We start from the raw sequence: 56,643 nt of genomic DNA on the forward strand, positions 1-56,643 counted from the left end.
ACCTGAAAACACCCGGCGCCAACGGCCTGCTGGATAACCTGCCCGAAGGCACCGATACCGTCGGCATTCGCCCGGATGATATGCACTTAACGCCGCCCACAGCGCCCCACTTAACTGTCGACTCTACGCTTGCGCTGTTTGAAGCCGCCGGGGCCGAAAGCCACCTATACGTGAACCTCGCCGGTAGCGACCAGCCCACGGTGATCCGCGTCTCGGGGCAACCCCCGGTCGCCGAAGGCGAAACCCTGCGCTTCTACGTGCCCCGCGATGCGCTGCACCCGTTCAACAGTGCCACGGGACAGCGCACAGGGGATTGAAAGCCAACTCCCAAAAAGCATGACAATAAAAAACAAGTCAACGGAGCCACCATGCGCTACGTTTGAGATAACGAGCAGCACGCGTGCCTGCTGCTCACCTAGCCTGTTATCCAAGTAGCGTACGGATCGATGAGTACTGAACCTTTATACGTGGATGGCCTGTATCGCGATCACTCCCGGCGCGTGCAGGCGACGTTGATCCGGCTGCTGGGCGATTTTGAGCTTGCCGAAGAAGCCATGCAGGATGCCTTTGTGGCGGCTGTCCAGCAGTGGCCGGTTAACGGCAGGCCTGACAACCCCACGGCATGGCTCATTCGCACCGGCTACCACTGCGGAATCGACCAGATTCGTCGGCGCAGTACTGCACGCCGTCGAGCTCACTTACTGTTACCCACAGAGCTGCCACCTACAGCAGAGGCGCTGGATCTTGAACCCACCACTATCGAAGACGACGCTTTACGGCTGCTGTTCACCTGCTGCCACCCAAGCTTGAGTATGGAAGCGCGGATAGCCCTGACGCTTCGCGAGATGTGCGGCTTGACCACGGAGCAGGTAGCCAGCGCCCTGCTGTTGAAACCTACCACGCTGGCACAGCGGATCGTGCGCGCCAAACGCAAAATTCGCGATGCGCATATCCCTTATGCGGTGCCACCCCAGGAAGAGCTGCCCGAGCGCCTACCCGATGTGCTCCAAGTCATCTATCTGGTTTTCAATGAAGGTTACTCACGCAGCACGGGCGCCAGCGTGGTCGATATCAACCTAACCCAAGAGGCTATGCGATTGGGAAATGAGCTGGCACGGCTACTGCCCCAGGGGGAAGTATTTGGGCTAATGGCCTTGATGCTGCTTAATGATGCCCGTCGGGAAGCACGCCAGGATAGCGACGGTGAGCTGGTCACCCTGGATGCCCAGGACAGACGCCTATGGCGCCAGGAAGATATCCACGCTGGTATAGCATGGTTGGAAAAAGCGCTGGCGCTCACCCCTACCGGGTACTACACCCTTCAGGCGTCGATTGCCGCCGTACACGCCCAGGCTAGCCGAGCTGAGCAGACCGATTGGGGGCGTATCGTCAGGCTCTACGATGCTCTCTGCCGACGTTTTCCATCGCCGATCCTGGCGCTAAACCGTGCGGTCGCCATTGCCATGAATGGTGCGCCCGATATCGGCCTGAAGTTACTCGACGACATCGCCCATCACCCACAACTATCCCGCTACCATCTATTTTATGCCGCTAAAGCGGATTTACTGCGGCGCCAGGGCCAGCATGAGGCCGCGCGCGATGCCTATCAACAGGCGCTGCAATTGGCCACCCTGGATCCAGAAAAACGCTTTTTGCACAGAAGACTGGCTGAGCTAGAACACTCCCCATAAAAAAATGCTTAGGCTGTGTCGATTCAAGACGACGTCAAACGACTAAAGAGAGTCACTACCCTGACCATCCAGGAGACTCTCAATGAAATTCCCCCAAGAAGATGCCCGCTTACCCGATTCAATGAACGTGCACGTTGCCTTTCCCGGCACCTGCCGGGAAGCCATGCAGTTCTATGCTGATGTTACCGGCGGGCAGTTGGAGTGTCTGTTGACCTATGCTGAGACACCGGCCGCTGAACACTCCCCGGCGGAACTCCATAACCGCATCATCCACGCCTCTTTGAACCTACGGGGTCGACGCTTAATGGGCGCCGATATGGCGGCTGACTGCTATACACCACCGCAAGGGGTAGAGGTTCAGTTGGAGTATCAGGATATCGAGCAAGCCTCACGCACCTTTGCCCAACTGGCAGAGGGTGGAAATATCTCAATGCCGTTTGAAGAGACCTTCTGGTCACCAGGGTTCGGCATGGCAACCGACCGTTTTGGTGTTCACTGGATGGTTAACGTTGCGTCAGACAACTGCCCCTTAGCCACTGAAGGAGACGCCCCATGAAGTACGTAGCGCTGGTGTATTACCAGGAACAGATTATCAACGCCATGAGCGAACAGGCGTGGCAAGACCTCAACCAGGAGTGCATTGCTGGGGTAGAGCGCCTGAGCGCCAGCGGCCACTACCTGGCCGGGCAGCCGTTACAACCGACAGAGACGGCGACCACCGTGCGCGTGCGCGATGGTGAAACGTTAATCTCGGACGGCCCTTTCGCAGAAACAAAAGAGCAACTGGCGGGCTTTTATCTGCTTGAAGCCCACGACTTGAATGAGGCGCTGCAGCTAGCTAGCCGCATCCCACCGGCCCGGCTGGGCAGCATTGAAGTTCGCCCTGTTCGAGAACTGCCACCTAAAGCAGCACCCCAAACAGAAATAGGAGAATAATCATGAATAATAACGCCTACCCCTATGTCGATGGTTTCGTCGCTGCCGTGCCCAACGCTAATAAAGCTGAATTTATTGAACATGCCCGTGCCGCGGCCGTTGTGTTCAAGGAGTATGGGGCGCTCCGCGTGATGGAGTGCTGGGGCGACGATGTGCCCGATGGGGAAGTCACCTCCTTCCCCATGGCGGTTAAGCGTAAGGATGACGAGACGGTTATTTTTTCCTGGATAGAGTGGCCATCCCGCGCCGTGCGCGATGAATCCATGCCCAAAGTCATGCAGGATGCTCGCCTGCAGATGGACGCTAACCCAATGCCATTTGATGGTAAGCGTCTCATTTATGGAGGCTTTGCAAGCATCATCAACGAGTAAGCATTAATTAGTGGCCCAGAAAAACTACTCCGAATCGTCCTGGGCCACATCCTCTTCAACTACATCCTCTAGAACTGTAGCCTCTAGAACTACAGCCTATTGAGCTACATCAGTGATCCGCCCTTCAACTTGGTAGAACACTTCTTTGCGTTCCAGCATATAGTCGCGCAGCATTTCCCAATCCGTACTCTCGATAATAGAACTGGCGACAATGGTGTTACGGCCATCAGCGTAAGCTTCTCCGAGTACCGTATGGCTGTCGCCACCAGCGGCAGTAAAGTTATTGGTGGCGATGGTATAAGTGCGCTCTGGATCAACCGCCTGCATCGCGCCTTCCCGGGCAATGTTGAGGCTGATCACCCGTTCACCTGGTGGCTCGCTGCTGTCATAGGTCAACGCCACGCCTGCTGACACCTGCAGAAAACCGCCGTTCTCATCGGGCGCATTGGCCAAGGCAATTTCAAAGGTTTCCAGCAGTTCTGCGCCGGTGACGTCGAGCAGCGTTAGGCGATTGCCAAACGGCTGTACGGCGATTAAATCGCCTACGGACACATCGCCCCGCTCAATCGGTTCGCGGATACCGCCGCTATTTTGTATCGCCATGACCGTCTCAGGCGCCACCTGCTGCGCAGCATGCAGTTGGGCATCGGCGATTAAATTACCCAGTGCAGTTTCATTGGCTCGCACGCTCTTTTCATCGCCGCTTCCGTGGCGCGGGTTAGCTAACGCGGAGATCACCTTTGCGCCGATCAAGGTATCCCGCAGTGTTTCGATCTCAGCGGTGTAGGGTTCAAGCCGCTTTGCGGCATCAGCGTCCGCTTCGCGATCGTCGGTAGCGAGCAATTCACCGCTTGCATCAACCACGACGCCGTCCTCGTCGAAGGTGACCTGTATCACGCCAAGGTGCTGGCCATACTCGCCAGCCTGGCCAATCACCGTCGGTGATGGGAGCGCCTCACCCGCGCGGCTCTCACTAAGCAGCCTAGGCGGCGAAACCTGGCTATGGCTGTGGCCGCCAATAATAATGTCGATGCCTTCGACGTGTTCAGCCAGCAGCAGGTCATTGCCTACGCTAGGGTCGCTGTCATAGCCCAGATGGGTAAGGGCAATAATTTTGTTAACGCCCTGCTCTTCAAAGCTTGCCACCATGGCTTCAGCCGCCTGGCGATAATCGCTAATGGTGACGTGGCCAGGGCTGGATATCGTCTCGCTGTCCTGTGTGCTTAACCCAAAGATGCCGATTGGCTCACCGTTATGCTCAACAATAATGCCGTCATAAAGCGTCCCCGCCTGAGGGTCAGCGCTGACTGACTCTCCCAGCATGCCAGCAAACTCTGGGCCCTCTGAAAAGTCCAGATTGGCACCTAAAATGGGAAACTCGGCGCCTGCGAAAAACGTCGCTAGCGCCTGGTGGCCCTGCTGCGGGTCACGCAAATCGAACTCATGGTTGCCCGGTACAAAGGCGTCGTAACCCATTAAATTCATAAATTCCAGCGCGTCCTGGCCCTGAAACTCAGTGAAATAGAGTGTGCCCGAAAAGATATCACCAGCTTCTAGCAATAATCCTTCGCCATAGGTCTCCCGCGCTTCATTCAGCGTGGTGATTAAATAGGGATACTGATCGGTACGTCCGTGTAGATCATTGGTGTGAAACAGCGTCAAGGTAAAGTTATCAGCAAAGGCGGGAGGAACGGTGACGAATAACGCTGTCCCTAGCGCCATGCCATAATGATGAAAACGCATTTGCATGACTCCATTCATAACAGTGTTCAGATACCTTAGCAGTAAATCGAACCGACAGGATAAAGACCATTGTTGCTGTAGCACTTCGCCTATCTAAGCATGTCATCACTTATTCACCTGTTTGACGCGGCAGTGTCACTCTTCCCGCCCACACTGTATGAAAACGTGATAAAGGGATGAATCGCTCATGCGGCTCTGCATCGTTAGTGAAACATGGTCACCGGACATCAATGGCGTTGCCCATACGCTTAGCCGGTTAAGCTATGAACTTAACCGGCAAGGAGTACCGGTTGATGTGATTCGCCCGCGTCCACGGGTCGCGGGTAATGCTACCGGTATTAACCGCGAGCTACAGGTGCAGCGCCTTGCCTTACCTGGCTACTCAGATGTGCAGGTAGGGCTGGTTAGGCCCGCTACGCTACGCCGCTTTTGGCGCCAACATCGTCCCGACGTTATCTACTTAGCAACCCAAGGCCCTCTCGGCTGGGCGGCACGCCAAGCGGCGCGGCAACTCAATATCCCTCTGGTAGCTGGCTGGCACACCAACTTTGACCACTACTGTGAAGATTACGGCGTCACGTGGCTGGCGTCTTCTACTCGGCGCTACCTGCGCTACTTTCATAACGGCTGTGCCCTAACGTTGGTGCCTACCCACCAGCAAGCAAAAGCGCTTCAGCGCCAGGGGATTCGTGGTGTCGATGTCCTGTCACGCGGGCTAGATGGCGAACGCTTCTCACCCCACCATCGCGATGCTGAATTGCGCCAGCATTGGGGAGTTAGCGAGCATCAACCGGTGGCCCTTTACGTTGGCCGGTTAGCCGCGGAAAAAAATCTCACCTTGCTACATGAAAGCTTTCAAGCCATGCGCGAGGTGCGGCCCGATATCGCTCAGGTAATCGTCGGCGATGGACCCGCACGGGCACAGTTGGAAAAGGTGCTGCCCGATGCCCATTTCACCGGTTTCGTGGGACAGGAATCGCTCGCTCGCCACTATGCCAGCGCCGACCTATTTATTTTTCCCTCGCTTTCAGAAACCTGGGGGAATGTGGTGGCGGAAGCCATGGCCAGCGGCTTAGCAGTGGTCGCCTATGATCACGCGGCCAGCGCTGAACTGATTAGCAGCGGTCATAACGGTGTCACCGTACCCGCTGGAAATAGTGCCGCTTTCCAACAGGCAGCGGTGGAGCTGTGCCAACACCCTGCTGACTACGCTCGCTTAGGTCGAGTAGCACGTTTACGGGCACTTGAGCAGAGCTGGACGGGGATCGCCGAGCAGTTTTTGAGTTACTTACACCAAGCCCAGGAGGCTCATCATGCGCCCGCGTCCGCTTGTCGTATTCGACCGTCTTGACCTGCTGGAGTGGCAGTTCTGCCAGCGTATATCGCGGCTATCGATCTACCGCCCCTGGCGAATCACGCTTCAGGCCGCCAGCCGCTTAGGCGATTGGCCTGTTTGGGTGCTACTGATTCTCGCCCAGCCCTGGCTGCAGCCCAATGGTACTTGGCGTGTCTTGCAGTACAGCGTCATCGCCCTGTTTGCCGTGGCGGTTTATCGGCTAGTAAAAACCCGCTTATGCCGTGAACGGCCCTTTATTACTTACGGAGAGGGCATGGACGGTGAAGGCATTGAGTGCTGTGAACCGGCCCGCGACCGTTACAGTTTCCCCAGCGGCCACACCATGCACGCAGTGATGTTTAGCGTCTTAGTCGCCGCCCACACGCCCTGGCTGCTGCCGGTGGTGTTGCCATTAACGCTACTGATAGCGATCTCGCGGGTAGGGTTAGGGCTGCACTATATAAGCGATGTACTGGCAGGGGCCGCGATGGGCTACGCCTTTGCCTTGGCCAGTCTCTATTGGATGGGGTGAAGCGAGTCATTGTCACTTTATAAATTGTCACTTTATAATCAGCCGACGCAAAAACGCCCGCATAAGCGGGCGTTTTTGCTTTAAAGCAAATAGTTAGACGTCAGGCGGTATATCATCACACTCATCAATTCTAGCCATGAATGATGTCTTAAACATCATATACACGCCCAGTCCTGAAAACCCTAAGAACAAAACAAACATGCATAACATCAATGCCATCGCCATAATCTTGTCCCTGATGGTGCGCGGTCGTTACGTTGACGTTTTCTAACCGCTGCCTTTTGATTTCATCGTAGGATAGACCAAAACAACGCATTAATCTGTGCGGTAGCGATCCGTGAAAGTGCGGCACAACCAGAGGCACCCCAAAAGAAAATGTAAATCAATTGCTTATAGTAAATTACGCACGCAAAAAAACCACCTCATTTTAACGAGATGGTCATTTTGCATCATTCCAGTCCCTTGTTTGATGAGCAGCGCCTCCTTGCGCTGCAACCAGTGAATGAGCTAAGTGTCCTTTAACATCCTGTTCGTTTTTCGGCTTCCTGCCTTCCTTTTAACTGTTAGCCCACTCACTCAGTTACTGGTGAAAAGTCTCAAAATGGCTAGCGTTGAGTAACTGAATTTTTCGCTAACTGGCTAGCACCTGAACAGTACTTGCAGGCAATGAGCCAACTTGTGCCAAAAAATATAAATTTCATTCAAAAACAACAACTTAAAAAAATAACAATTGATAAGAAAATCTCTTACAGCCCTGCTTACCATGTATAGAAGTGACACATGCGACATAACCACACGGGTTTGGGGCACACTGTTAAGCCCCTTGTGTCTAAACACATTGAAAACCGTAGCGATTCATCACGACAGCGGTTATTTTCTAGCTATTAACTGCCTTTTAATCGCATGCCTTCAAGGAGGCCTCTATGAAACATACTATCGTCCTTAGTATCGTAGTGATGGTGACACTGCTGCTCGTGAGTGGCTGTAATACCATTCGTGGTGCGGGTGAAGACCTTCAACAGGGTGGCGAAGCTATCCAGCGCGCAGCGAGTTAAACGTTATGATGACTGTTTATTTATCCCACGGCCTTGAGAGCGGGCCAGGAGCACTAAAAACCCAGGCGCTGAAAGGCGTTGCGGAAAAGCTGGATGACTGTGAGCCGGTGGTCATGGACTATCGAGACATAGCAGAGCCTAAGCTGCGTCTGCAACATCTGCTAAGTGTATTAGCCGAGCGCGGTGACGACCCTGCCCGGTGTGTGATGGCAGGCTCAAGTTTGGGGGGCTGGCTAAGCGCGGCGGTGAGTGCTCAAAAGCCGGTGCTGGGCTGCTTTCTGCTAGCACCCGCGCTGGGCTTAGCCGACTACCCAGAAACGTCACCGACTATTCAGGCCCGGCACACGCATATCATTCACGGCTGGCGGGATGATGTCGTCGCCCCTGAACCGGTCATCGAACGTGCTCGCCTGCAGCGTCTATCGCTGCGGATGGTAGACGACGATCATCGCTTGCATGCCAGCCTGGAGACTATTTTGTGGGATTTTGAGCGCTTTTTACATCAGTGCAGCGCGCCTGAACAATACGCTTAGCAAGCCTAGCTAAAACAAACATTCGACACGAGCGCCAAAAACCTATACAAATAATGTACACCAGAGTGCCTATAGAGAGGAAATTGCTTATGTTAGGTATGTTTAAGCGCGACCCCAAAAAGAAACTTCAGCAAGAGTATGAGCGCAAACTGCAAGCCGCCATGGAGGCTTCACGCAATGGCGATATGCGCGCCAATGCCACGCTTACCGAAGAAGCAGAAGCGTTACTTGCCGAGATCAGGCGCATTGAAGCGACACAGTAACCTTATTGACCGTGGACAACGCTATGGCTCACTAGCGGCTTTAGCGCTGGTTAACCTGCTGCCCAGCGTCACTTTGGCGGCCTGCCCAATCCCAGGGCAGTGGTGGCAGGAAGAGCAGCCACTTGCCAGTAGTGATCTGCTGCCGACTGTGGCCCAGCAACAAGTGGTATTGCTCGGTGAACAGCACGATGAAATAGCCCACCACCGCTGGCAGTTGCATACCCTAGCGGGGTTGCATGCCCTTCGCGATGATTTGGTGATTGGCCTGGAGATGCTACCGCGCAGCGCTCAGCCGGCCCTTGATGCCTGGTTCGCCAGCGAATTAGATACCGATGCTATGCTTGAGCAAACTCAGTGGGACGAAGCGTGGGGGTTTGATTCAACGCTTTATATGCCGATTTTAGAGTTTGCCCGGATGGCAAAAATTCCGTTGGTCGCGCTTAATATCGCCCCCGACCTGCGCGAGCGGCTGGTCAATGATGGCTGGGAGCGCGTGCCCGCTGATGAGCGCTATGCGATCACGCCGCCACAGCCCGCCAGCGCCAGTTATCGCTCACGGCTCACCGAAGTGTTTAATCAGCACGCCATGGGTGATGACCCTGAATCGCTTGAGCGTTTTATTCAAGCCCAGCTCACCTGGGATATCGCCATGGCCCAGCGCTTGGCCGAAGCCACAGAGAGCGGCGCCCTGGCGGTGGGCTTAATGGGGCTAGGCCATGTGACCTACAACGAAGGCGTTGCCTATCAGCTAAACGCCTTGGGCGTTAGCGACACCGTTAGCCTGCTGCCCTGGCAAATGAGCGACTGCTCCTTGCCCGACCCCACCCTAGCCGATGCGGTATATATACTCGCTGACGACTAGGAGCCTGTCTGACTTCTAACGTTTACTCGTCAGCGAGTGCCGGTAGCAACGTTTTCAGTTTACGCGTGAGCGTATTGCGCCCCCAGCCTAGCAGCTCGGCGGCTTCACCTTTGCGTCCACCGGTGTGTTTTAACGCCGTCTCAATCAGAATCCGCTCAAAATCAGGCACCGCTTCTTCTAGCAGGTGGGTATGGCCTTCGGCCAGGGCATGATCCGCCCAGTCGCGAAACGCCGTGCGCCAATCACCGTGGGCACTACTTTCGGAAGCGCTGGTTGAACGCAGTTCCGGCGGTAGATCTTCAACCAGAATTTCACGCCCCGACGCCATCACGGTCAGCCAGCGGCAGATATTCTCTAACTGACGCACGTTACCGGGCCACGGCAAGCGTGTCAGATGAGCCTCAGCTTCGCTGGTCAGCACCTTGATGTCGGTGGTCAGTTCTTTCGCCGCCTCGGCTAAAAAGTGCCGGGTTAAGCGAGGAATATCTTCCCGCCGCTCGGCAAGCTTGGGCAGGTGGATACGGATTACGTTCAAGCGGTGAAACAAATCCTCCCGGAAGCGACCATCGTCCACCAGCACTTCTAGATTTTGGTGGGTAGCGGCGATAATACGCACGTCCACTTTGACCGGTGTATGCCCACCAACGCGATAGAATTCGCCATCGGCCAATACACGCAGTAAGCGCGTTTGGGTTTCAGAGGGCATATCGCCTATTTCATCTAAAAACAGCGTGCCGCCGTTGGCCTGTTCAAAGCGCCCCTGGCGCTGCTGGGCCGCCCCGGTGAAGGCGCCTTTCTCGTGACCAAACAGTTCAGACTCAATCAAATCGCGGGGAATGGCCGCCATATTAAGCGCAATAAATGGCTTACCCTCCCGCGGGCTATGCTGGTGAAGCGCCTGGGCAACCCGCTCTTTACCGGTACCCGACTCGCCGTTAATCAACACCGTGATATGAGAGTGGGAAAGGCGTCCAATAGCGCGAAACACTTCCTGCATGGCGGGCGCTTCACCGATAATTTCGGCGTTCAAGCCTTCCGGCACGGTGACCGGGCGCTGGCGTTCACGGGCGTGGGCCACGGCGCGGCGCACCAGTGCCAGGGCCTCGTCAACGTCAAACGGCTTGGGCAGGTACTCAAAGGCTCCGCCCTGGTAAGACGCCACAGCGCTGTCCAGGTCGGAGTGCGCCGTCATCACGATCACCGGCAGGTCGGGATGCGCTTCGCGTACCCGGGACATCAAATCCAGCCCATCAATACCCGGCATGCGGATATCGGTCACCAACACATCGGGTGGGTTTTCCAGCAAGCGCGGCAGGGCAACGTCGGCACGCTCAATACACTCAACGTCAAGGTCGGGTTGCGCCAACGCGCGTTCCAGTACCCAGCGGATAGCGCGGTCATCATCGACAATGACCACCCGCGCAACATCATTACGTGCAGCCTCAGTCATGACGCTTCTCCGGTGAAATTAACAACCATGGGAATCAGTAAACGAAATTCGGTGTGTCCAGGGCGCGAGTCGCATTCGATCAAGCCTTGATGCTGGTGCAAAATCGACTGGGCGATAGAGAGCCCAAGACCGCTGCCTTCCGCGCGCCCCGACACCATGGGGTAAAACAGTGTTTCTTGCAGCGCAACGGGAATGCCGGGGCCGTTATCGATGACCGCGACCTCACTGACCAGCCGATGGCGTTCAGCGCCGAGGGTGAACTGGCGACGGGCGCGGGTGCGCAGTATTAAGGAAGGTTCCGGCGTTTGCGCATCGCTCATGGCCTGCACTGCGTTGCGAGCCACATTGAGTACCGCCTGAATCATTTGCGACTCATCGCCGGAGAGGTCGGGCAGGCTGGGATCGTAATCGCGGCTGATCATCACGCAAGGGTGCTCGGCAATCAGCAGCGCCCGTACCCGCTCAAGCACTTTGTGAATATTGACCGGCTCGTGCTTAAGAATACGGTTAGGGCCGAGCATGGAGTCGACCAGATCGCGCAGCCGATCCACCTCTTCCACAATGATATGGGTGTATTCCCGCAGCGCTGGGTCGTCTAGATCCCGCTCTAATAGCTGTGCCGCCCCGCGGATGCCACCAAGGGGATTTTTGACTTCGTGGGCAAGCCCGCGGGCCAGCACCTTGATGGTCTCCTGGCGGGTGGTTAGCGCCTCTTCACGGGAGATCTGCATCAACCGATCCCGCGGTTCTACCTCTAGCAGCAACTCATCTTCGGATAACGGCGTCACCGTGTAGTCAACCGTGAGCGATTCACTATTAAGCGGGGTAATGCGCGCTTCACGTTGGGTATAAGGGTGAAACGCATCCCGCGCCTTGGCTAAGACATCATCAATGCTTTCATCGCCGCCGAGTAACGTATCCAGGCTGATCCCGTGAACACGGCTAAGGCTGACCGCTAACAAGGCTTCAGCAGCAGGGTTCATCCAGCGCACACGCAGCTCACCGTCTAGCAGCAATACCGCCGTGGTGAGATGTTCAAGCAAACGCTGATGCATAGTGGTGTCCTGAAAAATCACGTCTTCCATCGCCGTTACAGACCTACAGGTGGATGATCAATGAGGGAACTGCAAAAAGCGCGCCAACTATGCATCTATGCCCATTTGCACGGCTTGCGGGCATCGCAGCGGGAGAAAGCGAATTGTTTTAGCGCACTCACTGTGTCATATGCACCCTTTAATGCACCATTTTAGTGCGCAAGGTTTTTAAAAGGGAAGTTTTGCAAGGTAGGTTAATGAATCCAGGCTCTAGTGTTTTTCATAAACCGCTTTTAAGGAACCGTAATCGTCACCACTGCCGTGCGGTGCTGCAAACGCTGACTGCTATCCAGTAGCTCTGCTTGAAGCTCGTGCCGCCCTGGGGCTAGCCCCGTTAGCCAAAATACGTCGCTTTGCAGCGCTGTCTGGCTGATGCTGCCATCCACTAACAGGCGCACCAGGTGGTCGTCGCGCAACGGTGGCGCAATGGCCACTTCCACCGCGGTCATTCCCTCTTCCACCCGTGCGCCTTGCTGGGGCAGAGCGATCGAGAATTGGTCATAGGGCATAAAGGGCTGCCCCGGTTTGCCCCGTGGTCGTGCATCAGCAGCTGTTGCGGCACTGGGATTGGCGAGCGCGGCGCTTAACGCTGGCGGCAGGCTTGGCAACGGCGCCAACTCCAAGGCCTTGCCACCGCGGCCAGGGTTATCGGTGAAGGTAACGTTGCCATGCTCATCGGTCACCCGGTAAACCGTTTGCCCGAACGCCGTAGCGGCACTGCCAGCGATCGCTACGCCCAAGACAGCAGCCAGCAGGCTACTCACCGCTAATGAATTGATCTTACTCATAGCACCCCTTGCAACGCTGCCCAGTCCCAGTAAACAAAAAACCCCGCCGAAGCGGGGTTTGAGTACTGTTTTTAACAACCTCTGCCACCGCAAGAGTGATGGTAGCAGCTAGCCGTTAATAGCGCTGTTTAGCAGCTGTACTTAACAGCCGTACTTAACAGCTATAGTACATATCAAACTCAATCGGGTGCGTGGTCATGCGAATACGCTCCACTTCTTCCATCTTGAGTTCGATGTAGGCATCGATCATTTCGTCGGTGAATACGCCACCTTCGGTCAAGAACGCACGGTCAGCGTCGAGGGCTTCCAGTGCTTGATCCAGGCTGTGCGCCACAGTCGGTACAGACTTGCCTTCTTCTGGCGGCAGGTCGTACAGGTTTTTGTCCATGGCATCGCCAGGGTGGATCTTGTTCTTGATACCGTCGATACCGGCCATCAACATGGCAGAGAATGCCAGGTAAGGGTTGGCGGTCGGATCAGGGAAGCGAGTTTCAACGCGCTTGCCTTTCGGGCTTGCCGTGTAAGGAATACGGATCGAAGCTGAGCGATTACGGGCGCTGTAAGCCAGCATAACCGGCGCTTCAAAACCTGGCACCAGACGCTTGTACGAGTTGGTAGAAGCGTTAGTAAAGGCGTTCAGAGCACGGGCGTGCTTGATGATACCGCCGATGTAGAAAAGCGCCATTTCAGACAGGCCAGCGTACTCGTCACCGGCAAACTGGTTTTGGCCATCTTTCCAGAACGACTGGTGTACGTGCATGCCCGAACCGTTATCGCCTACCAGCGGCTTCGGCATGAAGGTCGCCGTTTTACCGTAAGCATGCGCCACGTTGTGAATCACATACTTCATTTCCTGAACTTCGTCAGCTTTCTTCACCAGCGTGTTGAATTTAACGCCGATTTCGTTCTGACCCGCGTTAGCAACCTCGTGGTGGTGAACCTCGACGGTCTGGCCAATCGCTTCCAGGGTGTTACACATCGCACCACGGATATCGTGGAAGCTATCCACCGGGGGTACCGGGAAGTAGCCGCCTTTAACGCGCGGACGGTGGCCTAGGTTGCCACCCTCTACCTGATTATTGGTCGCCCACGCACCTTCGTCAGAAGTGATTTTATACATGGAGCCCTGAATATCAGACTTCCAATGCACTTCGTCAAAGATGAAGAACTCAGGCTCAGGGCCGAAAAACGCGGTATCACCCAGACCAGTAGACTCTAGATAAGCTTCAGCGCGCTTGGCGATGGAGCGCGGATCACGATCGTAGCCCTGCATAGTGGCCGGCTCGATAATGTCGCAGCGCAGAACCAGCGTTGCGTCTTCGGTGAAGGGGTCGAGGTAGCCAGTACCATCTTCCGGGCTCAGAATCATGTCGGATTCGTTAATGCCCTTCCAACCTTCAATAGAAGAGCCATCAAACATTTGGCCATTCTCAAAGAATTCCTCGTTCACATCGCGAGCAGGCACGGTAACGTGCTGTTCTTTACCGCGAGTGTCGGTGAAACGCAGGTCTACCCATTTAACATCGTGTTCTTCAATTAGCGCGAGAGTCTTGGCTGACATAGTGTCCTCCGGTATGAGCGTGGCTTAAAGCTAACGACAGTAAGCTACCGATAAAAGTGTTGTTCGACAAAATACGTGCTAAACCGCACGTTTGTCATTCTTGTTCACTCAACGTTTGCCTGACATTTATTAACAAATCGCTCAGCGAGCATTTCAGACCGGCTATCGTTTTAGCACGCCGCAAGGCTTATGCCTACGGCCCGCTTGCCGCTGCCAAATACAATGCAGAGAGCATGCCAACTCTGCACCAATATGGCATAAAAAAAACGTAAGCTCCTTTTTTATAAAGAATAAAAAAGTGAATCAGGATGCCTCTTGATGAGGCATAAAGGCTAAACTGGGTTTCTGTAGTCGCTTAAAAAACCTTTAACGCACCAAAATAGAACAAAAATAATGTTTAACGCGCCAATACGGTGCATTAAATATAATGAGAACTCTTTTTTAGCTCACTAACTTTTTTACTTGCTACCCAAATAAACCAGATACTACAATAAATTACAATTTGATAGGTTTGCTCACAATTGGAGTCGGCAAATGGGATCGGTCTGCTTTATTGTTGATGCCATGGTGACGGGTGAGATGCTGCCACGCCACTTAAAATCTATACGTGAATCCGGTGTTGCCGACCACTTACTGCCCATTTTGGTAACGGCCACTCAAGCACAGAAGCGCCTGAGCGCTATAGAGCAGCGCTACCACACTCATTCGCTGATTACGCCAGCGCGGCCGCTAGGAGTTCGCCTCAATAAAGCCGCATTTACCAGTCAAGCAGAGTGGCTAATCATTGCGCTGCAGAAAAAACCGCTGCCTGCCAACCTTTGGAGTTCGCTCTATCCACAGCTCAACACATACACTCTTGACGCCTTAATAATCGGCCTTACTCGGCCATCGCTGCCGGAACGTATCCTGCGGCGCTTATTGGCAAGTGCCTTGATTTTGCCACCTTACATTGCCGTTAGGCGAGTTTGGCTTGAGCGTTTGGGTGGGTTTGACCCTGAACTGGACGATGGCAGCGCGATAGATGATTTCCTGCAGCGCTTGCACGCCTGCCCCACCCGCTTAAAAAACTACAACGGGCACCTGCTTCGCCAAGTAGATACCCCAGACGCCACCTTGCTGCCTAACGCATCCGATGCGGCTTTCACACCACGCCCGTAATACGCGTTCAACCACTATTCTCTACCACTACCTTTACTAGCTAATTCTTACTGACTTACCTTCAATCGCTTGCCGAACAACATTGCGCCCAGTGTCGTGGTATTGGCAAGCTTATTAAGCCCCACCGACCCCACCACACCAACCCCCATCAGCACCAACGCATACACGCCAATGGGTAACGATAAAGGCTCGACAGCCAGATCGGCCAGCACAAAGAACATGGGGTGGGCCAAGTAAATACCAAACGAATATGCATTGATGTGGCGCACCCATAAAGGCGCAGGACGCCCGGCCAAGTAGCGCATGGCGCAAAGCGTGAACAGCACGAAGAAAGGGATCACCCACACCTCTTTGGAAGAGAACGCCAACCAGCCTGCAAAGGTAGCGGCGATAACCAGCGCCACCATTAACGCCAACCACACTGGGCGGGCCATTTGCCGCATCCAGGCAGGCCGCGCCAGCAACACACTCTCAGGGGCTAGCGGGTAGTAACGCACCAGCACCAGAGCAAGGAAAAACACATAGATCCACCCCAGCGGGGCAACCCACAGCAGGTAACCTGGCAGATCAACGTCAAACCAGTAGGCCAGGCCCCAATACGCCATGCTGATCACACAAGCGCCCCACAGCCACGGTACCGGGTTCAAACGCCACAGCTGCCAGCGGGTAAACAACCAATAGGCCACATAAAACTGCATCGCAATGATCAAAAAATAGCCATGCCAGCCCGCGTAGACATAATACTCAATGGCATTGGCCACCAACCCCACCGGCTCATCCGATGCCTGCAACCTTACCCATTCTGCCGTCGAATAAATAAAGCCATACACCAAGTAAGGCACCATCACATACTTCACGCGCTGGGCTAGAAAACCTTCCGGCACGGCCTTGTCGTAGCGAACGGCAAACACAAAGACAGCAATAAACAGGAAGATCGGCGTACCCAAAACCAGCGGTATGCGCATCAAATCGGTGGCAACGTTATCGAGGCGCTGATTAACGTGATCTAGCAGATGAAACAAAAAAACGGCTATACAGCCGTAAGCACGCAACCAGTAGATCTCTTCAATTTTTCGCATCGAGCCTCCCGCCGTTACCTACTCCTACCTTTGGCACACTGAATGGCAATGATGAATGGATTTGCTAACGGGTTCTCTTGTAAGGCTATGATGAACAACTAATACCGTCGTGCTGTCCGACCCCGTTGAACAGTTTTAATTCCCGGAGGAAACGTGTTCATCCCAAAGCCATCTTTATTTTCGTACCGATTTCACGCCTTACTCACCGCGTTTATTGGCTGGCTGACATTCAGTGGTCACTCATTCGCCAGCGAGGTTGAGCACCATCAGTTTTTCTCACCCACGCTCGGTTACGACTACCCCTACAGTGTCTATTTACCCGACCATTATGACGACCAAGCGACAGACGCGTATCCGGTCGTATATATGCTGCATGGCTCTTTTGGTACTGACCGCGACTGGGTTTCTCGCGGCAATTTACAGCAGGTGGCAGATAGGTTAATCGCCGCCGGGCATATTCCTCCGGCGGTTTTCATTATGCCCGGCAGCCGCAGTTGGTGGGTGGATGGCCACAATGAGCCCGCCCGCAGCGCGTTTTTTAACGACTTGATGCCTCACGTGGAAGCGACCTACCACGTGGGACAAGAGCGCCATCTGCGTGGCGTGGCAGGCCTCTCCGCCGGTGGCTACGGCGCGCTCAATTTTGCCCTGGAGCGGCCAGAGCTGTTTGCCGCGGTGGCCGCGTTAAGCCCTGCAAGCTACGCCCCACTTCCACCGCGTAACTCCACCGCCTGGCGCCATCCGGCATTCCGCAATGACCAGGGGCAATTTGATCGCGAGTTGTGGGAGTCTCTCAACTACACCGCACACCTGGAAGAGTATCGCCTGCGGGTAACCCCCCGTGGCACCCAAGATGAGGGCGACCTTTCCCCCGTACCGCTGTATATCAGCGCCGGGCGTAGCGATGTTTACGATGCTGAATTTCACGCACGCATTATGCGCCAAGCCATGGAGCGTATTCAGCCCAACGATGTGCGCCTAGACCTCTACCCAGGCGGTCATACATGGAAGGTATGGCGCGCCAGCCTACCGGCAGCGCTAAACTTCCTCTTTCAATACGTAGGGCAGGAAAAACAGCCCACATCCCCTCGTTGAAGGAACTACACTTAAGCCATACTCATCATGGCACTCTTATTTAAACAAGGAAGACAACGATGCATCAGCATATCGAATGGGACGAACCCGGCAACACCAGTGTTATGCAGTACTTTAAAAAACACCCGGATCAAAGCGGCCAACCCGACCCAGGCGACATTATTTCCGCCCGCTACCAAGGCGTCATGGTGCGCGTCAAAGTAGAAGCCTACCGAGAAGACGACGCGGTCAGCATTGGCGAAGTCGCCGCGATCATTGACACCAAAGGCGGCCGCCACCAAAGCCATAACAAGCTGGAAGTCGGCCATATCGTCCGAGTACCCGACGACAAACGCGCCCTAGAAGCACCGCCGCAAGAAGATTAACGCCTAGCATTGATCGAAATTCAGCAGTCACAGCCACCGACGCGGTGGCTTTTTTGTGAGGTTGAAGTGCCAATCGGCACAAGCGCATTAATGCCAAGGCACATCCCTTACACAGTCCGGGTGGGGAGACTCGAACTCCCCAACCTATTCTGAGCTGCCTGGGCGGCAGCGCACTCCGGTCACAACGGCGATGCCGGGCATCGCTTTTTCTAAGCTGCCTGGGCGGCAGCGCACGTGGCCCTGGTCAAATGCCCACAGCGCCCGGTTTTCTGAGCTGCCTGGGCGGCAGCGCACTTTTAAGGGTCAATTTCCCGCCGGCGGCACGTTTTCTGAGCTGCCTGGGCGGCAGCGCACTTAATGAATTTCTACAACGTTATTTTTGGCGATTTCTGAGCTGCCTGGGCGGCAGCGCACCGTGAAGGCACCGGCCTTGCCTTGTTCATTGATTTCTGAGCTGCCTGGGCGGCAGCGCACGATCCTTTAGCGCCCACTCTGCGTCTTCTTCATTTCTGAGCTGCCTGGGCGGCAGCGCACTTGTAGATCCGCCCGCCGTGCTTCACCCGCATTTTCTGAGCTGCCTGGGCGGCAGCGCACCCCCACCAACGCCGCGAACCGCCCGCATATCTTTTCTGAGCTGCCTGGTCGGCAGCGCACGATCAATCACGTCTCACTCATCGGCCCTTTCATTTCTAAGCTGCCTGGGCGGCAGCGCACCTCTACGACAATATCACGCGCTACGGCGAGTGTTTCTGAGCTGCCTGGGCGGCAGCGCACTACTGGGGCGCTAATACCGTGATGGCCGCGGCTTTCTGAGCTGCCTGGGCGGCAGCGCACATCTAATGACGCTAGGCGTTGGCGGGTACGTTTTTCTGAGCTGCCTGGGCGGCAGCGCACGATGGCATCCGCAGCAGGCGTCTAATCAAGCATTTCTGAGCTGCCTGGGCGGCAGCGCACTCAGCTCAAGCCGCGCGACTAAATCGCTTTGGTTTCTGAGCTGCCTGGGCGGCACGCACGGCCTGCCATCTCCCTTTTATCTCCCTCGCCATTTCTGAGCTGCCTGGGCGGCAGCGCACGGCTTGACCCTGAATCACCGCTATTCGTTTCCTTTCTGAGCTGCCTGGGCGGCAGCGCACGAAGGAGTACCCGTTTACTTGGCTGAAAATTGTTTCTGAGCTGCCTGGGCGGCAGCGCACGCCATCGTCGAAAACTGTGTGCGTTTGGGGCATTTCTGAGCTGCCTGGGCGGCAGCGCACTTGTCGCTAGAGAAATGGCACTGGCTCCACACTTTCTGAGCTGCCTGGGCGGCAGCGCACAAACGGAAGACAATTAGTGCCGCTAAAACTGATTTCTGAGCTGCCTGGGCGGCAGCGCACGTCCTTGGCCACGCCGACCAACACGACCGGAATTTCTAAGCTGCCTGGGCGGCAGCGCACTTCGGGAACACTGGCGAGCAAATGCGCCCTTATTTCTAAGCTGCCTGGGCGGCAGCGAACGCCATCATGGAGTACATTTCAAGCGGGCTATTTTTCTAAGCTGCCTGGGCGGCAGCGCACGTCACCTGGAGCAGCTACTGGATGCGCCGCATTTTCTGAGCTGCCTGGGCGGCAGCGCACTCGTGCGCATAGAGGCGGACGAAGCTCAGCCTTTTCTGAGCTGCCTGGGCGGCAGCGCACTCCTGCAAGCGTGCCTTTTGCTTGCTCGCCAATTTCTGAGCTGCCTGGGCGGCAGCGCACTTCTGGTTAACCGTGGAAGCATGGGACGCGCATTTCTGAGCTGCCTGGGCGGCAGCGCACTGATCGTAGAGCGCTTACGGGGTGTTGATAATTTTCTGAGCTGCCTGGGCGACAGCGCACGAGCGGGCTGCATCCGGTACGGAAGCCTTTGTTTTCTGAGCTGCCTGGGCGGCAGCGCACCCTTCGGTTCTTGGAAATGCAAACCGAGCAATTTTCTGAGCTGCCTGGGCGGCAGCGCACGCCATAAGCAGCAATCAGGCGAAGCTCCATCCTTTCTGAGCTGCCTGGGCGGCAGCGCACATGACCAACAAACAATTCAACAAGAAAGTGAATTTCTGAGCTGCCTGGGCGGCAGCGCACACACCACTAAGACGCCGCTGTACGTCGGCAAATTTCTGAGCTGCCTGGGCGGCAGCGCACAGCATGCGCAGGCAGATATCAACGATGACGTATTTCTGAGCTGCCTGGGCGGCAGCGCACGCTTGCATCGCTTCGATCCTTCCCGCCTGGTTTTTCTGAGCTGCCTGGGCGGCAGCGCACGGCGCTACAAAACGCATAAAACGGCCATCACTTTTCTGAGCTGCCTGGGCGGCAGCGCACATCGCTCAATGCGATGTTTTGCCAATTGAGCATTTCTGAGCTGCCTGGGCGGCAGCGCACGGCGGGCATATATCGGAAAGCAAAAAGCCCCGTTTCTGAGCTGCCTGGGCGGCAGCGCACTCCGCGCACCGTGATGCTGTAATCGTGCGAGCTTTCTGAGCTGCCTGGGCGGCAGCGCACCCAACCCGCGTCGAATTCAAGCCTGTCTTTGCTTTCTGAGCTGCCTGGGCGGCAGCGCACGTACTCCAAGCGCAATTGATCAAGGTCGAACATTTCTGAGCTGCCTGGGCGGCAGCGCACGCCTTTAGCCTGCCCATCACTGACAGGTCACGTTTCTGAGCTGCCTGGGCGGCAGCGCACAAGGGAGTCGAACCCTAAAGTCAGTGGTTGCCTTTCTAAGCTGCCTGGGCGGCAGCGCACCCGCTATTGCCGTGCACACAGCCAACCACCCATTTCTAAGCTGCCTGGGCGGCAGCGCACGTCGTGCTGCTGGTATCGGAGCCAATGGAATGTTTCTAAGCTGCCTGGGCGGCAGCGCACGTGTCAGAGCCTGTAAGTGTCATGGCCAGCACTTTCTAAGCTGCCTGGGCGGCAGCGCACTTAGGATAGACAATATCTCTGATTTCATATCTTTTCTAAGCTGCCTGGGCGGCAGCGCACAGGTAAGGGATATGAGGGCTATGCACTCAAGCTTTCTAAGCTGCCTGGGCGGCAGCGCACACACCCAGCCGCCCATCGACCTCGACGCATACTTTCTAAGCTGCCTGGGCGGCAGCGCACCGGCTGACCGGGCGGCGACAGCGGCTTGTTAATTTCTAAGCTGCCTGGGCGGCAGCGCACTGTTGATGTTGCTATTGATAATTGTACGACTATTTCTAAGCTGCCTGGGCGGCAGCGCACTCTTTAATTGCTGGCATCGGTACGCCTTTCATTTTCTAAGCTGCCTGGGCGGCAGCGCACGTACATTGAAAAACGGCGCGCCATGATGCAGTTTTCTAAGCTGCCTGGGCGGCAGCGCACGCTGGAATGGATGCCACATGCCATGCCACAGATTTCTAAGCTGCCTGGGCGGCAGCGCACGTCCCAATGGCAAGTGGTCGTGGAAAGGCTTATTTCTAAGCTGCCTGGGCGGCAGCGCACTTCCCATCGGTATCTTTGGGCACCGCTTCATCTTTCTAAGCTGCCTGGGCGGCAGCGCACGAAATCATCTTAAATCTGCTGGCACACCTGCTTTTCTAAGCTGCCTGGGCGGCAGCGCACTTTTGGTTAGCCAGTGGGCGGCGTTGTTGCGCTTTCTAAGCTGCCTGGGCGGCAGCGCACAGTCATAGAAAGGTGGGTTAGCGAGTCGATTTTTTCTAAGCTGCCTGGGCGGCAGCGCACGACTATCGTGGGCACGTTTACTGGACTGACGATTTCTAAGCTGCCTGGGCGGCAGCGCACAGCGGCGCTGCGCCATATCTGGAAGACATGGGTTTCTAAGCTGCCTGGGCGGCAGCGCACTTGAAGAAGCTTGCCGACACTTACGGCGGGCTTTTCTAAGCTGCCTGGGCGGCAGCGCACCAATCGCATCGCTAGGACTTGCAGCTTTTTCGTTTCTAAGCTGCCTGGGCGGCAGCGCACCCTTTATGAGAGAGTAATTATGAACGTGATGATTTTCTAAGCTGCCTGGGCGGCAGCGCACCGGAAGCCTCCAATGCCACCTCCTGCGTTGCGTTTCTAAGCTGCCTGGGCGGCAGCGCACGGGTCTCGGAGCGCCATTCGATGACGCTGCCATTTCTAAGCTGCCTGGGCGGCAGCGCACGCCCCATTCGCATTATCAACACCGCCGTTATCTTTCTAAGCTGCCTGGGCGGCAGCGCACGCAGCCGCCGGAACCGCATCGCTCGCCGCCTTTTTCTAAGCTGCCTGGGCGGCAGCGCACGAACGCGCACATGCTCAGCGCTATCATCGAGCTTTCTAAGCTGCCTGGGCGGCAGCGCACTGTGTTAGACCGAACGCGCTAGCTGTCAAAATTTTCTAAGCTGCCTGGGCGGCAGCGCACAACCCTGCACTTCGCTTTCGCGCTCTTGATATTTTCTAAGCTGCCTGGGCGGCAGCGCACACCTTATCAGCCATGAAAGCGGTGATTGTATTTTTCTAAGCTGCCTGGGCGGCAGCGCACATGCGCTTTTCTTCGACGGTGACGTTGATCGCTTTCTAAGCTGCCTGGGCGGCAGCGCACTCGCCGTCTACCGTCAGCTTGTAGTAACTGCATTTCTAAGCTGCCTGGGCGGCAGCGCACGACGGTGGCCACGGCGTCGAAGCGTTCGGCTATTTCTAAGCTGCCTGGGCGGCAGCGCACGCTGGAACATGAGGTTTTCTAGCGGCGGTACCTTTCTAAGCTGCCTGGGCGGCAGCGCACCTCCCCGCGCATGACTGCCCGCACCCTGTATTTTTCTAAGCTGCCTGGGCGGCAGCGCACCTGGCTTGCTCATCCAACTAGCGGTATACTTTTTTCTAAGCTGCCTGGGCGGCAGCGCACATCTACTTGGGTGCTTATCAGGGGCGGCGAGATTTCTAAGCTGCCTGGGCGGCAGCGCACTCTTTTTCTAATGTTCGTGCTTCCGATTTAATTTTCTAAGCTGCCTGGGCGGCAGCGCACGGTATTGCTGCTTTTGATTCATCTTCTAATAATTTCTAAGCTGCCTGGGCGGCAGCGCACTTAGTGGTGTGGAGTCTGGCTTAGTTGCTGTTTTTCTAAGCTGCCTGGGCGGCAGCGCACATTACGCTAAAAATATTGATGGTTTTAATTATTTTCTAAGCTGCCTGGGCGGCAGCGCACTGAGTAGAAGACGGGCCTTTGTTACGATAAACTTTCTAAGCTGCCTGGGCGGCAGCGCACGCGTTAAACTGCGCAGTAACGTCCATCCCTGTTTTCTAAGCTGCCTGGGCGGCAGCGCACTCTTGGCGTAGCCGTTGGCACAGCTCTAGGAATTTCTAAGCTGCCTGGGCGGCAGCGCACTGATCCACTCGGTCAGCGTGGCTCCGTGGGCTTTTCTAAGCTGCCTGGGCGGCAGCGCACGTGTTCTTCGCCAACGGTGACGAGCGCGTTGATTTCTAAGCTGCCTGGGCGGCAGCGCACCGCTGGGGCTTTTTTATATCTGCTTACCGTGATTTCTAAGCTGCCTGGGCGGCAGCGCACGGGTGCAATGCCGTTAACGGGCTGGATATTTTTTTCTAAGCTGCCTGGGCGGCAGCGCACGCGGAGCATTGAGTGCAGATAACGTTATTTCTTTTCTAAGCTGCCTGGGCGGCAGCGCACCCCGTGGCCGCTTTAACGACCGCGACCGCTTTTTTCTAAGCTGCCTGGGCGGCAGCGCACGTGGTTCTGCACTACGCGGTAAAGGTTGACCAGTTTCTAAGCTGCCTGGGCGGCAGCGCACCAAGTTAGGGATGTCCGCGCTGAGCGAGGTCAGTTTCTAAGCTGCCTGGGCGGCAGCGCACAAGTGGTGCCCGTGGTCACTGGTCGTGTGACTTTTCTAAGCTGCCTGGGCGGCAGCGCACGAGCAGGGGAACGGAGGTAGTGCGCTCAGTTTGTTTCTAAGCTGCCTGGGCGGCAGCGCACGTTGAGGGCTTTTTGGCTGCTTGGGCTGCCTCGTTTCTAAGCTGCCTGGGCGGCAGCGCACTTACCCCGCGCTCTGTAACAAGCTGACAATAATTTCTAAGCTGCCTGGGCGGCAGCGCACGCGAGGTGTGTGTACTGCCCGCCAGGGGCCAATTTCTAAGCTGCCTGGGCGGCAGCGCACGAACAACGACACCGCTTGAAAAGGCAACCATTTTTCTAAGCTGCCTGGGCGGCAGCGCACAGGATTCACCGTCACAAAGGAAAGCCCCTACTTTTCTAAGCTGCCTGGGCGGCAGCGCACACAGTTTCTTACACAAAATACAGGAAGCCGGTTTTCTAAGCTGCCTGGGCGGCAGCGCACCTGGTCTTTCTGCGTCCAATGCCCACCCTTATTTTCTAAGCTGCCTGGGCGGCAGCGCACACATCCTCGGTGGCGCGTGGAATTCGCTGTTTTTTCTAAGCTGCCTGGGCGGCAGCGCACCTCCGATGCGGTGAATGACAAGCTTTATGAGATTTCTAAGCTGCCTGGGCGGCAGCGCACGCGACCGTTGCCGATCGTCGCGGTGTCGCTGTTTTCTAAGCTGCCTGGGCGGCAGCGCACAGATGCCGCCATTGCGGCCATGGGTGCGGACTTTTCTAAGCTGCCTGGGCGGCAGCGCACACCGCTGAAATCGACGGCACCACGCCGAGCAATTTCTAAGCTGCCTGGGCGGCAGCGCACGAAAGCCAACTGGTTAAGCCCTCCCAGCGGCTTTTCTAAGCTGCCTGGGCGGCAGCGCACCAGACCCAGTCAGTACCCGACGGCTACCGGATTTTCTAAGCTGCCTGGGCGGCAGCGCACCTAAATAGGGGTGTACCAGGGTAGCTGCGCCGTTTCTAAGCTGCCTGGGCGGCAGCGCACACGCCTTCTGGCAGCTAGCGATTGGCTCCACTTTTCTAAGCTGCCTGGGCGGCAGCGCACCCGCCAACAACCTGCTCTATGCCGCTCATAATTTTCTAAGCTGCCTGGGCGGCAGCGCACTACGCTGAAATGCCAACCGACGTTGCCGATATTTTCTAAGCTGCCTGGGCGGCAGCGCACATTTGCCGCAAAACATGGTCCGAATTCCCCGTTTTCTAAGCTGCCTGGGCGGCAGCGCACAAGAGCTTATTGAGGGCGGCATAAATGCGCTATTTCTAAGCTGCCTGGGCGGCAGCGCACTAACTGCTCGCCATCGTACTCGGTGGCAGCCGTTTCTAAGCTGCCTGGGCGGCAGCGCACGCCAACTTGTGCGAAGAAATCATTAAAAAAGGTTTCTAAGCTGCCTGGGCGGCAGCGCACTTCGTTTACGGCGTCGAATACCAGGGCGTCTATTTCTAAGCTGCCTGGGCGGCAGCGCACTGAAACCCTGGAAACCCTGGAGGCTATCCAATTTTCTAAGCTGCCTGGGCGGCAGCGCACAGGGCGGTGCGCGGGGCGCGATGGGGCACAATTTTCTAAGCTGCCTGGGCGGCAGCGCACAAGAAAATACAGGTGATGACTATGGTGAGTCATTTCTAAGCTGCCTGGGCGGCAGCGCACCTCGAAAACATCGGCCTCCGCTTCTTTCAGGTTTTCTAAGCTGCCTGGGCGGCAGCGCACACCACGTTAGAAACTGCCTCCGATCTATCACTTTTCTAAGCTGCCTGGGCGGCAGCGCACGCCGTAACCGGCATCGGCACGCTATCGCCTTGTTTCTAAGCTGCCTGGGCGGCAGCGCACGCCTGCGTGAGCAAGGGGTAACCGTGTTTAATTTTCTAAGCTGCCTGGGCGGCAGCGCACTTGTATGGTTATTGATACTTATTGCCGTTGTTTTTCTAAGCTGCCTGGGCGGCAGCGCACAGCGGGCCGTAGTGATCGAAGCGGCTGGTCAGGTTTCTAAGCTGCCTGGGCGGCAGCGCACAAGCAGGGGAACAGAAGTAGTGCGCTCTGTTTTTTCTAAGCTGCCTGGGCGGCAGCGCACACCTTGAAGCCGCAGCGAGTTGTCTGGCTCCTTTTCTAAGCTGCCTGGGCGGCAGCGCACCTGTAGTGGCGTTGCTGCTCTTTTTCATCGTTTTTCTAAGCTGCCTGGGCGGCAGCGCACGGATGGGGTATGTAGGGGAGCTGGTCTTCAAATTTCTAAGCTGCCTGGGCGGCAGCGCACGGTGATGCGTGGAAGCACCTTTTGTAGGCTGCTTTCTAAGCTGCCTGGGCGGCAGCGCACTAGAGCTTATCAAAATTAATGTGCTGATTGTTAAAGAGCTTTAGCCGAAAAAAGCGGTATCACCCTTTTTTGAGCGATACCGCTAAGTGGTTGATTATTAGTGGCCTATTTTATCGCTGAAAAAAAGGGTCAAAACCAGGGCACCGTTGCGTTGGGGCTTAGGCCGTAATGGCTAAACGTGCCCTCCGTGGCAGAAGCGGTCGGTTTGCCATGTTCAATAAACAGGCTAAAGCGCTGCTGGGTGGAGCGGCTATTTATTTGCACGAAGGGTAGCTCAATGCGCCGCGCCGCTAGCTTTGCATAAATCTGCTGCGCTTCGTCTTCCGAAATGTCATGCCGCTTGGCGTAGCGCTTGGCACGGCTTGGGTTTCCCGTATTGAACTGCTTGCGCGCCACGTTGATATGCTGAGCACCCGCAGGCACCGCAAGCACCTCGCTCACCTGGGTGTGATCGCGCATGCCCGTTAGCCAGTCCGCACTCATTAGCTGCTGCAAGCGTGCCTGAGTACCGTGCAAACGCAGATGATCGCCTAACGTGCGGGCGCGTACGCCGTGCTTATGGCCTGGGAAGCTGATACCTACGTCTTCTGCCTGTAAATCAAACAGCGCCCGATGCAGTTTGTTATAAAGCGCGCCCATCAACATTGCAGGGGCGAAGTCAGGGTCGGGCCTTAAACGAATGTCGATATAATGATCCATGGCTTACCCCGCTTCGCCGAACACACCGCCGCGAATCAGCGTTGCCATCACAAAGTGCTGATCCTCTTTGGAAGGCACTTGGTCTTTGATCATCCAGTTATCCAGCAGTGAGTAGAAATCAGCCTTCTGCTTGGGCTGGCGGTACGCTTTGCCCTGGGTAGTCACCGAGCCATAGGGCTCCACGGCAATAGGGCCAAGGTCTTCATCGTTCTCATTGGGGTACCAGGTATCGATGGTTCGAATGGCGTTACCCAGTTTCTGCGAGTGAATACCGGCAATCTTGCTAACGTGATAAAGCGTTTTGCTCTTATCGCCCCGGCCCCGGTCTAGAATCAGCTCTTGAGATGGGAACACCTCTTGGCCACTGCCCACGCGCACATAGGCCACTACCTCTAGCAGCAAGTGCTGCTCACCGGCCAACGCGGCGGCGATAACATCGGCGAGTTCTTTAAGCTCGGCGGTGTTATCGAAAGCCCGCAACGAGAGCGACAGTGCATCAAACGTCCACTCTTTAGTGGTTTTGCCCTGGGCCAATTGGCGAACACTCACCTCGACTTGCTCTGCGCCCATGCGGTTGCGCCATAGAAAGCGCCCATTAGCGAGGTTATTGGCATAGCGATGCGCCAGCTCGCCGAAGCCTTGCGCCTGCTTATACTCAGCAACCGCCTGCTCCAGCTTGGCTTGGTACTCGGCGTTGTTACAGGCTGAAGGCGTTCCGGCACCGGCCAATACACGTAGCGTAAAACGAGTAACTAACGTATCTGCATCGTGGGGCAGCGTGGCGACATCGACAGTTTGCAGGTTGGGATTTTCAATCGCCGCGTCTAGTTTAGCGGGGTCTTGGTCTTTGGCTTTCAGGCGGTTGGAAATGGTGCCGCGCACCGATTTTTCGCGCACTTCTACCGGCTGCCACTGCTGCTCATCTTGCCGCTTTTCCCAGTTGCTGGCGTAAAGCAGGGCATCGGAAGGGTCAAGCTTGCGTTCAAAGGCGAGGACGGAAGCGGTTTTAAGGGTGTCGTTTTTAGCCATGATTAAGCTCCTTGTTTACTGTGCTGAGGCGCGAAGGTGGTAATCGTTGTTGAGTCGGTAAAGTCCCGCTTCTTCGTCGTTTTCAACGTACCAAAGCAGGTCTTCAGGTTGCTTCATGCGATGGGGGCTGACCCATTCGCCAATGGAGTAGAGGCTTTCAACAAAGCGAAACTGGGTCTTGTTATCCCGGGCGTTAGCCACTTCTCCAGGATTAAAAAGGTCAGAAATAGCGCCGTAACCTACGGGGATAGGCACCAGCCAGCCGCGATAGGGGCGCTGCACCTGCCAAACAGGCTTCTCGTTGGATTCACCTTTATTTTCAAGGGCGCAATAGTGGTTAAGCCGTGAAAGGTCTAGCCACGCATCCAGCAAACTGGCCTCCGGGTTTTGCTGCTGCAGCGTTTGGTGGTGTTCGGTGAGGTAGTCATCGCGCAGAGTTAACGCAAAGCCCGGCAACCAGCGCCGTTTCAGGCGCGCGAACTTACTTTCACGCCTCTCTTCATCGTCATCAAGCGTGACCCATTGCGGGCGTTGTTTGTGGCTTGGCACGGCGCGGTTGGGGATGACGCTGCCTCCAGCAATACGCATACCCGCAACGATCTCACCAATTTTTTCCGCAATGTGCTCGTGCTCACTTTCCGCCGCCGCTGAATCAATTGTGAAGACCACCGTGATATCCAGATGGATGCGCCCTTCTTCTACAATCGCTGCCGTACCACCGGTTTTATCCACCGGATTACGGGTCAGATGAAAGCCCCGAATGTAGCCACCCTCTGTAGCCTGTGCGTCAAAATCGTGGCAAATAACGCCGACGTTACTGAGCGAAACGTTGATACCTGCTGCATAGAGCTTGCGCTCCAGGGCGTGCATCAAGCCCACAAAAGCGCTCATGGCAGGAAAGCCCCAGGTCATTGGGCTGGAAATCGCGTTGGCGTTTTGCACCCGCAGGCGCGGCAGGACTAGGAGGTTTTTCACTTCACTCATCGTCATCACCTCCTGGCAGGTTGTGTAAATCTTCCATTAGGCTTTCCATCCAACGGCGGTCGCGATCTTGAAGGCGCTGATGAGTCGCATCTTTTGCTAACGTTTTCTGCCAGTGGCGAAATTCCACATCGCCTAGTGGAAGCTTCCCACCTAGCGTGGCATTCAGCCAATTGGCAAAGCGGTGGCGAATATCGTCCGACCACTCCACGCTGTTTCGCGCTTCACGAAAAGCGGCATCTTCCTCGGCTCGGCCAGGGTCTAGCCAGAAGGCTTCTTCGGCGACCAGTTCACATTTTTCATCGTCGCTCCAACCCGCAGGTAGGCTATGCATCTGCATCGCAAACAGCGCTAGCTCGTCCATCAGCATGGCCGTGTAGTCATCGCGCAGGTCGCGGGTGTGCATATCCGTGGAAGGGTTGGCCTCCAGAAAGCGCTTGAGGTCTTTAACAAGGGAGCGCACTTCTGAGCGGCTGCCAAATACTCCTGGGTGGGAGAAAACCGATGCTACTTTTAGCGGCGGGCGAATATCACGTACATTCCAACTGGGCGGAAGCGATGCCAACAAATAGTTGTTACCGCCGCGCTCGCTGTTAAGTTGCGAGATATTTTGCGGCTTGGTACCACCCATTTTTTGTACGGCCAGGTTGGGGTAGCTGTGCACGGGTTGCTCGGCGTATTTGCCTTCCCGCTTGGCTTTTCGTGCCTCTTTAGCCTCTTCGCTAAAACGGTCATGGTTAATGGTTTGAAAAACGCGGTGGGCCAGCGAGGTGGCATAGAGCGGGGCTAGCAGATGGAAGGCTCCATTTTCCAAGGCCTCATCGCCCACCAGCCAGTAGAGTTGTTTGCCTCGGGTATGTGAGGCGTGCTCGCCACGCGGTTCGGTAATCGCCGCAAAGGCATTGATCCACGTCTGGGCTTGTTCGGGGTTATCACTTAACGCTTTGGCAAACTCGCTATCATTTTCTAGTGCGCGCTCAAGCAGCGATTTTCCCTCGAACTGCAGCTTTAAAAATTTATAAACATCCAGTGCTGCGGCGTTCCCCACCACATCGCCCGCAAAATCAGCGGGTAGTACATGACTACCGACAAGATAATGGTTGTTTAGCGATTCAGGCGGGACGTAAAGGTTGGAGCCTTTGGCATCGGGGTGGATAGGTTTTAGCGAGTGGGTTACGACTTGCAGTTGACCAACGCGCCTTGCTGCATCGTTGATCCAGGTATCGAATTGGAACTGCTCAACCAGTGCTTGGTATTTCGGATCGTCAGGAGCTAGCTTTTCCGCCTTGGTATCGAAGCGCTCTTTTAAGAAGGCTTTAATCCCAGAGCGAATTTCTGCTGCTCTGCTATTATCTGCCATACGTTTTCCCTTTGGTTATCACACTCTGTTGGCATAGAAATGATGATAAATCACCGTGACCAAATCTTTAGTATTCTTTGGTCTGAAGAAGATCAACAATTTGTTGGCTTATGCCCTGATTTCCCCAGTCTTTCCTGGCTTGCGAATGACAGCGCTGATGCGCTTGCTGGCATAGAAACGCTGGTTTGCGAAACCCTCGCAGATATTAACGAGCATGCTTGACGTCATTTGCTCCGCCAAAACCCCAACACCGGGTGATATCCCCAGCGCTGGTTTCTAGCCGAGGCCGTTACCGTTCCGAAGGTTCGGGCGGCGCGATCCAGGGAGATATCCAGGTCTTCTGCTAAGTCCGCCAGTGCTGTTAAGTAGTCGCTGGCGCCCCAGGCTTGAATCCGCTCGCCCTGCTCTTTTGTTAGGTCTACCCGCACCAGCAGGCTCTCTTCTACCGGCACATAGAGCTTTTCACCCCGCCTTGCGCCGTCGTCTACGCGGTGTAGCGTCCAGGTTTCACCGCCCTCATCGGGCAGCAGCGCTAGGGTTATTTCAGGTTCAAGCTGCTGACGAAATGGGTCACGCTGAATCAATACACCGGTTAAGTGCAGCTGCGGCATGACATGCCAGCTATATGCTCCCAAGGGCGGTGGTTTGGGCTGCTTGCCAAGCCTGATCTCTTTTTTGGTTAACGGTTCAGTGGGCTGTTCGATCATCAGTTGGTATAGCCGCTCATGCTCCAGATCGACGAGACTTTCTGTGGCGTGAAGCGTTTCCCGCGCCAGCACGCGGGGGCGAGCGTCAATCACTTGGTACTCATCCGGCGTTAACAAGGTGTTAAGTGAGTGGTTTTTGAGACGCCAGGTAGTGTTTGTTTCAAAGCCTGGCTTATGAAAAGCAGGTTCTCCCGGTCGCTCAAGGTCTTTTAGATTGGTCTCTAACAGCAAAATATTAGGCGCTTCACAGGCCTGCTCGCGGTGGCGGCGCACGCGGCCCGCTAGCTGAATGATTGAACGCATGGAAGAAGGCTCTACTATCGCCCAGTCGTAATCGTGGTCGCGGCCCACTTCCGTTACCGGCGAGCCCAGCACAATAAACAGGTGGTCGTTTTCTTCGCTGCTATCCAGCAGGCGGCGGATATCAGGCTGCTGAAACACGCGCTCGAGTTCGGCGCGTTGCAGCGTTTTATCCAACCGGCGCTCGATCTCCGAGCGCATTACCAGCGGGTGGCGGGAGTGGTAAACGCAGAGGTGAATGCGCGCACCTTCCGGCGCGCCCTGCTGGAACAGCGCCCTGGCCACATCCACTAAGGGGTCGATATTGGCCATACGCATAAGGCCAAAACTGACGCGTTTGCTGGTGTGAGGATCAACGGAGTGGTGCTGCTGGTGCAGCGCCAGCGCATGCTCGCGCAGCAGCGCTGCAACCGCGGGCCTTATTTCTTCTGGCCGCTTACCCAGCGCTGGCAATGCTAAAATCTCGCCACGGCGGCGCACCGGGCTAGTGGCTAGGCGCTCTAACCGGCGCTTGGCAAACGCTTGATGCGTCGCTTTGAAGGCCTCGCTGCTGGCGCAGTTTTCATGCTGACGGTCGTGCTCGTCGAACCAGGCGCAGCAGATATCGACCGCCAAGCCCGGCTCGCCACGGTGGCGCTGAAAGGCTTTGCGACCGCTGCGGTAGGCTTCATACAACCCTTCGACCAATGCAGGCGGCAAGGTGGCGGATGACAGCAGCACTCGCGATCCTAAGAGCCCCGCCCAATTTACTAATCGAGTCAGTGCAGGCAGGTCGTTAATATCGAAATCGTCGATTTCATCGAGCACTAAATCACTGCTCATTAGCCGCAGCATGGGCACGATCTGCCGCCCGCCGCGGGTGCTTTCCGTAGCGGGCACCAGATGATCAACGGTACATACCAATATAGGCGCGGCGATCAGGGCGCGGGTGCCCGGTTCATTATTCAGGCGGCGCAGCACCGGGTGGTTATCGAAGTTGCCGTCAAACACCACGTGGGCGTCTTCTTCGATCAGCGCCTGCTGAGACGCAGAACCGCTGGCTTCGGCTTCTTGTTCATAGTGCTCAAACAACGTTTTATTGGCACTACCACCCACACGGACAGCGAGTTCATCCTCCCCCAGATGCAAGCGTTCACGAAGAGCTTGACCGGTTTGCAGTGTTAACGTGCGCAGCCCAAGAGCAATGCTAAAACGCGCGCCCTGCTGAGGATCAGCCAGCGCGTACATAATGCGCCCATTCGCCAGCGTTTTGCCGCAGCCGGTGGAGGCCATATTGATGCCAAAAAAGCCTTGCCGTTGGCTGCGTTCTCTAAGTGATTGAGCTAGGTCAAAGGCTTTGTCCTGCCAGCGAAAGCGCGGGTGACTGCTGCGTTTACGAAAGCCTTTATGGCGCGCTAAACGCGGCAAGTGGCTGTCGATGCTAGGCAGCGCGCGCGCTATCGCGGCGGCGTGTTTTTCCACGCCCAGGATATGCTCATCCAACGGCTGATTGGGCTTGCCGGTTTTGCGCACGGTATTGGCTATTAGCGGATAGTTAGGTTCGCCACGAACGCGATGCTGTAAGTCTTCCAGGCTTGAGTAGTGGTGGTCGGCGAGCATTAAGCTTAGCCGCGCCAAGTGCATGACGTAGTGGCTTTCCAGCCAGTGGCGATTCGTTTCCAGCCGTGCCTGCAACCGCCTTGCCAGTTTGGTGGCGCGCTCGCGCCAGCGAGAGGTATTCAACGGCAACCCACCGCTGAATTGCCAGTACGGGGCGATACGCTTAGGGTCTTGGGTTTCGGGAATCTCATTCCACTCGGCATGAATAGACGCAAATAGCCCGCCCAACTGCTCCGCCTGAAGGGGCGCCTTTCCTCTGCCCCAGCGCCTTTCAGTATCGCCATCCTTTTCCGGCGGTTTTAACGGCAGACGGTGGTGGCTAAGCACCAGCCAACCCAGCGCGGCCGCCAGCGGTGGCAGCTCGCTAAACACCGCCGACGTGGCGTTATCCAGCCCGTCGCGTTCAACGCCTTTCACCCAGTCCTGCTCTTGATAGTTGCCTTCGGCGAGTCGCGCCAGCCAGGTGGCATCGTCGTCACTTCCGACAAAGGCTTGGAACAGCCTTAACGATACCCACTCATGGCGGTATAAATTGCGCCCTTCCAACTTGCCTTTAAGCCGCTGCTGAAAGGCGTCGCAGGCTTTGCCCAGGTCGTGCAGTAACGCGGCCATAGCGGTGAGCAGAAGAATATCTTCGCCGTTGTGCCAGTCGTTTTCATCCTGGCGGCGCAGAATATCCCGGGCAGTGGTATTGGTCGGTACTGCGCCATTGAGATTGAACTGGACGGCATCCCCCACCACCCACAGCAGCTCGCTGTGGTCGTGGCCACGAATCCAGTGGCAGGCGACGGAAGTATTCTTACGAGCGGTTTTGCGCAGTAGTTTGCGCAAGGTATCCAGCCCGGCTTGGGTGATCGGTGTTTGCCAGGTGCGATCGCCACGGCGTTCAGCAAACTGATCAAGCACGCGCCGGGTTTGTTTCAGGGCGTTCTTGTTGCATTGGGAAATCAACAGCACATTCATGCTTCGCCGCTCCCCTGCTCTTGCCCCAGCGCATGCCCCAACTGCTGGGCAACTTCCTTGAGCGTATCGATCATAAAGTCGAGGGATTCGGTGCGGGTTAAGCGCTCGATGCAGGCTTGGCGAAACTCCTGCTCTTCATCGCCGCGCATAGCAGAAATAAACGCCTGGGGCAGAATCACCGCGTCTTTGACTAAATCCGCCACGTCGAACACTAAGCCGCCCCGGCGGGTTTTGCCGTGGAGTACCGCAAGCCCGTGGGGAATACCCAGCACCCAGGTAGCGGTGGCCGCCAAACCGTAAGCAAGATAGTTGCCGTGATCAAGAAAGCGGTTGGCGGGGTCGGTGCCCGAACCGCGTTTGGCGCGGGTGAAGTCACCGTAGTCAACGGCGTTCACCGCCAGCTTGAAAAGCGTTTTGGTTAACCTCGCTTCCAGGGTGAGCAGATCAACCGTGCTGGGAGCTTTTTTGATCGCTTCACGGTGGTGGTTCAATGCGCTGTGCAGGTGATCGGTGGAAATACTAAAGCCTGCGTCTTTCATCACACGGCTTGTCCACAGCGCTTCGATGCGGGCAAGGCGGGCTTGCTGAAAGGCGCGGGCGGCATCCAGGCGCTTTGAATCGTCAAACCAGAAGCGCACCCAGTATTGCAGGTATTCCGTGGGCCGGTACTCGCTTTGCGGGGTCAGCCAGGCAACGTCTACATCCACCTCGTTGGCGGCAAATAGCGGCGTGCCACCGCCACCGCAAAACCCGACTAATACACCAGCTTTGGCTAGCTCGCGCATCGCCGCCTGGGTAATCGAGGTGCCGGTGCCCAGCAATATCGAAGTAGTATTGGCAATGGGGATATTCCAGTAGCGGGATTTACTGCCCTCATCGGTGACGTATTCCACCCGGCCACCGTTCACCAGTACCCGGCAATGCTGCAGGTAATAGAGGTTGGCGCGCTTGGAGTGAAGAATGGTTTTTAAATCACTGGGCGAAAAGTCATCCATGCGGCGCTCCTGATGGTCGTTTTGCTCATCTAATCATCCTTCGCCCTGCAACGCCATTGACCTTAGTCATACTTCGCCAACCCTGAATCCTCCTCGTCTGATTTGATTTGCGTGCTACGCTTAGCGCTATCGCTCCCCTTTATAGGCCTTTCACTATGCATCCATTTCGTCTTCTCACCGCCTTGGTTTCTACGCTGGTGATCATCCTGCCTGTCTCTCTGCAAGCTCAGGCTCAAACCAACGGGCAATGGAGCGAGTACGATGATGTGTTTGAAGACGGCGCCCGCCATGCCAACGTTTGGCAGTGGGGCTGGACCGGCATTTACGCTACCAGCCTGGCGGTGAACGCTTACCAGTCGAGTGAGGCGAGCGACGACGATGACCGCTTTGATGCCAGGGTGGGCGTGGTGAAATCAGCGCTGGCCGTGGGCGGTATGCTGACCGACCGCCAGCCGCACCCGGCGGCACTGGCGGAATATAAGCGCTTGAAAGCCAGCGGTGATTTAAGCGGCGTGCAGGCGCTAGGCTTGCAGCTTGCTCAAGCAGAGCGCGAGCGGCGCGGCTGGGGTGCCCGCGTAAGTTCGTTGGTGGTGAATGGCGTGGCGGGCGCGGTGATTGCCGCCGATGGCCGGGAAAGCGATGGTGCGATCAACTTTGCCACCGGCATGCTGGTCAACGAGCTGCAAATTTGGTCGCAGCCCAATCAGGCATCTTCCGCAATTAATCGCTTCCAGCCCGCCAATCTATCGCTGGGGCCGATGACGATTCCCGGTGAATACGCGCTGCATGTATCCCCTCAGCAGCTAGGTGCTACCTGGCGCTACTGATTATCCCTGCTTGTACTCCCCTAGCGATTTTTCGCCAGCGCTATATCTTTGCCAGTGCGGCGTGAACGCGTAAAATAATCAGCAATTTTTTAGCCTTATTTAACGTTATGTTATAACCTATTTACTATTATACGAGGCCGCTTGATGAGTGAGCATACGCACCGCCATAACAAGGAGGGTCCCTGCCACTTCTCCTTGATGTCGCTATCGGCTACTAAACGGCTGCTGTTTGTTGCCGTGCCGCTGTTGGCACTCTGGGGGTTGGTGGTTTGGGCTGGCGGATGGTTAGGATGAGTCAGCGCTCTTTATCACGTTTACAGCTGCACAATCTGCACTTGGCCCAGGCACGCCGCACGGTGCTGGAGCACCTTGAGGGTGACTTTAAGCCGGGCGCCATTACCGCGCTGATCGGCGCCAACGGTGCCGGTAAAAGCACGTTGATTCAGGCGATCATGGGCGAACTGCGGCCCATTAGCGGTGAAGTGGTATGCACCGTTGCAAAAGAGCGCCGGGCTTGGCTGCCCCAGCAGTTGGCGTTAGACCTGACCTTCCCCATGAGCGTGGAAGAGCTGGTAATGACCGGCAGTTGGCCCAGCCACGGCGCGTTAACCGGCTACTGTGCGGCGCACTACCGCAAAGGCCGCGAGATTATGGCGCGGCTGGGTATTTCGCACTTGGCACACCGCCCGCTGGGCGAGCTTTCCGGCGGCCAACGTCAGCGTGCCCTGATTGGCCGTACGTTAATGCAGGAAGCCGAACTGCTACTGCTTGATGAGCCGTTTGCCAATGTGGATAGCGAAACTGTAGATATTTTAATCCGCATCCTGCGCCAGATGGCGGACGAGGGCGCGACGATTATTGTCGTGCTGCACGACATGGATCACCTGCGCCGCCTGGCCGATGAAGTGCTGATGCTAAACGGCGGCCATGGCCGCTGGGTCGCGCCTAGTGCGCTGACGCATCAACAGGCGCCCGCTCAGGTAGTGCCGTTTACCATGGGAGGACGCCATGCTGGATCTGCTTAATGCGTGGTTTATCAGCCCGTTCGATTACGGTTTTATGCGCCGTGCGGTGGTGGGTGGCTTAGCGCTTTCGCTGGCCGCCCCGCCGCTGGGGGTATTTTTGGTACTGCGCGGCATGAGCCTGATTGGCGATGCCATGGCCCACGCGATTCTGCCCGGTGTGGCGCTGGGCTTCCTGCTGGCGGGGTTTTCGCTGCCGATTATGAGCATTGGCGGGGTGCTTTTTGGGTTAATGGTCGCGCTGTTGGCGGGGGCGGTATCGAAAATGGGCGGCCAGCGCGAAGATGCCGCCATGGCGAGCTTTTTTATTATCTCACTGGCCGCCGGAGTGATGCTGATTTCGCTGGGCGGTAGTAGCGTAGATCTCACTCACGTGCTGTTTGGCTCGATTTTGGCGATCAACTCTACCGCACTGCTGCTGATCGCGGGTATCAGTACGCTGATTGTAGTGACCCTGGCGGTGGTGTTTCGCGCCTTGGTAGTGGAGTGCCTTGACCCGCTGTTTTTACGCGGCCAGAGCCGTCGCAGCGGCTGGGTACACAGCGTGTTTTTGGGGCTGCTGGTACTCAATCTCACCGCCGGTTTTCAAACCCTGGGCACGCTGATGGCAGTGGGGCTGATGATGCTGCCCGCCACCTCGGCGCGCTTTTGGAGTAAACGCTTAGAGGGCTTGATCGGCATCGCCATTGTGCTGGCCATGGTGGCAAGCACCGGCGGCCTGCTGCTGTCGTTTCATCTGGATATCCCTTCAGGCCCCAGCATTATTCTGCTGGCCGGGTTTGGTTACCTCTTTTCGGCCCTGTTTGGTCGTTACCACAGCTTGGCTGCCAAATTGCGGCGTAAAACCACGCCGCTGGCTGTTGAGCCGGGGTCTTAATTTCCGTATTCATGCTTAACCGTAAAAGGAGTGCTGTATGTCTTTTGCCCATTTATCATTTCGGTCATCGCGCTGGTTAGTCGGCGTCTCGGCTATGCTGGCACTACCTGCGGCCATGGCGAATGAGCGCGTTCAGGTCGTTACTAGCTTCTCGATCCTTGCCGATATGGTGCAAAACGTAGGCGGCGAGCATGTCGAAGTAACCTCCCTGGTGGGCGCCGATGGCGACGCCCACGTTTACTCCCCCAGCCCTGGCGATGCCCGTTCCCTGGCCAATGCTGATTTAGTGGTTTTCAACGGCCTACTGTTTGAGGGCTGGATGGAGCGTTTGATTAGCGCCAGCGACTATTCAGGGGCTTTGGTCACCGCCACCGACGGTATCGAGCCGCTCTCTTTCGCTGAGCATAACGAGCATGGGCATGAGGCTCATGGCCATGAAGAGCATGCCCACGAAGAACACGGCCACGATGACCACGATCATGAAGAACATGACCATGACCATGACCATGACCATGATGAGCATGATCACGCAGAACATGCGGATGAGCACGCCGGTCACGACCATGGCAATCAAGACCCCCACGCCTGGCAGGATATGCACCAGGCTGAGGTGTATATCGCCAACATCCGCGATGGCTTAATCGCCACCGACGCTGATAACGCCGATGCCTACCGCGCCAATGCGGAGCAGTACTTACAGGAAATCGCCGAGGTAGACGCCGAGATCCGTGCGCTAATTGACGAGATCCCGGCTTCCACCAGCGTGATTACCGGCCACGACTCCTTTGGCTACTTCTCAAGCGCTTATGGCGTGACCTTCCTCTCTCCGGTAGGGCTTTCTACGGAAGCTGACCCCAGTGGCGCCAGCATGGCGGCGTTAGTGGATGTGATCGAGCAGGAGAACGTGAAGGCGCTGTTCCACGAGAACATGACCAACCAGTCAATCATCACCCAGCTAGCTGAAGAGACCGGCCTGCCGATTGCCGGCACGCTTTACGCCGATGCGTTAGCCTCGGAAGGCGAAGCCAGTACCTACCTGGGCATGATGCGCCACAATGCCCATGTGCTGCACGATGCGCTGGCCCAGTCTGGTGGTCATGAAGAGCATGGCCATGAAGAGAGCGGTCATGACGATCATGAGCACAGTCACGAGCACGATGACCATGACCATGACCATGACCATGACCATGACCATGACGAGCATAGCCACTAAGCGGGCCGGATAAACAAGCGCTGCTCAGGCATTAATCGCCGTGAGCAGCCACTCCCGGAAAGATGCCATGGCGCGGGTTTCCGGGCGTGTCTGCAGGCGAGTCAGCCAGTAACCGCCCAGGCTAACAGTGGTGTCGAAAGGCTGTACCAGCGCACCACTGCTCAGTTGGCGGGGGAACATCAGCGGTGGCGCCAGCGCCACGCCTGCTCCTTGTAGCGCTGCTTCTACCATAGCGATGGAAGAGTCAAACACAATGCTGTTGGTCATCGGAAAGCTGCGCGGCAGCCCTGCTGCTAATAGCCACTCTGTCCACTCATCGGCGCGGTAAGAGCGCAGCCAGGTCTCGCCTAATACATCGGCCGGGGTGTTAAGCCGCGCAGCGATGTCGGGTATGCACATTACCGAGAGTGACGCCGGTAGTAGCGGCTGCGCCGCGGTGCCATGCCAGGCACCCGTGCCAAAGCGGATCGCAAAATCGAGCCCTTCACCGGCAATATCCGCGCGGTTGTTATGGGTGGAAAGTCGCAAATCGACAAACGGATACTTGTCCTTAAAATCCGCCAGCCTTGGCAGCAGCCAGCCGACGGCAAAAGTGCCGACCACCCCGACGTTTAACACTTCCCGGTAACTGCTCTCGCCCACCCGTTCCAACGTATGGGCTATCTGATCGAATGAACTCTTCAATACCGGCAACAGCAGCTCCCCCTCCTGGGTAAGCATTAGCCCCCTGGGCAAGCGCTTAAACAGCGGCACCTTTAACTGCGTTTCGAGCAGCTTCACCTGATGGCTGACCGCCGCCTGGGTGACATGCAGCTCTTCAGATGCTCGGGTAAAGCTTAGATGCCTGGCCGACGCTTCAAAGGCGCGCAACGCCTTCAACGGCAGATAAGGACGCACCACCTTAACCCCCAAATTTTTCTAATAGCTCGGGCAAAATATCGCTGTTTGTTAACTCACACAGCACACCGTAAATTAACCCCTGCCACGCTCTTTACAGCGGGTGATACCACCCAGCTTTCTCTCAGCGTTAATCACAACAGGATATTGGTATGGGTAAGATATTATCAGCAAAATCCGGGCTTATCATGACAGGTTCTCTTCTAGTCGGCAGCTATGCATGGGCATCTGATACTGCTGAAAACGCCGATATCGAGGCGCTGGTGAACGACACTATTGCGCCTTTGATGGCGGAGCACCGTATTCCAGGCATGGCGGTCGCTGTGAGCATCGGTGGCCAACAGCATTACTTTAATTATGGGGAAGCTGACCAAGAAGCGGGCATTCCAGTTACCGATGAGACGCTGTTCGAGCTCGGCTCGATCAGTAAGATCTTCACGGCGGCGTTAACAGGCTATGCCCAGACCAGCGGTGCCCTTTCGCTTTCCGACCCGGCCAGTCAGTACCTGCCAGCCCTTGAAGGCAGCGTCTTCGATGAGATCACACTGCTGGAACTGGGCACCTATACGGCAGGCGAGCTGCCGCTGCAGTTTCCCGATGCGGTACAAAGCGAAGCGCAAATGCTCGACTACTATCGCCAGTGGCAGCCTGAATCTGCCCCCGGCAGCCAACGCCTCTACTCCAACCCGAGCTTAGGCCTGATGGGCTATTTAACCGCCCAGCGCCTTGGCAAACCGTTCGAGACGCTGATGCAAGAAGCGCTGTTCGCCCCGCTGGGGCTTGAGCATAGCTATTACCAGGTACCGGAATCGCAGCAGGCGCACTACGCCTACGGTTACTCAAAAGAGGATAAGCCCATTCGGGTCAACCCAGGCATGCTGGATGCTCAAGCTTACGGTCTGAAATCCACAGCCGCCGACGTGCTGACGTTCGTGGAGGCGCATATGGAGGTGCCAGGGCTCGACGACGAGTCACTCAGCCAAGCCTTGGCAGCCACGCGCACAGGCTACTTTGAGTTCGGTGATATGACCCAAGGGCTGGGTTGGGAAAGCTACGCCTACCCGGTGGCGCTTGAGCAGTTACTGGCGGGCAATTCCCTTGAGATGATTCTGCAGCCCAACCCCGCCAACCGCTTAACCCCACCGCTAGCCCCCAGACAGGAAGCGCTTTACAACAAAACCGGCGCGACCAACGGCTTTGGCGGCTACGTGGCCTTTGTGCCCAGCGAGCAAATTGGCATTGTGCTGCTGGCCAACCGCAACTACCCCACCCCAGCACGTATCGAGGCAGCCCACCATATTCTTACCTCGTTGACTGAAGCGCCCTAAGTAAGCGTCCAGACACCTTGCCGCCGCCTTCGGGCGGCTTTTGGGTTGCATTTTTCGCTGTTGATAAGGAGACTAGCAGGCTGCTAACACCCCCTCCCGTTACTAACCTTCACTGCGAAGAGCCCTTTCCCATGCGTTTAAACGCCGATTTTAGCCACTTTGCCTGCGTTACCCCGGAAGAGTATCAGTGGGTCGACTCCCCCAGTGCGGGGGTAGAACGCATGATGTTTGACCGTATTGGCGACGAAGTTGCCCGCGCCACCAGCCTTGTCCGTTACGCCCCCAATACGCAGTTTGAGCGGCATACCCACGGCGGCGGCGAAGAGATTCTAGTGCTGGAAGGCGTGTTCGCCGATGAGCATGGGCGCTACGCGGCGGGCAGCTACCTAAGAAACCCCATCGGCACCGGCCATACGCCAAACATTGGCGAGGAAGGCGCGCTGATTTTTGTCAAACTGCACCAGTTCGATCCTAACGACACGCTACAGCTGGCGGTGCCGGCCCATCGGCTGCCCTGGCAGCCGGATCGGCGCCCGCGCATTGCCTATAAGATGCTGCACACCTACAAGCAGGAGCGTACCAGCTTGGAACGCTGGTCGGCAGGCACGTCCATTGCCTACCCCACGCTGCTGGGCGGTCTGGAGTTGTTGATTCTGGAAGGCACGCTGAGCGATAGCGAGCAGAGCTACACAGCGGGCACCTGGTGTCGCTACCCCAGCGGTGCAGCACCGGCATTAACCGCCGGTGATGATGGCGTCATGATGTACCTCAAGCGCGGCCACCTACCTGCGGCTTAGGCGCGTGACAGGCCCAGGAACGGCAGTAGCGTAAGGGCGGCAATAAGTCCCACGGCTACGAGCACCAGCACGACCTGCAGCGGGTGAGCGGCCAGGCGCTTCCACAGGGTCATCTGCTCGCCCCGCTCAACTGCCGCCTGGTGCTCCCGCTGGACGCGCTCAAGGCGCTCCGCCTGATAGGCCTCTAATGCCGCGATGGCAGCGTCATGTTGATGCGGGTTGCGCAGCCAAATAGCATCGATGCCCAAGCGGAAGAAACCCGCCTGGGTTTCATAGGTATCAAAGCCATGGGCGGCGAGCAGGTCACGCACTTCCATGGCTTCTTCGTCGGTCACATGGCGCAGCCGGAACAGTAGTTCAGCCATAGGCGTGCCTCAAGAGTCGCTCTTTCCTACCATCAGGTCTGCCTGAATCACTTCGATCCAGTAGCCGTCCGGGTCTTTAACGAAGATAACATCTTTCATCTTGCCTTGATCAGAGCGTTTGACGAAGGTGACATCGTGCTCGTCGAACCACGCCTGGGCCGCTGCTAGATCCGGCACGTTAAAGCAGATATGTCCGAAGCCCTGGGGTTCGGCGTTGCCATCGTGGTAGGCAAAGTCGTCCTTATGCTCGGTGCCCCAGTTATGGGTCAACTCTAACAGCCCCTTCTGACTAAACGTCCAGGCGGTACGCGCTTGCGCATCTTCCGGCACACTGTCGTTGGGCTCCAAGTTGGCCAGGAAATACAGTGAGAACTGCATCTCTTCGAAATCCAGCCGCCGCATCACCTGCATGCCAAACACTTTTGAGTAGAACGCCAGTGCCTGTTCAGGGTCTTTCACCCGCAGCATGGTGTGGTTTAAACGAAACCCTTGGGTCTGGGGTGGTGTGGCCACGACGCCGGGATGCTGCTCGCCTTGAAAACTCATTTCGCTCTCCTGTCGCTAATGTTGCTCATTGGCTCTATTGAGCCTCATATACCGCTTACCATGGGGGCTTTGTTGCCATAATGCTAGCCCTTACAAGCACGTAGGCCGTGTCTTCTCGATGCACCGATAAGCGCACTGGCAATCATAAACAAAACCCCTACACTTATTATTCATAAGCTTTACAAAAGCAATTCCCGCAACATGAGTGATGCCCCACATTTGAGGCGTCCACCAGGAGTTTTCCATGAGTGCGATTGATATGACACTGGGTGACCAGCTGACGCTTAAACAGCTTGCCAATGCGCTTCACAACGGTTTTTCACCGATTGTTGAAGTTGAGTCGATGGATGGGATCTACAAAGTGCGTTTTCACCACGCCAACGGCGTGTCTGACCTGAGCGATAACAAGGGCCACGTCAGCACTTTTCTGGGCACGGGTGAAATCCGCGACACGCTTGGTCAACTGGGTTTGACCCATGGCGTACTGACCTTCGCCGACCAGTGCGGTGACGAGATGATTGGGGTAGAAGGTAAAGCGATAACGCCTGATGAAATGCTTACCTACGGTACGCGCATTTCATTTCGCTAGATGGCCATCATCCGCATTCGGGGCTTTACAGGGCTACTGCAGGCAAGGATAGTAATCGCTCGACAGGGGCGCCCTCCGTCACGGATGGGCTGAGAAGCACCCTTTGAACCTGAACCGGATAACACCGGCGTAGGGAGTCGTGGTACTGCTTACCACCTCCCTGCCGGGAGGATGCTATGACCCTACGCCCGCTTGGCGATTACCTTGAGACGCTGCGCACAACGACACCACTGGTTCACTGTATGACCAACTATGTGGCCATGAACAGCACTGCCAACCTGTTGTTAGCTACCGGCGCGTCGCCCGCCATGCTGCATGCGCCTGAAGAAGTGGCTGAGTTCACAGCTATTTCCGCGGGGCTGTCGATTAACATCGGCACTATCTCCTCCCACTGGGCTGACGCTATGCTGACCGCCACAGCGACCGCCCAGCAGAATGCCATTCCCTGGGTATTAGACCCCGTCGCCGTTGGCGCGACGCGCTATCGCCAAACGCTTTGCACGCAGCTGCTGGCTGCTAAACCCAGCGTGATTCGTGGCAATGCGTCTGAAATTCTTGCCCTTAACGGCTTAGCCAGCCAAGGCCGCGGGGCGGACTCGACCGCCGCTACCGACCAAGCCGTGGACGCAGCGATAGCACTGGCACACAAACACGCCTGCATTGTAGCAATGACCGGTGAAAGCGACTGGGTGACGGACGGCACACAGCACTACCGTATTCGCGGTGGCCACCCTTTGATGCCCCGCGTGACAACGCTTGGCTGTGGGCTGAGCGCGCTAGTAGCGGGGTTTGTCGCTGCAAATCGCGACTCCCCTCTGGGTGCAACAACGGCCGCGCTGGCCTGCTTTGCCATCGCCGGTGAACGGGCGGGCAGCAACGCCCAGGGGCCTGGTAGTTTTCAAGTGGCACTGCTGGATGCGCTGTACCAACTCAACCCTGAAGACCTCACCACCCATGCACAGTTGGAGACAATCCATGCCGCTTGATCTATCGCTTTACTTAGTAACCGACGCTGCACTGTGCGGCGATGTGGGTTTGGAGCAGACGGTTGAAGCCGCGGTAAGAGGCGGTGTAACCATCGTACAGTTGCGTGATAAGCATGCCAGCGATGAACAGATGATTGTCCAAGCCAAACGGTTAAAAGCGGTTCTAGCGGGCACAGGTGTGCCGCTGATCATTAACGACCGTTTGCAGGTGGCGCTTGAAAGCCAGGCAGATGGCCTGCATGTCGGCCAGAGCGACGCCGCCGTTCAGGCAGCGCGCCGGTTGTTAGGTGAGCAGGCTATTATTGGCCTGTCGATCAACACTATCGCCCAGCTGCAAGCCACGCCGTTTGAACTACTCGACTATGTGGGGATTGGTCCCGTATTTGGCACCCAGAGCAAACAGGATCACGCCCAGCCCATCGGCTTTGGCGGCTTGGCTTCGCTGGTCAAGGCTTGCCCACTACCCAGCGTGGCCATCGGGGGGCTGAAAGCCAGCCATGCGATTAGCGTGCAGCGGGCGGGAGCGAACGGTTTAGCGGTGATATCGGCCATTTGTGGTCAGCCCGACCCCTACCAGGCAGCGCGCACTTTTCAAGTTTTCCAAGCCGCTTCTGCGTCATGAATCAGTTAGAGCATATCGTGGCTTTTGTGCGGGTAGCCGAACTGGGTAGCTATACCCGCGCCGCTGAAACGCTGGATATTTCCCGCTCTCGCGTATCACGCCAGGTCATGGCACTCGAAGGGGCATTGGGTGCGCGACTGATACAGCGCACCACGCGACGGCTACACCTCACTGAGGCCGGGGAGCGCTATTTAGTCCGCGCCCAGGGGGTACTGCAAGCGCTTGAGGAAGCCGACGCCGAGGTGGGCCAAGGTACCAGCGATGTGCGCGGGCGGCTGCGCGTTAATGGGCCAATGAGTTTTGGCACCCGCTACCTGGCGCCTCTCGTTGCTCAATTTATGCAGGCCCACCCGGCGCTTGAAGTGCGATTGGATCTGAACGACCGTCGCGTTGATCTGTTGGAAGAGGGGTATGACGTCGCCATTCGTATCGGCAGCCTTCCAGACTCAAGCCTGGTGGCGCGCCGCCTAACCCGTTGCCGCCTGCTGTTTTGCGCATCACCTGAATACCTTGCCGTCCACGGTGAACCCCGCAGCGTTAAGGCCCTTGCCGACCACCACTGCCTGCGCTATCGCAGCGGCCAGCACAGCGCTGACTGGCAGATTGCCACACAGTCATTGACGGTCAGTGGCCCGCTGGAAAGCAATAATGGCGATGTACTCACCCACGCCGCAGAAGCGGGCTTAGGCATCGCTCAGCAGCCCAGCTTTCTAATCACAGAGAGTATCGCCAGCGGGCGTTTAGTGCCCATTTTGACCCATGAGCCAACGGTGCGGCTTGATGTTCACGCGCTCTACCCCGCCCGGCGTTACCTGCCTGCCAAGGTGGAGCGCTTTATCGACCTGCTCACCGAGGCATGGGGCGATCCACCGGTTTGGGAGCAGAACATCGGATTGTCGCCAATTACGCAACAGTGATGTGCACAATGTGCTGATTATCTCGATATGATCCGACGGTAAAGTAGTGCCATCAACCACTTGATGGAAGCTACTTCTATGACAACCCCTACTCACGCCACTCCTTCTCTACAGCACTCTCTACAGCACTCTCTACAACACTCTCTACAGCCCCATGCTATCTCGCTACTGCGTATTGCCTTGGGGGTAATGGCCCTCGCCCACGGTTTGCTCAAGGTGTTTGTGTTTACCCTGCCGGGCACCGTCGGCTATTTTGAATCACTGGGTTTACCTGGATTTCTGGCCTACTTGACCATTGCTGCCGAAGTCGGCGGCGGTATCGCCCTGCTGCTTGGCGTATATACCCGCTGGGTGAGCCTGGCCCTGGTCCCGGTGCTGCTTGGTGCTGCTTTGGTGCATTTTGGCAATGGTTGGATGTTCTCAAATGCCGGAGGCGGCTGGGAATTCCCGGTATTTTGGGCAGTTGCTCTGATCGTTCAAGCGGGGCTGGGCAGCGGCCGCTGGGTTTTAAGCCGCCGCTTCGCCTAATGCTAATGCCTACCTAAAACAATCGCCAGTGCTCGCTTCACCGCCAGCTCTGGCACTGGTGTGGAGAGTCACTGATGTTACCTAGCCTGTTTATTTCCCATGGTTCGCCCATGCTGGCGCTTAATAAAACCCCGGCTCACGCCTTTCTACGCGAACTGGGCAAACGGCTTTCGCCCAAGGCGGTGGTAGTGGTGTCGGCACACTGGGAGAGCCTGGCGCTCAAGGTCAGTACCAGCGCCAAGCCGGAGACCATACACGATTTTGGCGGCTTCCCACGGGCACTGTTCGAGTGCCAGTACCCCGCCCCTGGAGAGCCTGAACTGGCAGAGCGGCTTGCCGTGTTACTGGGCGCTGAACGGGTAGAGCGCGGTTTTGATCACGGCGCCTGGGTGCCCCTTTCGCTGATGTTTCCTGACGCCAAGGTGCCGGTTGTTTCCCTTTCGCTACCGGTGCGCTGGAGCAATCAAGAGCTGGTCGCGCTGGGCGAGCGCCTGACGGCACTGCGGAAAGAGGGAATTTTGGTTATTGGCTCGGGCAGCCTGACCCACAACCTGTATGAACTCATGCCCCAGGATAGCCCCATGCCTGCCTGGGCAGATGAATTTGCCACTTGGGTGAACGACCGCCTTATCGCCAACGACCGTGAGGCGCTGCTGCACTGGGAGCAAGCGCCCAACGCGCGGGAGAACCACCCGACCCTTGAACACTTCCAGCCGCTGCTGGTGGCCATGGGGGCAGGAGGCGACGCAAAACAGCTGCACCACAGTGTGGAGCACGGTGTGCTTGCGATGGATGTTTATGCGTTTAGCTAATTGATACCCCTAGCGATTCAGGTTGTGCTGCGTTGGAAGGCGTGAGATCACGCATTAAGAGCGCAAACTCAAGCTGTTCAGGAGTAATGCTGACATTGGGGATGGGGATATGCACGCGATGCCCCGAGCCAGGTGCTGCGCTTTGCGCTTCACCACGCCGGTTTTCGATATGGTCGAGCACGAAGCGGTGATTGCCACTTGGCAGCATAAGCTCCATGCCATCCCCCACTTCGAAACGGTTTTTAACCTCTACCTCCAGCGTGCCATGAGCCGGATCAAAACCCAGCACTTCACCGACAAACTGCTGGTGTACACCAATGGAGTGCCCCTGCTCATAGCTTTGGAATTCACCGTGCACATGGCGCTGATAGAAGCCTTCGGTGTAGCCTCTATTCGCTAGGTTCTCCAGTTCATCCATTAGCCTTTTATTAAAGGAACGCCCAGCGACGGCGTCATCAATGGCTTGCCGATAGACTTGCGCTGTACGCGCAACGTAATAATGGGATTTGGTGCGCCCTTCAATCTTTAGTGACGCCACGCCCATTTGATTCAGGCGAGCCACGTGCTGCACCGCTCGAAGATCCTTGGAATTCATGATGTAGGTGCCGTGCTCATCTTCATACACAGGCATCAGCTTGCCAGGGCGGGAAACGTCTTCAATCAGCGCCGAAAGCTCGTCCTGATTGGCAGCCGCTGCGTTGCCAGCTCCATGGGTGGGTATTAAGTCGCCCGTGTCATCATGGGTCGCCGCTATGGTGTTGTATTTCCAGCGACAGGCGTTTGTGCAGGTACCTTGGTTAGGGTCTCGATGATTGAAATAACCCGACAGCAGGCAACGCCCTGAATAGGCGATACACAGCGCGCCGTGAACAAAGGTTTCGATCTCTAAGCCTGGGCACTTGTCGCGTATTTCGCCGATCTCTTCCAGTGACAGCTCCCGGGACAAAATGATGCGGCTAATACCTTGCCGCTGCCAGAACTGGGCGGCAGCCCAGTTGACTACATTCGACTGCACCGAGAGATGGATAGCTTGTTCCGGCCAACGTTCGCGTACCAGCATAATTAAGCCAGGATCCGACATAATCAGCGCATCGGGCCCTGCCTCAATCACCGGCTCCATGTCCTGCAGGTAGGTTTTCAGCTTGCTGTTGTGAGGGGCAATGTTGGATGCCACATAAAACTGCTTGCCCCGTGCATGGGCGTACTCAATACCGCGGTGTAAGTTATCAATTTTAAAATCGTTGTTACGCACCCGCAGAGAGTAGCGCGGCTGCCCTGCGTAAACCGCATCAGCCCCATAGGCAAAGGCGTAACGCATGTTTTTGAAGGTACCGGCAGGGGAAAGCAGTTCGGGGGCTTGCTTAAGTCGTTCGGGAGCTTGCATAGTCAGTCACCGTGATCAAGACGATGGCACGCAGCGGACTGCGATGAAAGGGCTGGATTATAACCAGCCCAATCACGCTGTGTTGCTAAGCACACAGCTTCCGTGACCTAGATCATAAAGTAACGGTAGAGCGCCTTTGGCTATGCGGTTGGGCGGCGCTTAAGGGTTGTCCTACGGTCGTGATACGCCACCGCTAACCCGCTACCCATTATCAAGGCGCTGCCTACCCAGACCCAGAGATCCGGCATTTCACCCCAGAACCACCAGCCCAACAGAACCGCCCAGAGCATGGCGGTGTAATCAAACGGAGCGGCGATGGCCGCAGGCGCAAACCGAAAGGCCAAGGTAATAAAAGCGGTGGCCGCGACGCCCAATATTCCCGAGGCGAGAAACCCTACCCAGTGCCACGGGAGGGGTGTTTGCCACACCCACGGCAGCGTTAGCGCGGTCACGGCCAGCGGCACACAGGTCATGTAAAACAGCATTGCCCAGAGGTGTTCGCGGGCGCCGTAGCGGCGAGCGGTAATCATCATCAGCGCATAAAATAGCGCCGCGCCCACCAACACCAGCGCGCCAATCTGAAATGCATCGCCGTTAGGCCGCACCACGATCAGAACCCCCACAAAACCCACTAAGGATGCAATCAGCACCGGTGGGTCAATACGCTCACCCAGCAATGGCACCGAGAGTAAAGTCACGAACAGCGGCGCCACAAAGGCAATCGCCGTGGCTTCCGCAAGGGGCAATAGCGTTAACCCCCATACGAAACAGACCATGGTGGCGGTATAGATCAATCCGCGCAGAAAATGGACGCCCGGCCGTTTAGTCCGCAGCTTGCGCAACCCTCCGGCAAAATGGGCAAGTAGCGCAATCATCGGTAGCGAGACCAGAGCACGGAAGAAAATAATCTGCAGCGGTGAATGCACCTCGCCTAACCATTTGGAAACGGCGTCGCCTAGGGCTAAAAACAGAACGCCAAAACACATGCAGAGTATGCCCTTCAGCGAGGTTGTCATCGCGCGCTCTCCGTTTGGCTGTTGATCGCTGACTCAAAATCGTGAACGGTTAACTGCTATTTGTTAACGGCCTAAAAGCAAAAACCCCGCCTGTTAAGCATTGGCGGGGTGGGCTAGCACCAAAGCTAGCATACCAACTCAGTTACTGGCCCAATTACAGGCTGGCGTTGACGACCATGCAGTCCATGCCTTGGGAGTGTAGCTCACGACACGCTTGGCGAGCGCGCGGTTCATCCAGCGCCATTAGACGGGCGCGATAAACCGGGTTTAGACCCTCTACTGTGTCCACAGCCACACGCCCACCTAAACTCTCGGCGATGCGCTGAGCCGCCTGCTGCGCCAATTGCCGCGCTTGGGCTTCTCGGCTGAAAGCCCCCACCTGAACCCCCCAGCCACCGCCTGTTCCATCAGTAGAAGCCAACTGCCTCTCTCGCTCAATAAAGGCTTGCAGTGGATCGCGCTGCGTAACCTCGCTCTCAGGAGCAGGGCGCTGAATGGTAGCTATATCGGCCAACTGCTCATCAATATCCACAACGGACGTTGCAGGGACAGAATTTGCTGACGCAGCATCAAATGATGGTGATGACGTTGTAGTTTCTACTACTGCCAACAGCGGTTGACGTGGCGCAGGCTGCTGTGGCGCAATCGGCTGAGCAGGTGGCGCAAAGGCCATAAATTCGCGTGAGAAGCTGGTGTCGCCCATCCAGCTTTGCTGGTCGCGTAGCGACGCACGCAGGAAGCTGCGGTCTAGTAGGTTGGCCATATGATTATTCCGCGATTGTGATGTAAATCCACCCATTACAACCCCTACCAATCGCCGATTACCGCGAACCGCGGTAGTTGCCACATTAAAGCCAGAAGCACGAATAAAACCGGTTTTTAAGCCATCCGCGCCCGGGTAGTCGCGCACCAACTGATTGTGACTGGTATGCCGGGTACCGCGGTAGCTAAACTCTTGAAGGCCAAAGTAGTGGTAGTACTGAGGGAAATCCTGCATCACCCGCACCGAAAGCGTCAGCATATCCCGCGCGGTGGTGATCTGACCGTCATCCGGCAAGCCAGAGGCATTGCGAAAGGTAGTGGCATGCATGCCCAGCTCGCGCGCCTTGGTGGTCATCATCTGTGCAAAATGCGCTTCGCTGCCCCCCAGCGCTTCGGCGACCACAGCTGCAACATCATTGGCAGAACGAACCGCTAGGGCGCGAATAGCGGTATCAACTGGAATAGTGCTACCAGCAGCCAGCCACAGCTTTACGGCAGGCTTGGCGGCCGCATAATGAGAGACAGGCAAAGGCTGATTTAAACGCAGGCTACCTTCTTCTAACGCTTCAAAGGTCAGATAGAGCGTCATCATTTTGGTGAGTGACGCAGGGTAGCGCTGATCGTCAATGTTCTCGGCGTAGAGCACCTCGCCATTATCCAAGTCCACGACAATCCCCGCGTAGCGTGGGTTGTCGGCCTGAACGCTGGAGACCATGGACAGCGTAAGCAGTAGTAACATACTCAGTGCCCATACCGCCGACGTTCCACCGGCGATCTTTTTTACCCTCGCATACATACCTGCCCCTTGCTTGTTATCAATGCGCTAGTACCTATCCACTGTTTAACTACCATGCCACATTCAGGGTACAACGCAAGGCTTTCCCTGGCGGCATGGCAACCCTCACTACGTTTAATAATAAGCCGAGTATAGGTGATTAATACGCAGTTAAGCGTAGAAAAAGAGAACATAAATACACGCATAAAAAAACCGACCCTCAAAGGGGTCGGTTTTCATTCGCTACCAAAGAGGCCTAGCGCAGAGGATTACTCTTCTGCAGCTGCTTCTTCAACAACCGGACGGTCAACTAGCTCAACGAACGCCATAGGCGCGTTGTCGCCGGTGCGGAAGCCGCACTTAAGGATACGGACGTAACCGCCCGGACGCTCGGCATAACGCGGACCTAGTTCATCGAACAGTTTACCGACGGCTTCTTTAGAGCGCGTACGGGCAAACGCCAAACGACGGTTTGCAACGCTATCCTGCTTAGACAAGGTGATCAGCGGCTCGATAACGCGACGCAGCTCCTTGGCTTTGGGCAGGGTTGTCTTAATGACTTCATGTTCGACCAGCGAGACAGACATGTTCTTAAACATGGCCTGACGGTGCGAGCTGGTACGATTCAGATGACGACCACTCTTACGATGACGCATGGTTGTAATTCCTTACCAAACTGGGACTCAAGTCGACGCTCACGCGGAGGCTTTGTCGTCCTTTAGGCTTGCCGGTGGCCAATGTTCCAACCGCATGCCAAGGGACAAGCCGCGAGCCGCCAATACATCTTTGATTTCATTCAAAGACTTTTTACCGAGATTCGGTGTCTTCAACAGCTCAACTTCTGTGCGCTGGATAAGATCACCGATGTAGTAAATATTCTCGGCTTTTAGGCAGTTCGCGCTACGAACGGTCAACTCAAGATCGTCTACGGGGCGCAATAGAATTGGATCGACATGATCCTCTTCCTCTTCGACTTCCTGTTCTTTATCAGCTTCCAGGTCGACGAAGGCGGCCAGCTGCTCTTGCAGGATGGTCGCACTGCGACGGATAGCCTCTTCCGGATCCAGGGTACCGTCGGTTTCCAAATCGATAATTAGCTTATCGAGATCGGTGCGCTGCTCTACACGAGCGGCTTCAACCGAGTAAGAAACACGGCGGACAGGGCTGAAGGTGGCATCCAGCTGCAGGCGGCCAATGGCACGTGTCTCTTCATCTGAGCCACGCGCGTCAGCCGGCTCGTAGCCACGACCCAGCGCTACCTTAAGCTGAATTTTCAGCTCGGCACCTTCATTGACATGAGCAATGACGTGGTCCGGGTTGACGATTTCGACGCTATGATCAAGCGCAATGTCGCCAGCGGTGACGACGGCTGGGCCCTGCTTGTTCAGCGTGAGCACCGCCTCATCGCGGCTGTGCATCTTGATCGCAACATCTTTCAAGTTCAGGAGGATTTCAATGACATCTTCCTGCACCCCTTCGAGCGCACTGTATTCATGCTCAACACCGGCGATTTCAGCCTCTACCACAGCACAGCCGGGCATAGACGAAAGCAGAATGCGGCGCAGTGCATTCCCCAGGGTGTGACCAAAGCCACGCTCGAACGGTTCGAGCACAATTTTGGCGTGATGTGCGCTGATTTCTTCGACCTTGATGTCGCGAGGACGGAGAAACTCTGTCACTGAACGCTGCATATGAACACCTTTCAGGCTGCCAAACGGATACTTGGTACTCGGTACGACCTGGTACTGGCTTTAAACCGGCACCAGATCGACAAGAAACAGAAAACTGCTTACTTGGAGTACAGCTCGACGATCAGGTTTTCGTTGATGTCGGCAGACAGGTCACCGCGTTCAGGCAGAGCCTTGAAAGTGCCTTCCATCTTCTTGGCGTCGATTTCGATCCAAGCGATATCGCCACGGTTGGCCGCAATGGACAACGCGCTTTGAATACGTGCTTGGTTTTTCGCCTTTTCGCGAATGGAAACAACGTCACCCGGCTTCACTTGATAGGAAGCTACGTTAACGGTGCGACCGTTCACGGAAATCGCCTTGTGGCTGACCAGCTGACGCGCTTCAGAGCGAGTCGAACCGAAGCCCATGCGGTAGACGACGTTATCCAGTCGGGATTCGAGCAACTGCAACAATACCTCACCGGTTGCGCCTTTCAGGCGAGCGGCTTCTTTGTAGTAGTTACGGAACTGTTTTTCGAGTACGCCATACATGCGACGTACTTTTTGCTTCTCGCGAAGCTGCAAGCCGTAGTCTGAAAGACGTTGACGACGTTGGCCGTGTACACCCGGAATCTGCTCGGATTTACACTTTTTCTCGAAGGGAGTCACGCCACTCTTCAAAAAGAGATCGGTGCCTTCACGACGAGACAGTTTGCACTTCGGTCCAATATAACGAGCCATGAATCTGTCTCCTTAAACGCGGCGTTTCTTCGGCGGACGGCAGCCATTATGGGGAATGGGCGTCGCGTCTACGATGCTTTGCACGCGGAAGCCTGCGGCATTCAATGCGCGCACGGCGGATTCACGACCGGGACCTGGGCCTTTAACCAGTACGTCTACGTTTTTCACACCATACTCGGCTGCAGCAGTTGCTGCACGTTCGCTTGCCACTTGAGCAGCGAACGGGGTGCTCTTGCGAGAACCACGAAAACCCGAACCACCGGCAGTTGCCCATGAAAGAGCATTGCCCTGGCGGTCTGTGATCGTCACGATCGTGTTGTTAAAAGAGGCATGGATATGCGCAATCGCATCCACTACCTGCTTTTTAACCTTTTTACGGTTACTACGCGGGTTAGCCATGTTGATGTCTATTCCTGTCTTTACGCCAGAACGTGCGTGTTATTTGCGGATCGGCTTACGCGGGCCCTTACGGGTGCGCGCGTTAGTCTTAGTCCGCTGACCACGCAGCGGAAGACTACGACGATGACGCAGACCACGGTAGCAGCCTAAGTCCATGAGACGCTTAATGTTAAGCGTAACATCACGACGAAGGTCGCCTTCTACGGTGTACTTGCCAACTTCAGAACGCAGGGTGTCGACTTCTTCAGAAGACAGATCCTGGATCTTGGCATTCATGGCAATACCGGCTGCTGCACAGATGTGCTCAGCACGGGTACGGCCAATCCCGAAGATATAGGTCAGCGAGATCGCCGCATGCTTGTTGTCCGGGATATTGACGCCTGCAATACGGGCCATCAGCTTACTCCGAAATTTGAGCGGCTTGCTCGTTTATTCATCTACAAAAGGCGCAACAGCATACCCCTTTGAGTGCCCTAAGGCAAGGGGTATGCTGGCACCCGCTTAATACAACCCAGGCTATTAACCCTGGCGTTGTTTGTGCCGCGGCTCGCTGCAGATGACGCGGACAGCGCCATTGCGACGAATGATCTTGCAGTTACGGCACATTTTCTTTACGGAAGCTCGAACTTTCATCGATCTTTCTCCAAAAACCGGCTCGCGGCGCGCCACTCTCTAATTTAATAGGGGTGGACGGCGCCTCAGCGCATGATACCGCCGCTACCGTAGCCTTTCAGGTTGGACTTCTTCATCACTGAGTCATACTGATGCGACATGAGATGCGACTGCACCTGGGCCATGAAGTCCATGATGACCACGACTACGATTAACAACGAGGTACCGCCGAAAAAGAACGGCACGTTCCACGCCACAATCAAGAACTGGGGCATCAAGGAAACCGCAGTGATATACAAGGCACCGAACAGGGTCAGACGTGTCATGACCTTGTCGATATAGCGAGCGGTCTGCTCGCCGGGGCGAATGCCCGGCAGGAAAGCGCCTGACTTTTTAAGATTGTCAGCCACATCCTTGGGGTTGAAGACCAGCGCTGTGTAAAAGAAGCAGAAGAATACCACTGCCGCCGCGAAAAGCAAGATGTAAAGCGGTTGACCTGGGCCTAATGCTTGAGATGCACGCTGCAACCACTCCATACCTTCACCGGCACCTACCCACTGACCAATAGAGGCCGGGAAGAGCAGGATACTGGAGGCAAAAATCGCCGGGATAACACCGGCCATGTTGACCTTCAAAGGCAGGTAGCTACTTTGCCCTGCATACATCTTATTGCCCACTTGTCGCCGAGGGTAGTTAACCTTAAGGCGGCGTTGGCCACGCTCAATGAAAACTACAAAAGCGACAGTCGCAATACCTAACACTGACAGCGCTAACAGCGGCAGAACATTCCAGGCCCCTTCATTACGGGCAAGCTCGAAGGCTTGGCCCACGGCACTGGGTAGTCCAGCAACAATACCGGCGAAAATCAGCAGCGAAATACCGTTGCCGATGCCCTTCTCGGTAATCTGCTCACCTAACCACATCATAAACACCGCGCCCGATACAAACGTAATCACGGCGGTGAAAAAGAAGCTGAAGTCAGCAGTGTACGCGATGCCTTGGCTAGCCAGACCGACGGACATACCGACAGCCTGGACAAACGCCAGTATCACCGTGCCGTAGCGGGTGTACTGGCTAATCTTGCGGCGGCCAGCCTCACCCTCTTTCTTGAGTTGTTCAAGATGAGGGGAGACCGCAGTCATGAGCTGCATGATAATTGACGCCGATATATAGGGCATTATACCCAGGGCGAGAACACTCATGCGCTCCAGGGCGCCACCCGAGAACATGTTAAACATGCCAAGGATGGTGCCCTGTTGCTCCCTAAACAAGGCAGCAAGCTGGTCAGGATTGATACCGGGAACGGGAATGTGGGCACCAATACGGTACACCACGATGGCGAGGAGCACGAAGCGCAAACGCGCCCACAGTTCACTCAGACCGCTGCCCATCGCCGGCATGTTTCCTGACTTGGCCATTTAGTCCTCTACCTTGCCGCCAGCGGCTTCGATCGCTTCACGGGCACCTTTGGTGACCTTGATTCCGCGAACGGTAACCGCTGTTTTCAGTTCGCCAGAAAGGATGATCTTCGCGTGTAGCGTAGAATCCTTCAGCACGTTGGCTTCTTTCAAAGAAGCCATGGTGACTTCGCCACCGGCAACTTTAGCAAGCTCAGCCAGGCGTACTTCTTCAGAGACCAGAGACTTTGCAGACGTAAAACCGAATTTCGGTAAACGACGCTGCAAAGGCATCTGACCGCCTTCGAAACCGGGCTTAACACTGCCGCCACTACGTGCTTTCTGACCTTTGTGACCACGGCCACCGGTCTTACCAAGACCGGAACCGATGCCACGACCCACACGCTTTGCAGCGTGCTTGGAGCCCGGAGCCGGGCTTAGGCTATTGAGTTTCATGGATTACTCTCCCTCAACGCGCACAAGGTAGTTAACCTTGTTGATCATGCCGCGTACGGCGGGGGTGTCTTCCAGTTCAACCGTATGACCGATGCGACGCAGACCCAAGCCCTTCATAGTAGCTTTGTGCTTGGGCATGATGCCGATGGTGCTCCGGATCTGGGTAAACTTGATCGTTGCTGCCATGGTGTCTTACCCCGTGATCGCTTCGACAGACAGACCGCGCTTAGCGGCCACGTCTTCCGGTGCTTGCATGGAGGAGAGACCTTTAACAGTCGCCCGTACCACGTTAACCGGGTTAGTGGAACCGTAGCACTTGGCCAGTACATCGTGGACACCGGCGAGCTCTAATACAGAGCGCATGGCGCCACCGGCGATAATACCGGTACCTTCTGAAGCCGG

General features: G+C 56.3%; 55 protein-coding genes, 2 CRISPR repeat arrays and 1 riboswitch (1 of these 58 only partly in view). Of the genes, 27 read left to right on the plus strand and 28 right to left on the minus strand.

Features of this window, described 5'->3' with window-relative positions; genetic code table 11:
* From KUC_RS19935 to KUC_RS04505, 5 genes are all read left to right on the plus strand, one after another.
* A partial coding sequence (locus KUC_RS19935; RefSeq protein ID WP_244264738.1) for a TOBE domain-containing protein occupies window positions 1-317 on the plus strand: 317 nt, incomplete at its 5' end.
* A gap of 129 nt (window positions 318-446) precedes the next feature.
* On the plus strand, window positions 447-1,691 hold the full coding sequence (locus KUC_RS04490) for an RNA polymerase sigma factor (protein WP_040479508.1): 1,245 nt from the start codon (window positions 447-449) through the stop codon (window positions 1,689-1,691).
* An 82-nt stretch (window positions 1,692-1,773) separates the two neighbouring features.
* Complete coding sequence (locus tag KUC_RS04495) at window positions 1,774-2,247, plus strand: VOC family protein (RefSeq protein WP_007111917.1); 474 nt, start codon at window positions 1,774-1,776, stop codon at window positions 2,245-2,247.
* The gene (locus tag KUC_RS04500) at window positions 2,244-2,627 is read left to right on the plus strand and encodes a YciI family protein (RefSeq protein WP_007111918.1); all 384 of its coding nucleotides are present in this window, start codon (window positions 2,244-2,246) and stop codon (window positions 2,625-2,627) included. The genes KUC_RS04495 and KUC_RS04500 overlap by 4 nt, the downstream gene beginning before the upstream one ends.
* A gap of 2 nt (window positions 2,628-2,629) precedes the next feature.
* A complete protein-coding gene (locus KUC_RS04505; RefSeq protein ID WP_007111919.1) occupies window positions 2,630-2,998 on the plus strand; it encodes a DUF1428 domain-containing protein in 369 nt (122 codons plus the stop codon).
* Between the two features lie 96 nt (window positions 2,999-3,094).
* On the opposite strand, the gene KUC_RS04510 is transcribed toward KUC_RS04505, so the two are convergent.
* Window positions 3,095-4,741, minus strand: a complete 1,647-nt coding sequence (locus tag KUC_RS04510; RefSeq protein WP_141243445.1) for a bifunctional metallophosphatase/5'-nucleotidase — start codon at window positions 4,739-4,741, stop codon at window positions 3,095-3,097.
* 187 nt (window positions 4,742-4,928) lie between these two features.
* Between KUC_RS04510 and KUC_RS04515 the strand changes: the two genes are divergently transcribed.
* The 6 genes from KUC_RS04515 (at window position 4,929) to KUC_RS04535 (ending at window position 9,322) form a co-directional block, all read left to right on the plus strand.
* Window positions 4,929-6,092, plus strand: coding sequence for a glycosyltransferase family 4 protein (locus tag KUC_RS04515; protein ID WP_007111921.1), 1,164 nt, complete (start codon window positions 4,929-4,931; stop codon window positions 6,090-6,092).
* Window positions 6,055-6,609: a phosphatase PAP2 family protein gene (locus tag KUC_RS04520; protein WP_007111922.1), complete on the plus strand. Its 555-nt coding sequence runs from the start codon at window positions 6,055-6,057 to the stop codon at window positions 6,607-6,609. The genes KUC_RS04515 and KUC_RS04520 overlap by 38 nt, the downstream gene beginning before the upstream one ends.
* Window positions 6,610-7,532: 923 nt before the next feature.
* A complete protein-coding gene (locus KUC_RS04525) occupies window positions 7,533-7,664 on the plus strand; it encodes an entericidin A/B family lipoprotein (protein WP_040479510.1) in 132 nt (43 codons plus the stop codon).
* 5 nt (window positions 7,665-7,669) lie between these two features.
* A complete protein-coding gene (locus KUC_RS04530; RefSeq protein WP_007111924.1) occupies window positions 7,670-8,197 on the plus strand; it encodes a YqiA/YcfP family alpha/beta fold hydrolase in 528 nt (175 codons plus the stop codon).
* Window positions 8,198-8,286: 89 nt separating this feature from the next.
* Window positions 8,287-8,460 carry a DUF6435 family protein gene (locus KUC_RS19560; RefSeq protein ID WP_007111925.1) on the plus strand — a complete coding sequence of 58 codons (174 nt, stop codon included), beginning with the start codon at window positions 8,287-8,289 and terminating at the stop codon, window positions 8,458-8,460.
* On the plus strand, window positions 8,444-9,322 hold the full coding sequence (locus KUC_RS04535) for a ChaN family lipoprotein (RefSeq protein WP_007111926.1): 879 nt from the start codon (window positions 8,444-8,446) through the stop codon (window positions 9,320-9,322). The genes KUC_RS19560 and KUC_RS04535 overlap by 17 nt, the downstream gene beginning before the upstream one ends.
* 22 nt (window positions 9,323-9,344) lie before the next feature.
* Here the strand turns inward: KUC_RS04535 and ntrC are convergent, their stop codons facing one another.
* From ntrC to glnA, 4 genes are all read right to left on the minus strand, one after another.
* Window positions 9,345-10,772 (minus strand): nitrogen regulation protein NR(I), encoded by a 1,428-nt coding sequence (gene ntrC / locus KUC_RS04540; protein WP_007111927.1) that lies wholly within the window; start codon window positions 10,770-10,772, stop codon window positions 9,345-9,347.
* Window positions 10,769-11,827 carry a nitrogen regulation protein NR(II) gene (gene glnL, locus KUC_RS04545; protein ID WP_040480268.1) on the minus strand — a complete coding sequence of 353 codons (1,059 nt, stop codon included), beginning with the start codon at window positions 11,825-11,827 and terminating at the stop codon, window positions 10,769-10,771. The genes ntrC and glnL overlap by 4 nt, the downstream gene beginning before the upstream one ends.
* A gap of 272 nt (window positions 11,828-12,099) precedes the next feature.
* Complete coding sequence (locus KUC_RS04550) at window positions 12,100-12,654, minus strand: DUF4124 domain-containing protein (RefSeq protein ID WP_007111929.1); 555 nt, start codon at window positions 12,652-12,654, stop codon at window positions 12,100-12,102.
* Window positions 12,655-12,808: 154 nt separating this feature from the next.
* Window positions 12,809-14,215: a glutamate--ammonia ligase gene (gene glnA, locus KUC_RS04555; RefSeq protein WP_007111930.1), complete on the minus strand. Its 1,407-nt coding sequence runs from the start codon at window positions 14,213-14,215 to the stop codon at window positions 12,809-12,811.
* A gap of 534 nt (window positions 14,216-14,749) precedes the next feature.
* Between glnA and KUC_RS04560 the strand changes: the two genes are divergently transcribed.
* Window positions 14,750-15,373, plus strand: coding sequence for a hypothetical protein (locus KUC_RS04560; RefSeq protein ID WP_007111931.1), 624 nt, complete (start codon window positions 14,750-14,752; stop codon window positions 15,371-15,373).
* Between the two features lie 47 nt (window positions 15,374-15,420).
* Here KUC_RS04560 and KUC_RS04565 read toward each other — a convergent pair whose 3' ends face one another.
* Window positions 15,421-16,452, minus strand: a complete 1,032-nt coding sequence (locus KUC_RS04565; protein ID WP_007111932.1) for an acyltransferase family protein — start codon at window positions 16,450-16,452, stop codon at window positions 15,421-15,423.
* Window positions 16,453-16,605: 153 nt separating this feature from the next.
* Between KUC_RS04565 and KUC_RS04570 the strand changes: the two genes are divergently transcribed.
* Entirely contained in the window at window positions 16,606-17,547 is a 942-nt protein-coding gene (locus KUC_RS04570) for an alpha/beta hydrolase (RefSeq protein WP_007111933.1), read from the plus strand.
* A 59-nt stretch (window positions 17,548-17,606) separates the two neighbouring features.
* Entirely contained in the window at window positions 17,607-17,912 is a 306-nt protein-coding gene (locus tag KUC_RS04575) for a hypothetical protein (RefSeq protein WP_007111934.1), read from the plus strand.
* Window positions 17,913-18,058: 146 nt separating this feature from the next.
* A CRISPR array of direct repeats spans window positions 18,059-18,867; the repeat unit is 28 nt; unit sequence TTTCTAAGCTGCCTGGGCGGCAGCGCAC.
* Between the two features lie 90 nt (window positions 18,868-18,957).
* Window positions 18,958-26,071: a CRISPR direct-repeat array (repeat unit 28 nt; unit sequence TTTCTAAGCTGCCTGGGCGGCAGCGCAC).
* A gap of 129 nt (window positions 26,072-26,200) precedes the next feature.
* Here the strand turns inward: KUC_RS04575 and cas6f are convergent.
* From cas6f to cas1f, 6 genes are all read right to left on the minus strand, one after another.
* The gene (gene cas6f / locus KUC_RS04580) at window positions 26,201-26,770 is read right to left on the minus strand and encodes a type I-F CRISPR-associated endoribonuclease Cas6/Csy4 (RefSeq protein WP_007111956.1); all 570 of its coding nucleotides are present in this window, start codon (window positions 26,768-26,770) and stop codon (window positions 26,201-26,203) included.
* A gap of 3 nt (window positions 26,771-26,773) precedes the next feature.
* Entirely contained in the window at window positions 26,774-27,799 is a 1,026-nt protein-coding gene (csy3, locus tag KUC_RS04585; protein WP_007111957.1) for a type I-F CRISPR-associated protein Csy3, read from the minus strand.
* A gap of 15 nt (window positions 27,800-27,814) precedes the next feature.
* Window positions 27,815-28,783, minus strand: a complete 969-nt coding sequence (csy2, locus tag KUC_RS04590) for a type I-F CRISPR-associated protein Csy2 (protein WP_007111958.1) — start codon at window positions 28,781-28,783, stop codon at window positions 27,815-27,817.
* Window positions 28,776-30,140: a type I-F CRISPR-associated protein Csy1 gene (csy1, locus tag KUC_RS04595; protein ID WP_007111959.1), complete on the minus strand. Its 1,365-nt coding sequence runs from the start codon at window positions 30,138-30,140 to the stop codon at window positions 28,776-28,778. Before csy1 ends, csy2 begins: the two co-directional genes overlap by 8 nt.
* Window positions 30,141-30,364: 224 nt before the next feature.
* Window positions 30,365-33,709: a type I-F CRISPR-associated helicase Cas3f gene (gene cas3f, locus KUC_RS04605; RefSeq protein ID WP_007111961.1), complete on the minus strand. Its 3,345-nt coding sequence runs from the start codon at window positions 33,707-33,709 to the stop codon at window positions 30,365-30,367.
* The gene (gene cas1f / locus KUC_RS04610) at window positions 33,706-34,704 is read right to left on the minus strand and encodes a type I-F CRISPR-associated endonuclease Cas1f (protein WP_007111962.1); all 999 of its coding nucleotides are present in this window, start codon (window positions 34,702-34,704) and stop codon (window positions 33,706-33,708) included. Before cas1f ends, cas3f begins: the two co-directional genes overlap by 4 nt.
* Window positions 34,705-34,859: 155 nt before the next feature.
* Between cas1f and KUC_RS04615 the strand changes: the two genes are divergently transcribed.
* From KUC_RS04615 to KUC_RS04630, 5 genes are all read left to right on the plus strand, one after another.
* On the plus strand, window positions 34,860-35,531 hold the full coding sequence (locus tag KUC_RS04615; RefSeq protein ID WP_007111963.1) for a hypothetical protein: 672 nt from the start codon (window positions 34,860-34,862) through the stop codon (window positions 35,529-35,531).
* Window positions 35,532-35,675: 144 nt separating this feature from the next.
* Window positions 35,676-35,825 (plus strand): hypothetical protein, encoded by a 150-nt coding sequence (locus tag KUC_RS19685; RefSeq protein WP_007111964.1) that lies wholly within the window; start codon window positions 35,676-35,678, stop codon window positions 35,823-35,825.
* Complete coding sequence (locus tag KUC_RS04620; protein ID WP_040479512.1) at window positions 35,822-36,556, plus strand: metal ABC transporter ATP-binding protein; 735 nt, start codon at window positions 35,822-35,824, stop codon at window positions 36,554-36,556. Before KUC_RS19685 ends, KUC_RS04620 begins: the two co-directional genes overlap by 4 nt.
* Complete coding sequence (locus tag KUC_RS04625) at window positions 36,540-37,430, plus strand: metal ABC transporter permease (RefSeq protein WP_007111966.1); 891 nt, start codon at window positions 36,540-36,542, stop codon at window positions 37,428-37,430. Before KUC_RS04620 ends, KUC_RS04625 begins: the two co-directional genes overlap by 17 nt.
* Window positions 37,431-37,467: 37 nt before the next feature.
* A complete protein-coding gene (locus tag KUC_RS04630; RefSeq protein ID WP_007111967.1) occupies window positions 37,468-38,643 on the plus strand; it encodes a metal ABC transporter solute-binding protein, Zn/Mn family in 1,176 nt (391 codons plus the stop codon).
* A gap of 24 nt (window positions 38,644-38,667) precedes the next feature.
* Here the strand turns inward: KUC_RS04630 and KUC_RS04635 are convergent, their stop codons facing one another.
* Window positions 38,668-39,543, minus strand: a complete 876-nt coding sequence (locus tag KUC_RS04635; RefSeq protein WP_007111968.1) for a LysR family transcriptional regulator — start codon at window positions 39,541-39,543, stop codon at window positions 38,668-38,670.
* A 149-nt stretch (window positions 39,544-39,692) separates the two neighbouring features.
* Here KUC_RS04635 and ampC point away from each other — a divergent pair, with 149 nt between their 5' ends.
* Entirely contained in the window at window positions 39,693-40,868 is a 1,176-nt protein-coding gene (gene ampC / locus KUC_RS04640; protein ID WP_007111969.1) for a class C beta-lactamase, read from the plus strand.
* Window positions 40,869-40,999: 131 nt separating this feature from the next.
* Window positions 41,000-41,665 carry a cupin domain-containing protein gene (locus KUC_RS04645; protein ID WP_007111970.1) on the plus strand — a complete coding sequence of 222 codons (666 nt, stop codon included), beginning with the start codon at window positions 41,000-41,002 and terminating at the stop codon, window positions 41,663-41,665.
* On the opposite strand, the gene KUC_RS04650 is transcribed toward KUC_RS04645, so the two are convergent.
* A complete protein-coding gene (locus tag KUC_RS04650; RefSeq protein WP_007111971.1) occupies window positions 41,662-42,030 on the minus strand; it encodes a DUF6164 family protein in 369 nt (122 codons plus the stop codon). The genes KUC_RS04645 and KUC_RS04650 overlap by 4 nt on opposite strands.
* A 9-nt stretch (window positions 42,031-42,039) precedes the next feature.
* Window positions 42,040-42,576, minus strand: coding sequence for a lactoylglutathione lyase (gloA, locus tag KUC_RS04655; RefSeq protein ID WP_007111972.1), 537 nt, complete (start codon window positions 42,574-42,576; stop codon window positions 42,040-42,042).
* Between the two features lie 244 nt (window positions 42,577-42,820).
* Here gloA and KUC_RS04660 point away from each other — a divergent pair, with 244 nt between their 5' ends.
* From KUC_RS04660 to KUC_RS04685, 6 genes are all read left to right on the plus strand, one after another.
* Entirely contained in the window at window positions 42,821-43,165 is a 345-nt protein-coding gene (locus tag KUC_RS04660; RefSeq protein WP_007111973.1) for a hypothetical protein, read from the plus strand.
* Window positions 43,166-43,219: 54 nt separating this feature from the next.
* Window positions 43,220-43,318: riboswitch (TPP riboswitch) on the plus strand.
* 23 nt (window positions 43,319-43,341) lie between these two features.
* On the plus strand, window positions 43,342-44,151 hold the full coding sequence (gene thiM, locus KUC_RS04665) for a hydroxyethylthiazole kinase (protein WP_007111974.1): 810 nt from the start codon (window positions 43,342-43,344) through the stop codon (window positions 44,149-44,151).
* A complete protein-coding gene (thiE, locus tag KUC_RS04670) occupies window positions 44,141-44,773 on the plus strand; it encodes a thiamine phosphate synthase (RefSeq protein WP_007111975.1) in 633 nt (210 codons plus the stop codon). The genes thiM and thiE overlap by 11 nt, the downstream gene beginning before the upstream one ends.
* On the plus strand, window positions 44,770-45,690 hold the full coding sequence (locus KUC_RS04675) for a LysR family transcriptional regulator (protein WP_007111976.1): 921 nt from the start codon (window positions 44,770-44,772) through the stop codon (window positions 45,688-45,690). Before thiE ends, KUC_RS04675 begins: the two co-directional genes overlap by 4 nt.
* Window positions 45,691-45,753: 63 nt before the next feature.
* Window positions 45,754-46,218 carry a DoxX family protein gene (locus tag KUC_RS04680; protein WP_007111977.1) on the plus strand — a complete coding sequence of 155 codons (465 nt, stop codon included), beginning with the start codon at window positions 45,754-45,756 and terminating at the stop codon, window positions 46,216-46,218.
* 74 nt (window positions 46,219-46,292) lie between these two features.
* Complete coding sequence (locus KUC_RS04685) at window positions 46,293-47,030, plus strand: DODA-type extradiol aromatic ring-opening family dioxygenase (protein WP_007111978.1); 738 nt, start codon at window positions 46,293-46,295, stop codon at window positions 47,028-47,030.
* On the opposite strand, the gene trhP is transcribed toward KUC_RS04685, so the two are convergent.
* The 13 genes from trhP to rpsE all read right to left on the minus strand — a co-directional run.
* Window positions 47,023-48,414 (minus strand): prephenate-dependent tRNA uridine(34) hydroxylase TrhP, encoded by a 1,392-nt coding sequence (gene trhP, locus KUC_RS04690; protein WP_007111979.1) that lies wholly within the window; start codon window positions 48,412-48,414, stop codon window positions 47,023-47,025. The two genes, KUC_RS04685 and trhP, sit on opposite strands and share 8 nt — an antisense overlap.
* A 140-nt stretch (window positions 48,415-48,554) precedes the next feature.
* Complete coding sequence (locus KUC_RS04695) at window positions 48,555-49,430, minus strand: DMT family transporter (protein ID WP_040479515.1); 876 nt, start codon at window positions 49,428-49,430, stop codon at window positions 48,555-48,557.
* A gap of 154 nt (window positions 49,431-49,584) precedes the next feature.
* Complete coding sequence (locus tag KUC_RS04700; protein ID WP_141243443.1) at window positions 49,585-50,988, minus strand: D-alanyl-D-alanine carboxypeptidase family protein; 1,404 nt, start codon at window positions 50,986-50,988, stop codon at window positions 49,585-49,587.
* A gap of 248 nt (window positions 50,989-51,236) precedes the next feature.
* Window positions 51,237-51,623: a 50S ribosomal protein L17 gene (gene rplQ / locus KUC_RS04705; RefSeq protein ID WP_040479518.1), complete on the minus strand. Its 387-nt coding sequence runs from the start codon at window positions 51,621-51,623 to the stop codon at window positions 51,237-51,239.
* Window positions 51,624-51,662: 39 nt separating this feature from the next.
* Window positions 51,663-52,658, minus strand: a complete 996-nt coding sequence (locus KUC_RS04710) for a DNA-directed RNA polymerase subunit alpha (protein ID WP_007111983.1) — start codon at window positions 52,656-52,658, stop codon at window positions 51,663-51,665.
* A 98-nt stretch (window positions 52,659-52,756) separates the two neighbouring features.
* Entirely contained in the window at window positions 52,757-53,377 is a 621-nt protein-coding gene (rpsD, locus tag KUC_RS04715) for a 30S ribosomal protein S4 (RefSeq protein ID WP_008959152.1), read from the minus strand.
* Window positions 53,378-53,389: 12 nt separating this feature from the next.
* The gene (gene rpsK / locus KUC_RS04720; protein WP_007111985.1) at window positions 53,390-53,776 is read right to left on the minus strand and encodes a 30S ribosomal protein S11; all 387 of its coding nucleotides are present in this window, start codon (window positions 53,774-53,776) and stop codon (window positions 53,390-53,392) included.
* A 39-nt stretch (window positions 53,777-53,815) separates the two neighbouring features.
* Window positions 53,816-54,172, minus strand: coding sequence for a 30S ribosomal protein S13 (gene rpsM, locus KUC_RS04725; RefSeq protein ID WP_007111986.1), 357 nt, complete (start codon window positions 54,170-54,172; stop codon window positions 53,816-53,818).
* Between the two features lie 123 nt (window positions 54,173-54,295).
* Window positions 54,296-54,409 (minus strand): 50S ribosomal protein L36, encoded by a 114-nt coding sequence (gene rpmJ / locus KUC_RS19255; RefSeq protein WP_008959154.1) that lies wholly within the window; start codon window positions 54,407-54,409, stop codon window positions 54,296-54,298.
* Window positions 54,410-54,474: 65 nt separating this feature from the next.
* Window positions 54,475-55,806 carry a preprotein translocase subunit SecY gene (secY, locus tag KUC_RS04730; protein ID WP_040479522.1) on the minus strand — a complete coding sequence of 444 codons (1,332 nt, stop codon included), beginning with the start codon at window positions 55,804-55,806 and terminating at the stop codon, window positions 54,475-54,477.
* A complete protein-coding gene (gene rplO, locus KUC_RS04735; protein WP_040479525.1) occupies window positions 55,807-56,241 on the minus strand; it encodes a 50S ribosomal protein L15 in 435 nt (144 codons plus the stop codon).
* A 3-nt stretch (window positions 56,242-56,244) separates the two neighbouring features.
* Complete coding sequence (gene rpmD / locus KUC_RS04740; RefSeq protein WP_040479528.1) at window positions 56,245-56,427, minus strand: 50S ribosomal protein L30; 183 nt, start codon at window positions 56,425-56,427, stop codon at window positions 56,245-56,247.
* A gap of 6 nt (window positions 56,428-56,433) precedes the next feature.
* Window positions 56,434-56,643 carry the 3' portion of a 30S ribosomal protein S5 gene (gene rpsE / locus KUC_RS04745; protein ID WP_007111990.1) on the minus strand. 291 nt of this gene lie beyond the right edge of the window, so the window shows 210 of its 501 coding nt (coding positions 292-501); its start codon lies off the right edge, out of view; it ends in the stop codon at window positions 56,434-56,436.

Origin of the sequence: Vreelandella boliviensis LC1 (assembly GCF_000236035.1) — a bacterium.
GTDB lineage: Bacteria > Pseudomonadota > Gammaproteobacteria > Pseudomonadales > Halomonadaceae > Vreelandella > Vreelandella boliviensis.

Coding starts and splice junctions, on each gene's coding strand:
- KUC_RS04490 (WP_040479508.1), top strand. CDS start 447: ATGAGTACTGAACCTTTATACGTGGATGGCCTGTATCGCGATCACTCC.
- KUC_RS04495 (WP_007111917.1), top strand. CDS start 1,774: ATGAAATTCCCCCAAGAAGATGCCCGCTTACCCGATTCAATGAACGTG.
- KUC_RS04500 (WP_007111918.1), top strand. CDS start 2,244: ATGAAGTACGTAGCGCTGGTGTATTACCAGGAACAGATTATCAACGCC.
- KUC_RS04505 (WP_007111919.1), top strand. CDS start 2,630: ATGAATAATAACGCCTACCCCTATGTCGATGGTTTCGTCGCTGCCGTG.
- KUC_RS04510 (WP_141243445.1), bottom strand. CDS start 4,741: ATGCGTTTTCATCATTATGGCATGGCGCTAGGGACAGCGTTATTCGTC.
- KUC_RS04515 (WP_007111921.1), top strand. CDS start 4,929: ATGCGGCTCTGCATCGTTAGTGAAACATGGTCACCGGACATCAATGGC.
- KUC_RS04520 (WP_007111922.1), top strand. CDS start 6,055: ATGCGCCCGCGTCCGCTTGTCGTATTCGACCGTCTTGACCTGCTGGAG.
- KUC_RS04525 (WP_040479510.1), top strand. CDS start 7,533: ATGAAACATACTATCGTCCTTAGTATCGTAGTGATGGTGACACTGCTG.
- KUC_RS04530 (WP_007111924.1), top strand. CDS start 7,670: ATGATGACTGTTTATTTATCCCACGGCCTTGAGAGCGGGCCAGGAGCA.
- KUC_RS19560 (WP_007111925.1), top strand. CDS start 8,287: ATGTTAGGTATGTTTAAGCGCGACCCCAAAAAGAAACTTCAGCAAGAG.
- ntrC (WP_007111927.1), bottom strand. CDS start 10,772: ATGACTGAGGCTGCACGTAATGATGTTGCGCGGGTGGTCATTGTCGAT.
- glnL (WP_040480268.1), bottom strand. CDS start 11,827: ATGCATCAGCGTTTGCTTGAACATCTCACCACGGCGGTATTGCTGCTA.
- KUC_RS04550 (WP_007111929.1), bottom strand. CDS start 12,654: ATGAGTAAGATCAATTCATTAGCGGTGAGTAGCCTGCTGGCTGCTGTC.
- glnA (WP_007111930.1), bottom strand. CDS start 14,215: ATGTCAGCCAAGACTCTCGCGCTAATTGAAGAACACGATGTTAAATGG.
- KUC_RS04560 (WP_007111931.1), top strand. CDS start 14,750: ATGGGATCGGTCTGCTTTATTGTTGATGCCATGGTGACGGGTGAGATG.
- KUC_RS04565 (WP_007111932.1), bottom strand. CDS start 16,452: ATGCGAAAAATTGAAGAGATCTACTGGTTGCGTGCTTACGGCTGTATA.
- KUC_RS04575 (WP_007111934.1), top strand. CDS start 17,607: ATGCATCAGCATATCGAATGGGACGAACCCGGCAACACCAGTGTTATG.
- cas6f (WP_007111956.1), bottom strand. CDS start 26,770: ATGGATCATTATATCGACATTCGTTTAAGGCCCGACCCTGACTTCGCC.
- csy3 (WP_007111957.1), bottom strand. CDS start 27,799: ATGGCTAAAAACGACACCCTTAAAACCGCTTCCGTCCTCGCCTTTGAA.
- csy2 (WP_007111958.1), bottom strand. CDS start 28,783: ATGAGTGAAGTGAAAAACCTCCTAGTCCTGCCGCGCCTGCGGGTGCAA.
- csy1 (WP_007111959.1), bottom strand. CDS start 30,140: ATGGCAGATAATAGCAGAGCAGCAGAAATTCGCTCTGGGATTAAAGCC.
- cas3f (WP_007111961.1), bottom strand. CDS start 33,709: ATGAATGTGCTGTTGATTTCCCAATGCAACAAGAACGCCCTGAAACAA.
- cas1f (WP_007111962.1), bottom strand. CDS start 34,704: ATGGATGACTTTTCGCCCAGTGATTTAAAAACCATTCTTCACTCCAAG.
- KUC_RS04615 (WP_007111963.1), top strand. CDS start 34,860: ATGCATCCATTTCGTCTTCTCACCGCCTTGGTTTCTACGCTGGTGATC.
- KUC_RS19685 (WP_007111964.1), top strand. CDS start 35,676: ATGAGTGAGCATACGCACCGCCATAACAAGGAGGGTCCCTGCCACTTC.
- KUC_RS04620 (WP_040479512.1), top strand. CDS start 35,822: ATGAGTCAGCGCTCTTTATCACGTTTACAGCTGCACAATCTGCACTTG.
- KUC_RS04625 (WP_007111966.1), top strand. CDS start 36,540: ATGCTGGATCTGCTTAATGCGTGGTTTATCAGCCCGTTCGATTACGGT.
- KUC_RS04630 (WP_007111967.1), top strand. CDS start 37,468: ATGTCTTTTGCCCATTTATCATTTCGGTCATCGCGCTGGTTAGTCGGC.
- ampC (WP_007111969.1), top strand. CDS start 39,693: ATGGGTAAGATATTATCAGCAAAATCCGGGCTTATCATGACAGGTTCT.
- KUC_RS04645 (WP_007111970.1), top strand. CDS start 41,000: ATGCGTTTAAACGCCGATTTTAGCCACTTTGCCTGCGTTACCCCGGAA.
- KUC_RS04650 (WP_007111971.1), bottom strand. CDS start 42,030: ATGGCTGAACTACTGTTCCGGCTGCGCCATGTGACCGACGAAGAAGCC.
- gloA (WP_007111972.1), bottom strand. CDS start 42,576: ATGAGTTTTCAAGGCGAGCAGCATCCCGGCGTCGTGGCCACACCACCC.
- KUC_RS04660 (WP_007111973.1), top strand. CDS start 42,821: ATGAGTGCGATTGATATGACACTGGGTGACCAGCTGACGCTTAAACAG.
- thiM (WP_007111974.1), top strand. CDS start 43,342: ATGACCCTACGCCCGCTTGGCGATTACCTTGAGACGCTGCGCACAACG.
- thiE (WP_007111975.1), top strand. CDS start 44,141: ATGCCGCTTGATCTATCGCTTTACTTAGTAACCGACGCTGCACTGTGC.
- KUC_RS04675 (WP_007111976.1), top strand. CDS start 44,770: ATGAATCAGTTAGAGCATATCGTGGCTTTTGTGCGGGTAGCCGAACTG.
- KUC_RS04680 (WP_007111977.1), top strand. CDS start 45,754: ATGGAAGCTACTTCTATGACAACCCCTACTCACGCCACTCCTTCTCTA.
- KUC_RS04685 (WP_007111978.1), top strand. CDS start 46,293: ATGTTACCTAGCCTGTTTATTTCCCATGGTTCGCCCATGCTGGCGCTT.
- trhP (WP_007111979.1), bottom strand. CDS start 48,414: ATGCAAGCTCCCGAACGACTTAAGCAAGCCCCCGAACTGCTTTCCCCT.
- KUC_RS04695 (WP_040479515.1), bottom strand. CDS start 49,430: ATGACAACCTCGCTGAAGGGCATACTCTGCATGTGTTTTGGCGTTCTG.
- KUC_RS04700 (WP_141243443.1), bottom strand. CDS start 50,988: ATGTATGCGAGGGTAAAAAAGATCGCCGGTGGAACGTCGGCGGTATGG.
- rplQ (WP_040479518.1), bottom strand. CDS start 51,623: ATGCGTCATCGTAAGAGTGGTCGTCATCTGAATCGTACCAGCTCGCAC.
- KUC_RS04710 (WP_007111983.1), bottom strand. CDS start 52,658: ATGCAGCGTTCAGTGACAGAGTTTCTCCGTCCTCGCGACATCAAGGTC.
- rpsD (WP_008959152.1), bottom strand. CDS start 53,377: ATGGCTCGTTATATTGGACCGAAGTGCAAACTGTCTCGTCGTGAAGGC.
- rpsK (WP_007111985.1), bottom strand. CDS start 53,776: ATGGCTAACCCGCGTAGTAACCGTAAAAAGGTTAAAAAGCAGGTAGTG.
- rpsM (WP_007111986.1), bottom strand. CDS start 54,172: ATGGCCCGTATTGCAGGCGTCAATATCCCGGACAACAAGCATGCGGCG.
- rpmJ (WP_008959154.1), bottom strand. CDS start 54,409: ATGAAAGTTCGAGCTTCCGTAAAGAAAATGTGCCGTAACTGCAAGATC.
- secY (WP_040479522.1), bottom strand. CDS start 55,806: ATGGCCAAGTCAGGAAACATGCCGGCGATGGGCAGCGGTCTGAGTGAA.
- rplO (WP_040479525.1), bottom strand. CDS start 56,241: ATGAAACTCAATAGCCTAAGCCCGGCTCCGGGCTCCAAGCACGCTGCA.
- rpmD (WP_040479528.1), bottom strand. CDS start 56,427: ATGGCAGCAACGATCAAGTTTACCCAGATCCGGAGCACCATCGGCATC.